Origin of the sequence: Enterococcus sp. DIV1444a, from assembly GCF_051712125.1 — a bacterium.
GTDB lineage: Bacteria > Bacillota > Bacilli > Lactobacillales > Enterococcaceae > Enterococcus > Enterococcus faecalis.
Genome location: NZ_JBIOOG010000001.1, coordinates 382,844 through 440,514, shown reverse-complemented (window position 1 = coordinate 440,514; position 57,671 = coordinate 382,844). Strand labels below are relative to the sequence as shown.

Annotated in this window: 60 protein-coding genes, 1 tRNA gene and 1 other annotated feature (2 of these 62 running past the window's edge); of the genes, 16 read left to right on the top strand and 45 right to left on the bottom strand. The window is 37.7% G+C overall.

Going from position 1 to position 57,671, the window contains the following annotated elements; genetic code table 11:
- The 3 genes from IGI87_RS02375 to IGI87_RS02365 form a co-directional block, all read right to left on the bottom strand.
- A protein-coding gene (locus tag IGI87_RS02375; RefSeq protein ID WP_438736154.1) for a C-GCAxxG-C-C family protein crosses the window boundary here: on the bottom strand, window positions 1–217 show its 5' portion. 254 nt of this gene lie to the left of the window's left edge; only the first 217 of its 471 coding nucleotides appear in the window; its start codon is at window positions 215–217; its stop codon lies beyond the left edge, outside the window.
- 52 nt (window positions 218–269) lie between these two features.
- Window positions 270–998: a YebC/PmpR family DNA-binding transcriptional regulator gene (locus IGI87_RS02370; RefSeq protein WP_438736153.1), complete on the bottom strand. Its 729-nt coding sequence runs from the start codon at window positions 996–998 to the stop codon at window positions 270–272.
- Between the two features lie 130 nt (window positions 999–1,128).
- Window positions 1,129–1,638, bottom strand: a complete 510-nt coding sequence (locus IGI87_RS02365; RefSeq protein WP_113794865.1) for a VanZ family protein — start codon at window positions 1,636–1,638, stop codon at window positions 1,129–1,131.
- A 127-nt stretch (window positions 1,639–1,765) separates the two neighbouring features.
- On the opposite strand from IGI87_RS02365, the gene IGI87_RS02360 reads away from it, so the two are divergent.
- A complete protein-coding gene (locus IGI87_RS02360; protein WP_438736152.1) occupies window positions 1,766–3,592 on the top strand; it encodes a M3 family oligoendopeptidase in 1,827 nt (608 codons plus the stop codon).
- 24 nt (window positions 3,593–3,616) lie between these two features.
- On the opposite strand, the gene IGI87_RS02355 is transcribed toward IGI87_RS02360, so the two are convergent.
- From IGI87_RS02355 to IGI87_RS02320, 8 genes are all read right to left on the bottom strand, one after another.
- Window positions 3,617–4,957: an MATE family efflux transporter gene (locus IGI87_RS02355; RefSeq protein ID WP_438736151.1), complete on the bottom strand. Its 1,341-nt coding sequence runs from the start codon at window positions 4,955–4,957 to the stop codon at window positions 3,617–3,619.
- 174 nt (window positions 4,958–5,131) lie between these two features.
- Complete coding sequence (locus IGI87_RS02350; protein WP_438736150.1) at window positions 5,132–5,782, bottom strand: uracil-DNA glycosylase; 651 nt, start codon at window positions 5,780–5,782, stop codon at window positions 5,132–5,134.
- 87 nt (window positions 5,783–5,869) lie between these two features.
- The gene (locus IGI87_RS02345; RefSeq protein WP_113794862.1) at window positions 5,870–7,270 is read right to left on the bottom strand and encodes an aminopeptidase P family protein; all 1,401 of its coding nucleotides are present in this window, start codon (window positions 7,268–7,270) and stop codon (window positions 5,870–5,872) included.
- Between the two features lie 12 nt (window positions 7,271–7,282).
- Window positions 7,283–8,044, bottom strand: a complete 762-nt coding sequence (locus IGI87_RS02340) for a DeoR/GlpR family DNA-binding transcription regulator (protein WP_104855241.1) — start codon at window positions 8,042–8,044, stop codon at window positions 7,283–7,285.
- 123 nt (window positions 8,045–8,167) lie between these two features.
- Window positions 8,168–9,013 (bottom strand): VOC family protein, encoded by an 846-nt coding sequence (locus tag IGI87_RS02335; protein WP_104855242.1) that lies wholly within the window; start codon window positions 9,011–9,013, stop codon window positions 8,168–8,170.
- Window positions 9,014–9,055: 42 nt separating this feature from the next.
- On the bottom strand, window positions 9,056–9,652 hold the full coding sequence (locus IGI87_RS02330; protein WP_104855243.1) for a nitroreductase family protein: 597 nt from the start codon (window positions 9,650–9,652) through the stop codon (window positions 9,056–9,058).
- Window positions 9,653–9,822: 170 nt separating this feature from the next.
- A complete protein-coding gene (locus IGI87_RS02325) occupies window positions 9,823–10,758 on the bottom strand; it encodes a LacI family DNA-binding transcriptional regulator (protein ID WP_104855244.1) in 936 nt (311 codons plus the stop codon).
- 4 nt (window positions 10,759–10,762) lie between these two features.
- Window positions 10,763–11,047: a hypothetical protein gene (locus IGI87_RS02320; protein WP_162782611.1), complete on the bottom strand. Its 285-nt coding sequence runs from the start codon at window positions 11,045–11,047 to the stop codon at window positions 10,763–10,765.
- Window positions 11,048–11,161: 114 nt separating this feature from the next.
- On the opposite strand from IGI87_RS02320, the gene IGI87_RS02315 reads away from it, so the two are divergent.
- A complete protein-coding gene (locus tag IGI87_RS02315; protein ID WP_164982909.1) occupies window positions 11,162–11,497 on the top strand; it encodes a hypothetical protein in 336 nt (111 codons plus the stop codon).
- Window positions 11,498–11,679: 182 nt separating this feature from the next.
- Window positions 11,680–12,534, top strand: coding sequence for a M48 family metallopeptidase (locus tag IGI87_RS02310; RefSeq protein WP_104855247.1), 855 nt, complete (start codon window positions 11,680–11,682; stop codon window positions 12,532–12,534).
- Window positions 12,535–12,603: 69 nt separating this feature from the next.
- On the opposite strand, the gene IGI87_RS02305 is transcribed toward IGI87_RS02310, so the two are convergent.
- The gene (locus tag IGI87_RS02305; protein WP_104855064.1) at window positions 12,604–13,617 is read right to left on the bottom strand and encodes a lipoate--protein ligase; all 1,014 of its coding nucleotides are present in this window, start codon (window positions 13,615–13,617) and stop codon (window positions 12,604–12,606) included.
- 187 nt (window positions 13,618–13,804) lie between these two features.
- Entirely contained in the window at window positions 13,805–14,422 is a 618-nt protein-coding gene (locus IGI87_RS02300; protein ID WP_104855065.1) for a nitroreductase family protein, read from the bottom strand.
- Between the two features lie 111 nt (window positions 14,423–14,533).
- Here IGI87_RS02300 and IGI87_RS02295 point away from each other — a divergent pair, with 111 nt between their 5' ends.
- Window positions 14,534–14,881, top strand: a complete 348-nt coding sequence (locus IGI87_RS02295; RefSeq protein WP_002355464.1) for a winged helix-turn-helix transcriptional regulator — start codon at window positions 14,534–14,536, stop codon at window positions 14,879–14,881.
- Window positions 14,882–14,894: 13 nt separating this feature from the next.
- Here IGI87_RS02295 and IGI87_RS02290 read toward each other — a convergent pair whose 3' ends face one another.
- Complete coding sequence (locus IGI87_RS02290; protein ID WP_368552770.1) at window positions 14,895–15,854, bottom strand: NAD-dependent epimerase/dehydratase family protein; 960 nt, start codon at window positions 15,852–15,854, stop codon at window positions 14,895–14,897.
- A gap of 22 nt (window positions 15,855–15,876) precedes the next feature.
- A complete protein-coding gene (locus IGI87_RS02285) occupies window positions 15,877–16,845 on the bottom strand; it encodes a TDT family transporter (protein WP_438736149.1) in 969 nt (322 codons plus the stop codon).
- A gap of 141 nt (window positions 16,846–16,986) precedes the next feature.
- On the opposite strand from IGI87_RS02285, the gene IGI87_RS02280 reads away from it, so the two are divergent.
- Complete coding sequence (locus IGI87_RS02280; protein ID WP_002355461.1) at window positions 16,987–17,814, top strand: LysR family transcriptional regulator; 828 nt, start codon at window positions 16,987–16,989, stop codon at window positions 17,812–17,814.
- Between the two features lie 47 nt (window positions 17,815–17,861).
- Here the strand turns inward: IGI87_RS02280 and IGI87_RS02275 are convergent, their stop codons facing one another.
- Window positions 17,862–18,272 carry a DUF4809 family protein gene (locus tag IGI87_RS02275; protein WP_438736148.1) on the bottom strand — a complete coding sequence of 137 codons (411 nt, stop codon included), beginning with the start codon at window positions 18,270–18,272 and terminating at the stop codon, window positions 17,862–17,864.
- Between the two features lie 15 nt (window positions 18,273–18,287).
- Entirely contained in the window at window positions 18,288–18,650 is a 363-nt protein-coding gene (locus IGI87_RS02270; protein ID WP_002364850.1) for a DUF4809 family protein, read from the bottom strand.
- Window positions 18,651–18,817: 167 nt separating this feature from the next.
- Here IGI87_RS02270 and IGI87_RS02265 point away from each other — a divergent pair, with 167 nt between their 5' ends.
- From IGI87_RS02265 to IGI87_RS02255, 3 genes are all read left to right on the top strand, one after another.
- Entirely contained in the window at window positions 18,818–19,771 is a 954-nt protein-coding gene (locus tag IGI87_RS02265) for an L-lactate dehydrogenase (protein WP_002358635.1), read from the top strand.
- A gap of 132 nt (window positions 19,772–19,903) precedes the next feature.
- A complete protein-coding gene (locus IGI87_RS02260; protein ID WP_010710809.1) occupies window positions 19,904–20,410 on the top strand; it encodes a phosphatidylglycerophosphatase A family protein in 507 nt (168 codons plus the stop codon).
- Window positions 20,411–20,549: 139 nt separating this feature from the next.
- Window positions 20,550–20,999 carry a YehR family lipoprotein gene (locus tag IGI87_RS02255; RefSeq protein WP_104855069.1) on the top strand — a complete coding sequence of 150 codons (450 nt, stop codon included), beginning with the start codon at window positions 20,550–20,552 and terminating at the stop codon, window positions 20,997–20,999.
- Between the two features lie 51 nt (window positions 21,000–21,050).
- Here the strand turns inward: IGI87_RS02255 and IGI87_RS02250 are convergent, their stop codons facing one another.
- The 12 genes from IGI87_RS02250 to IGI87_RS02195 all read right to left on the bottom strand — a co-directional run bounded on the left by IGI87_RS02250 (window position 21,051) and on the right by IGI87_RS02195 (window position 35,779).
- Complete coding sequence (locus tag IGI87_RS02250; protein WP_438736147.1) at window positions 21,051–21,968, bottom strand: hypothetical protein; 918 nt, start codon at window positions 21,966–21,968, stop codon at window positions 21,051–21,053.
- A gap of 361 nt (window positions 21,969–22,329) precedes the next feature.
- Complete coding sequence (nhaC, locus tag IGI87_RS02245; RefSeq protein WP_438736146.1) at window positions 22,330–23,736, bottom strand: Na+/H+ antiporter NhaC; 1,407 nt, start codon at window positions 23,734–23,736, stop codon at window positions 22,330–22,332.
- A 124-nt stretch (window positions 23,737–23,860) separates the two neighbouring features.
- Window positions 23,861–25,279: a tyrosine-tyramine antiporter gene (gene tyrP / locus IGI87_RS02240; RefSeq protein ID WP_104855072.1), complete on the bottom strand. Its 1,419-nt coding sequence runs from the start codon at window positions 25,277–25,279 to the stop codon at window positions 23,861–23,863.
- A gap of 202 nt (window positions 25,280–25,481) precedes the next feature.
- On the bottom strand, window positions 25,482–27,344 hold the full coding sequence (gene tdc, locus IGI87_RS02235; protein WP_002355450.1) for a tyrosine decarboxylase: 1,863 nt from the start codon (window positions 27,342–27,344) through the stop codon (window positions 25,482–25,484).
- 298 nt (window positions 27,345–27,642) lie between these two features.
- Window positions 27,643–28,899: a tyrosine--tRNA ligase gene (gene tyrS / locus IGI87_RS02230; RefSeq protein WP_104855073.1), complete on the bottom strand. Its 1,257-nt coding sequence runs from the start codon at window positions 28,897–28,899 to the stop codon at window positions 27,643–27,645.
- Window positions 28,900–29,090: 191 nt separating this feature from the next.
- Window positions 29,091–29,300: a binding site (T-box leader), on the bottom strand.
- Between the two features lie 290 nt (window positions 29,301–29,590).
- Window positions 29,591–31,036: a cardiolipin synthase gene (gene cls, locus IGI87_RS02225; protein ID WP_104855074.1), complete on the bottom strand. Its 1,446-nt coding sequence runs from the start codon at window positions 31,034–31,036 to the stop codon at window positions 29,591–29,593.
- Between the two features lie 165 nt (window positions 31,037–31,201).
- Window positions 31,202–31,684 (bottom strand): VOC family protein, encoded by a 483-nt coding sequence (locus IGI87_RS02220; RefSeq protein ID WP_438736145.1) that lies wholly within the window; start codon window positions 31,682–31,684, stop codon window positions 31,202–31,204.
- Window positions 31,685–31,706: 22 nt separating this feature from the next.
- Entirely contained in the window at window positions 31,707–32,582 is an 876-nt protein-coding gene (locus IGI87_RS02215) for an aldo/keto reductase (protein ID WP_280211457.1), read from the bottom strand.
- 277 nt (window positions 32,583–32,859) lie between these two features.
- A tRNA-Lys gene (locus IGI87_RS02210) sits at window positions 32,860–32,933 on the bottom strand.
- 81 nt (window positions 32,934–33,014) lie between these two features.
- A complete protein-coding gene (locus tag IGI87_RS02205; protein WP_104854706.1) occupies window positions 33,015–33,152 on the bottom strand; it encodes a FeoB-associated Cys-rich membrane protein in 138 nt (45 codons plus the stop codon).
- Between the two features lie 6 nt (window positions 33,153–33,158).
- Window positions 33,159–35,309 carry a ferrous iron transport protein B gene (gene feoB / locus IGI87_RS02200; protein ID WP_104854705.1) on the bottom strand — a complete coding sequence of 717 codons (2,151 nt, stop codon included), beginning with the start codon at window positions 35,307–35,309 and terminating at the stop codon, window positions 33,159–33,161.
- Complete coding sequence (locus tag IGI87_RS02195; RefSeq protein WP_104854704.1) at window positions 35,306–35,779, bottom strand: ferrous iron transport protein A; 474 nt, start codon at window positions 35,777–35,779, stop codon at window positions 35,306–35,308. Before IGI87_RS02195 ends, feoB begins: the two co-directional genes overlap by 4 nt.
- Before the next feature lie 513 nt (window positions 35,780–36,292).
- Between IGI87_RS02195 and IGI87_RS02190 the strand changes: the two genes are divergently transcribed.
- From IGI87_RS02190 to nrdF, 4 genes are all read left to right on the top strand, one after another.
- On the top strand, window positions 36,293–36,517 hold the full coding sequence (locus IGI87_RS02190) for a redoxin NrdH (protein WP_104854703.1): 225 nt from the start codon (window positions 36,293–36,295) through the stop codon (window positions 36,515–36,517).
- 1 nt (window position 36,518) lies between these two features.
- On the top strand, window positions 36,519–36,896 hold the full coding sequence (gene nrdI, locus IGI87_RS02185) for a class Ib ribonucleoside-diphosphate reductase assembly flavoprotein NrdI (RefSeq protein ID WP_438736143.1): 378 nt from the start codon (window positions 36,519–36,521) through the stop codon (window positions 36,894–36,896).
- A complete protein-coding gene (gene nrdE, locus IGI87_RS02180) occupies window positions 36,877–39,036 on the top strand; it encodes a class 1b ribonucleoside-diphosphate reductase subunit alpha (RefSeq protein ID WP_002355358.1) in 2,160 nt (719 codons plus the stop codon). The genes nrdI and nrdE overlap by 20 nt, the downstream gene beginning before the upstream one ends.
- A 200-nt stretch (window positions 39,037–39,236) precedes the next feature.
- Window positions 39,237–40,202: a class 1b ribonucleoside-diphosphate reductase subunit beta gene (gene nrdF / locus IGI87_RS02175; protein WP_002355357.1), complete on the top strand. Its 966-nt coding sequence runs from the start codon at window positions 39,237–39,239 to the stop codon at window positions 40,200–40,202.
- Between the two features lie 252 nt (window positions 40,203–40,454).
- Here nrdF and IGI87_RS02170 read toward each other — a convergent pair whose 3' ends face one another.
- The 6 genes from IGI87_RS02170 to IGI87_RS02145 all read right to left on the bottom strand — a co-directional run bounded on the left by IGI87_RS02170 (window position 40,455) and on the right by IGI87_RS02145 (window position 45,615).
- On the bottom strand, window positions 40,455–40,811 hold the full coding sequence (locus IGI87_RS02170) for a cation:proton antiporter (protein WP_113794848.1): 357 nt from the start codon (window positions 40,809–40,811) through the stop codon (window positions 40,455–40,457).
- Window positions 40,812–40,891: 80 nt separating this feature from the next.
- Entirely contained in the window at window positions 40,892–41,593 is a 702-nt protein-coding gene (locus IGI87_RS02165; protein WP_438736142.1) for an MgtC/SapB family protein, read from the bottom strand.
- 95 nt (window positions 41,594–41,688) lie between these two features.
- Window positions 41,689–42,390, bottom strand: a complete 702-nt coding sequence (gene nagB / locus IGI87_RS02160) for a glucosamine-6-phosphate deaminase (RefSeq protein WP_284959192.1) — start codon at window positions 42,388–42,390, stop codon at window positions 41,689–41,691.
- A 130-nt stretch (window positions 42,391–42,520) separates the two neighbouring features.
- Window positions 42,521–43,729 carry an LCP family glycopolymer transferase gene (locus IGI87_RS02155; protein ID WP_438736140.1) on the bottom strand — a complete coding sequence of 403 codons (1,209 nt, stop codon included), beginning with the start codon at window positions 43,727–43,729 and terminating at the stop codon, window positions 42,521–42,523.
- 149 nt (window positions 43,730–43,878) lie between these two features.
- The gene (gene dapF, locus IGI87_RS02150) at window positions 43,879–44,859 is read right to left on the bottom strand and encodes a diaminopimelate epimerase (RefSeq protein WP_438736139.1); all 981 of its coding nucleotides are present in this window, start codon (window positions 44,857–44,859) and stop codon (window positions 43,879–43,881) included.
- A 147-nt stretch (window positions 44,860–45,006) separates the two neighbouring features.
- Window positions 45,007–45,615 (bottom strand): superoxide dismutase, encoded by a 609-nt coding sequence (locus IGI87_RS02145; protein WP_438736137.1) that lies wholly within the window; start codon window positions 45,613–45,615, stop codon window positions 45,007–45,009.
- Between the two features lie 193 nt (window positions 45,616–45,808).
- Here IGI87_RS02145 and IGI87_RS02140 point away from each other — a divergent pair, with 193 nt between their 5' ends.
- A complete protein-coding gene (locus IGI87_RS02140) occupies window positions 45,809–46,618 on the top strand; it encodes a DUF1189 domain-containing protein (RefSeq protein ID WP_104853872.1) in 810 nt (269 codons plus the stop codon).
- A 426-nt stretch (window positions 46,619–47,044) separates the two neighbouring features.
- Here IGI87_RS02140 and IGI87_RS02135 read toward each other — a convergent pair whose 3' ends face one another.
- From IGI87_RS02135 to IGI87_RS02105, 7 genes are read right to left on the bottom strand one after another with little or no spacing between them, the layout of a single operon-like run.
- On the bottom strand, window positions 47,045–47,464 hold the full coding sequence (locus IGI87_RS02135) for a PTS sugar transporter subunit IIA (protein WP_438736136.1): 420 nt from the start codon (window positions 47,462–47,464) through the stop codon (window positions 47,045–47,047).
- 9 nt (window positions 47,465–47,473) lie between these two features.
- Window positions 47,474–48,463 carry a serine hydrolase domain-containing protein gene (locus IGI87_RS02130; protein WP_438736135.1) on the bottom strand — a complete coding sequence of 330 codons (990 nt, stop codon included), beginning with the start codon at window positions 48,461–48,463 and terminating at the stop codon, window positions 47,474–47,476.
- Between the two features lie 12 nt (window positions 48,464–48,475).
- Complete coding sequence (gene murQ / locus IGI87_RS02125) at window positions 48,476–49,366, bottom strand: N-acetylmuramic acid 6-phosphate etherase (protein ID WP_164982910.1); 891 nt, start codon at window positions 49,364–49,366, stop codon at window positions 48,476–48,478.
- Window positions 49,367–49,380: 14 nt separating this feature from the next.
- Window positions 49,381–50,232 carry a MurR/RpiR family transcriptional regulator gene (locus tag IGI87_RS02120; protein WP_438736134.1) on the bottom strand — a complete coding sequence of 284 codons (852 nt, stop codon included), beginning with the start codon at window positions 50,230–50,232 and terminating at the stop codon, window positions 49,381–49,383.
- 16 nt (window positions 50,233–50,248) lie between these two features.
- Window positions 50,249–50,725, bottom strand: coding sequence for a PTS system mannose/fructose/N-acetylgalactosamine-transporter subunit IIB (locus IGI87_RS02115; protein ID WP_002355337.1), 477 nt, complete (start codon window positions 50,723–50,725; stop codon window positions 50,249–50,251).
- A 30-nt stretch (window positions 50,726–50,755) separates the two neighbouring features.
- On the bottom strand, window positions 50,756–51,574 hold the full coding sequence (locus IGI87_RS02110; RefSeq protein ID WP_033592898.1) for a PTS system mannose/fructose/sorbose family transporter subunit IID: 819 nt from the start codon (window positions 51,572–51,574) through the stop codon (window positions 50,756–50,758).
- Entirely contained in the window at window positions 51,567–52,370 is an 804-nt protein-coding gene (locus tag IGI87_RS02105) for a PTS mannose/fructose/sorbose/N-acetylgalactosamine transporter subunit IIC (protein WP_002358431.1), read from the bottom strand. The genes IGI87_RS02110 and IGI87_RS02105 overlap by 8 nt, the downstream gene beginning before the upstream one ends.
- A 189-nt stretch (window positions 52,371–52,559) precedes the next feature.
- Between IGI87_RS02105 and IGI87_RS02100 the strand changes: the two genes are divergently transcribed.
- Window positions 52,560–53,309 carry a sulfite exporter TauE/SafE family protein gene (locus IGI87_RS02100; RefSeq protein ID WP_258078302.1) on the top strand — a complete coding sequence of 250 codons (750 nt, stop codon included), beginning with the start codon at window positions 52,560–52,562 and terminating at the stop codon, window positions 53,307–53,309.
- 48 nt (window positions 53,310–53,357) lie between these two features.
- On the opposite strand, the gene IGI87_RS02095 is transcribed toward IGI87_RS02100, so the two are convergent.
- Complete coding sequence (locus IGI87_RS02095; protein ID WP_002355332.1) at window positions 53,358–53,759, bottom strand: organic hydroperoxide resistance protein; 402 nt, start codon at window positions 53,757–53,759, stop codon at window positions 53,358–53,360.
- Window positions 53,760–53,979: 220 nt separating this feature from the next.
- Here IGI87_RS02095 and IGI87_RS02090 point away from each other — a divergent pair, with 220 nt between their 5' ends.
- Together IGI87_RS02090 and IGI87_RS02085 are read left to right on the top strand one after the other, a co-directional pair.
- Window positions 53,980–55,506, top strand: a complete 1,527-nt coding sequence (locus IGI87_RS02090) for an AMP-binding protein (RefSeq protein ID WP_438736132.1) — start codon at window positions 53,980–53,982, stop codon at window positions 55,504–55,506.
- Window positions 55,507–55,757: 251 nt separating this feature from the next.
- A complete protein-coding gene (locus IGI87_RS02085; RefSeq protein ID WP_438736131.1) occupies window positions 55,758–56,456 on the top strand; it encodes a glucosamine-6-phosphate deaminase in 699 nt (232 codons plus the stop codon).
- A 56-nt stretch (window positions 56,457–56,512) separates the two neighbouring features.
- Here the strand turns inward: IGI87_RS02085 and menC are convergent, their stop codons facing one another.
- Together menC and menH are read right to left on the bottom strand one after the other, a co-directional pair.
- Window positions 56,513–57,616, bottom strand: coding sequence for an o-succinylbenzoate synthase (menC, locus tag IGI87_RS02080; protein WP_438736129.1), 1,104 nt, complete (start codon window positions 57,614–57,616; stop codon window positions 56,513–56,515).
- Window positions 57,617–57,671, bottom strand: partial view of a 2-succinyl-6-hydroxy-2,4-cyclohexadiene-1-carboxylate synthase gene (gene menH / locus IGI87_RS02075; RefSeq protein ID WP_162782608.1) — the 3' end only. Its footprint extends 770 nt past the window's final position; only the last 55 of its 825 coding nucleotides appear in the window; its start codon lies off the right edge, out of view; the stop codon is at window positions 57,617–57,619.

The window sequence follows — 57,671 nt, the reverse complement described above, 5'->3', positions numbered from 1 at the left end:
CGCCTGAAAGAGCACCGCAAATACACTTCGCACCTCCAACACCTACAGGAAACCCAGAAGCCATGGCCACAGCTTCAATGGGAATCTCCGCATCGAAGTGTTGCCGAATGGTCGCCACAATCGCTTCCGAGCAATAAAAATCACCGTTACGATAATAGGCTTCCGCTTCTTCCCTGATTGCTTGTAAACAAATTCTCTTTTTCAAAATGCCCTCCATTCTGTATCCGCTTTCAATTTATGAATAAAAGGACGCCAAGCATCCCTTTATTTTATCGATTTTCTGCAGAGGTAAATACTTCTGACACATCATCATCGTCTTCTAACTTGTCAACCAAGCGCTCTAATTGCGCTTTTTGTTCATCGTTCAAGGTTAGTAAGGTTTGCGGAACCATTGTTAGTTCAGCTTGTGCTAATGAATAACCTGCTTGTTCTAAAGCATCGCGAACCGCTGTAAAATCTTCTGGTGCTGTGTAAATTTCAAATACTTCTGGTGATGTTTCTAAATCCTCGCCGCCTGCTTCCAAAACGACTTCTAGCATGTCGTCTTCCTCAATTGCATGATCTTCTCGCTTTATGACAATATAGCCTTTACGATCAAACATATAATTCACCGAACCCGTTTCACCTAAAGAGCCACCATTACGAGTAAACGCGACGCGAACATTGGTGGCCGTTCGATTGCGGTTATCTGTTAGCGCATGAACTAAAACTGCCACGCCACCTGGCCCGTACCCTTCATAAGTTACCTCGTCATAATGTTCTCCTTCACCAGCACTACTAGCTTTTTTTATGGCGCGCGAAATATTATCATTGGGCATGTTGGCTGACTTAGCTTTATCGACCGCTAAACGTAAAGCAGGATTCATTGCGGGGTCAGGGCCACCTGCTTTTGCCGCCATATAGATTTCCCTTGAAACTTTTTGGAAAATTTTCCCACGTTTGGCATCTTGCGCATTTTTACGCCCTTGAATGTTGCTCCATTTACTGTGTCCTGACATCCTTGATTCCTCCTGACTTTTCGTTACTATTCTCCTTTATTCTACTCTTCTTTTCAGTTAGGAACAAGCGCTACCAAAAAAAGACCCTCGCTTATCCACCTTTCTGACGAATAAACGAAGCTCTTCTAAATTAGCGTTTTCTTTTTTTATTTTTCTTCAAACCATGAACCACCAAACAAATAACGATGGCTGTCAAAGCACCCATGGCATCCAACATAACATCTTGAAAAAGAGGGGTCCTTCCACCTGTGATCATTTGATGAAATTCATCTAAACCTGCATAGCCAGTAGCAGCTAGCCAGGAAACAACAGCTGTTAAAAACAGGCCTTTGATTCTTGGCACTAATCCAATAAACCAACTACCACCTAATAGAAAATACGTACCAAAATGGGCTCCCTTACGAATAAAAAATTCAATAAATTTACTATAACCACTAGCTTGAATGCTCACTTCACTGCCAGCATATTGAAAAGAAATATTTTTTAATTGTTCTTCAAAAGGATGACTGCTCAGAAGTTTATCTAAAAGACCAACTTGTGACTGCTGTTCATACGTCTGTGATGAACTGAAAAATAAAATGGCCATAATAACAAACGCAATGACTAAATATAAATTACTATCTTTCAAATAATTTTTCATATAATCCTCTTTTCTTGGTTTCAAGTTGCCCCGTGCCTGCCACGGAAAATTCTTTTTTATTATAGTCGGTTTCGAGGGAAAAAGAAACAACTTCTCTTAGGTCTTATGATATACTGAAAAGAAAAAAATGAAAGAAGGATTGGATATGACCTATTCTATTACCTGGGATTTAGACAGTATTTTCCCCAATGGGAGCGAGTCCAAAGAACTTAGCCAACGAATGACTCAATTAACCGAACAGACAAAAGAGTACCATCAATTAATCACAGAATGGACACCAGAAAGTGATCAAGGCAAAGAACAATTTGCTGAAATTTTAACGTTACAAGGGAAAATCTCAAGTGGCTTTTCACAATGTAATAGCTTTTTAACTGCTTTAATTTCTGCCAATACTAATGATACCAAGGCCAAAATTTTATCAGGCGATTTATACAATCTATTGCCAGCAATTCAATTAGCTGAAACCGTTTTTACTAAAAAAATCACCGAGATTTCAGCAGAACATTGGCAAGTCCTGTTAGCCGAAGAACCGTTCAAAACAATGGCTTTTCGCTTAAATGAATTACGTCGTGATGGAAAAAAACTGCTTTCTGAACAAGAAGAAAATATCATCAATACGCTTTCTCTAGATGGTTTAAATGCTTGGAGTACACATTACGATACGATTGTTGCTTCCATCGTGATTCCTTTTGAAGAAAAAGATGGCTCTGTGACGGAACTATCTGCAGGCCAAGCCTTTAACCGCATGATGGGAGATCCTGACAAAGAGGTTCGTCAACGTTTGTTTACAGCTTGGGAGAAAGCTTGGAGTGGCAAAGCTTCAATTTTGGCAGACACCCTAAATCACCTAGATGGGTTCCGTTTATCTGATTACAAATTGCATGGCACTACAGATTATTTAGAAAATCCCTTAAACTATAATCGAATGAGTCAAGAGACATTGACGGTTATGTGGGAAACCATTCAAAAAAATAAACAACCATTCGTCGACTTTTTAACACGCAAAGCGCAATTATTCGGCAAAGAAAAAATGGACTGGCAAGACCAAGATGCGCCAATTATTTTAGGTGATTTAGAAGAAAAAACGTATTCCTTTGATCAAGCCGCTGCCTTTATTTTAGAAAATTTCCGTAAATTCAGTCCGAAAATGGCTGATTTTGCCCAAATGGCTTTTGAAAAAAGTTGGATTGAAGCTGAAGATCGTCCAGGCAAACGTCCTGGGGGTTATTGTACAGAATTACCTGAAACACAAGAGTCGCGGATTTTCATGACCTTTGGCAATTCAATCAACGAAGTAGCTACTTTAGCCCATGAATTAGGTCATGCTTTCCATAGTAGCGTGATGTGGGATTTACCTTCATTGAATCGAGAGTATGCCATGAACGTAGCAGAAACAGCTAGTACCTTTGCAGAATTGATTGTTGCTGACGCCACCTTAAAAGAGGCCAAATCAGATGTTGAAAAGATTAACCTTTTAGACACAAAAATGCAAAATGCCATTGCCATGTTTATGAACATTCATGCGCGTTTTATCTTTGAAAATAATTTTTATCAAGCGCGCCAAAAAGGTTTAGTAGCGGAAGAAGATATTACTGAATTAATGTTAGCGGCGCAAAAAGAAAGCTACAAAGATAGTCTTGGCAGTTATCATCCTCATTTCTGGGCGAGCAAATTGCACTTCTTTATTGATGATGTGCCTTTCTATAATTTCCCATATACTTTTGGCTATCTATTCAGCATGGGTATCTATGCGTATGCCAATCAACAAGGCAGCTCTTTTGAAGACCAATACATTGCGTTATTAAGAGACACTGCTTCGATGACAAGCGAAGAATTAGCGAAAAAACATTTAAATGTTGACTTAACGAAACCTGATTTCTGGCAAGCCGGCATTGATCAAGTCCTAAAAGATGTGGAACAATTCATGACTTTAACTGAAAACTATGTAAACTAAGCAAAAGAGAAGCAGTAACCAACATCAGGTTACTGCTTCTCTTTTTTTCAAATAGTTTCGATACGCAAGGTAGCCCACAAGCATTAGTCCAAACGTAACAAATTCAACTACTGGCATGGCTAACCAAACACCGGTTAATCCTAGTAATTTCACCAAAATAAATAAAACTGGCACAATTAAAAAGAACCCACGCAAAGAGGAAATCATTAGCGCCATTTTCGGTTTACGAACTGCCGAAAAGTAATAAATCCCCATAAAATTCAATCCTGTAAACAAGAAGGAAATCGCATATAAGCGGATGGCTGTCCTAGCAATTTGCGCCAACTGGTCGTTCCCTTCGCTATTAAAGACCTCAATAATTTGTCCCGTAAACACTTGACTGATTAAAAAGAACAGGAAGCCGGCGACCAAGTACGTAATAAAGCTAAGTTTAACAAATTTACGCAACACCTTTGTTTCCCCTAAACCATAATATCGGCTGAGTAATGGTTGCGCCCCTTGCCCAATCCCTGTAAAAATGGCAATCACAATAATATTGAGGTTGGCAACAATCGCATAAGCTGAAATCGCCACATGACCGACTAAGTTCAGCAAAACAATATTAAATAAAAACATGACAAAGGCCGAAGAAAATTCATTTAAAAAGGAGGAAAAACCAATCGACATAATTTCTCGAACATCCTGAAATTTCACTTTAAACTTTTCAAAACGTAAAACTCGTTGTGGCGACCACTTATGAAACGTAATCAGGATTAAGCTTGTTAAAGGTGACATCACCGTTGCAATGGCCGCACCTGCCATGCCCCACCCAAATTGATAAATAAAGACATAATCCAAAATAATATTGACAATTCCCCCACTGACAAAAGCAATCGTTGCCAAACGAGGATTATGGTCATTTCTTAAAAAAGTAATCAGGCAATTGTTTAAAATAAATAATAATGAACAGCTAAGGTAAATCATATAATATTCCTTTGCCAAACCAAACAAGACCCCGGTCCCCTGAAGTCCCCGAATAATTTGATCGGAAAAAATCAAGCTCGCTAAAGTAAAGAGACTCCCTATAACGAAAACTAACCCAATCGTTAAACTGAAATACTGATTGGCTTTTTTGATTTCTTTTTGCGCAACCGTTGTCGAAAACAACGTAGCGCCGCCAACGCCAAACATCCAACCTAATCCATTAATGATATTAACGAGCGGTAATACAATGTTAAGCCCCGCCAACGCCTCGGTGCCAATCCCATTTGCAATGAAAAATGTGTCCGCCAAAATAAAAATTGATTGCGCCGCCATACTTAAAATTCCTAACAGAACATTTTTATAAAACAACGCAGTAAAATGGTTTTGCTGTGTTTGCTCCATACCCAAATCTCCTTCTAACAAAAAAAGGACTCATTCTTTTTGCTTCAAGGCTTACGCAAAAATCAGAATCCTTCAATTATTCAACCCAGCGATTAAATAATCTGTCTATTTATTGATACTTCTAGGGTAGCATTCTCTCTTCGAAAAAACAACCATCCTTCTATTTTTCTCATTTTAAACTTTCTTAAGCAGTTGTAGTTGTTTTTGAACCACTTGCCAATCTTCTTTCACGACTTCTTTTAAACGATAATTATAAAAGACAGCCGCTGGATGGAAGAGTGGAATGATTTGATAGGTTTTCTGCGTCCAACAATAGTTTTGTGATTGCTCATCAAATGTTTGAATGGGCGACTGAATGACCGTTCCGTGCACTGCAGTGATTGTTAGCTTTGGTCCTAAAAGTCGTTGCAACCCAATATTTCCCAGTGTCAAAATTAGTTCAGGTTGGCAAACAGCGATTTCCCAATCAAGCAAAGGCGCAAAAATTTTGATTTCTTCTTTGGTTGGCGTTCGATTAGGAAATTTGGTTACTCTTTCTCCTGTTTTTGCAATCTGCTTCGTTTTTACAGAAAAAGGCCGACTCCTAACCGCACTGGTGATATACACCATTTCACGACTTAAGCCAACTTGCTGTAATTGTTCCATCAACAATCGACCTGAACGACCAATAAATGGCACATTTTCTTTAATTTCTTCTTTTCCAGGGGCTTCCCCAATCAACATTACTTTTGGCTGTTGCGGACCTTGCCCTTCCACAAAACCTTCTAATGGTAAGTCTTTCGCTTTAGCTAAAACTGCTTTTTTCAGCTTTTCAGGATAATGCATTTGCCATCACGCCTCTCTTCTGGTGTTCTTCCTTCTCTATATTGATTATAAATAAGGCCCAAAAGAAACTCAAAAAAAGGGACCTACTCATTTAAGAGCTGGTTTTTCTACACACAAAGCTTTGTCTTTAGCTAGATAAAAAGGCCGTAAGTAACCAACTAAATTAGACATTGGTAAAACCTCCGTTGGTAAGTCAATCTTTAATGTCTCCTTTAAATAGGCTTTGCGTGTCACAATCCGTTGCCACATGTCTGGATAATTTTGCTGAATCTCTTTTTGCAGTGTTTTATCAGCCAAAGCCACACATTCTTCAGCACTCACCCCTGTATAACCAGGTACAGAAGGAATAATATCCACTTGAAAGAGCATGCCACTTTCCAAACGAATGGCTGAATCTGGATAAATAGGCGACGACATCCATTCATCATCCGAAACTAAATGGCCAGGATTCAAATGCCAGTGATAGATTTCTTTTGGTAACTGTTCTTCAATCGCTTGATACATTTCTCGTCCTAACAGTCCGATCCGAATGGTTTCAAGCCAATGAACGACAGCTTGAAAATAGGGTTTTGCTACACGATCTAAATAATCACGTTGCGCTTCTGGCAATTGCTGCTCATTTTCAATAACAAAACCTGTTCGGCTAGACAAGCCGCCTTTGTAGCCTGTAGTTAATGACAAGGCATCGCCTAACTGAATTTCTTTGGCAGTCGGATACATGTTTGCATATTCAAAACGTTGTCCGGTTGCCGCAATGGTTACTACCGTCGGCGTTTGACCTTCATCATTTAACAAAGCCCCAAGGTCCGTTTCACGCTGTCCTACTTCAATTGCATTTAAGGCCTTTAACATACCGCGAGAAGCCAAATTCGCCCCATATTCATAGTGCGCCAATTCGTTGGCATTATTTGTTGTGCGGGCCCCCTTTGCTCCAATCAATAAGTGAGTCCCATTTAGTAAACGAGCTTCTTGCGGCAGCGCTTTTTTCAGTGCTTCGACAATAAAATATGGTACATCAAACATCGTAGCAGGTTCTTGCTGTTGTGTTGTAAACATTTTCCAACCAACAATACCTATTTTTTGAGCTGTTTCATCGAGAAGCGTTTCAAAAATCTGAGACAACTTTTGTTCTCCAGCCATTGGTTGATTAGGTAGCGAAAAAGCTGGATAATGAATTAAATCGGCTGAGATGCGCGCATGTTGGCACAGTTTTAAATTTTCATTGCCTAAAATAAGTGTCGCCGCACCATCCTTATTTAACACAAGGAGTCCTTCTTCAAACCTCGGAATGAAGCCAGTTAAGTATTCAAAATTACTGCCATGCTCTTTGTCTGCATAGAAAACTAATTGATCGAATTTTTCTGTTTCCATTCGTTGTAATACTTTCTGTTTGCGCGCCATCATCGTTTCAGTCGTCAAATATGTTGGAAAAACATTCTCAAAAACAGTAGGTTCAGCAACATGTGTATAATTAATTTTTCGCTTCATTATTATCCTCCATTATTCATCTGCGACAATCAACGTTACGCCTGCTTGCGCTAACTGCTCACAGAATTTTTCATCAGGTCGTGTATCTGTCACTAAACAATCAATTTCTGTTAATTCGCAAATTTTAAATAACCCCGTTTTGTTCAATTTCGTTTGGTCCGCTAAGGCAATGACTTGTTTGCCTTGTTGAATCATTCGCCGTTTGACTTGACCTTCTTCTTCTGTGTGAATAAATAATCCTTGTTCAGATAACGCAAACACACCTAATAATGTATAGTCGGGGGCAAATTCTCCAACCTTGGCGACTGTTTCTGCTCCAAATAAAAAAAGTTGTTGTTTATGCAGTTGCCCAGGTAATACTGTAATTTTTGTCTGATCCATTTGCGCTAGAAGTAGCGCATGGCTGAGAGAGTTCGTTATCGCGTGAATCGGACTATTTTCCATCGCTCGAATAGCCGCTTCCACTGTGGTTGATGAATCAAAAAAAATGGACGCTTGTTTGGGAATGGTTGCCCAAACTTTTTGGGCAATGGCTTGTTTTTTCTCTGGATGCTTCATTATTCGTTGAGCATAATCATAAATAGTTGCTTCAGACTGAACTGAGATAGCGCCACCATGCGTTCTTTTTAAGTGTCCTTCCTTTTCTAAACGAATTAAATCTCGCCGAATAGTATCTTTTGAAACGGAGACTTGCTCCGCTAACGCTTCCATGGAAATACTTTTTTGTTCTTTCACTATTTTTTGAATCTTAGCCAAACGCTCTTCAATCAACATGATTCCTCACCTCTTCTAAGTAAAGATAGCACCTTTTGCATTATTTTGCAAACAAATGCAAAATAATGCAAAAAAAAAAACTAACCCTTCATTTAATAACGAAGGGCTAGTTTGAGAGTGGTTTTAATAGGTAAATTGAATAATCATGCCGTTAGGATCTGCTAACGCAAGTAAATGATCTTTGGCAATAAAATGTAACTTTGCTTCTTCCGCATTGGCTTGGACGATCTCTAAATCGGCCGCAGTTGGTAAACGGAAGGTATAATTTTCTAAGCCAAATTGATTTTCTTGAATCGTTGGCAACTGATTGCCGCTCCATGTATTTGTTCCAATATGATGATGGTACTGACCTGCTGCAAAAAATTTCGCTTGTTGACCAAAGTTAGACTTTAAGCCAAACCCTAAATTTTTATAAAACGCTTCAGTGGTATCTAAATCGGCCACTTTCAAATGAATATGACCAATTTTAGAACCTTCGGGAATTCCTAGCCAGTGACTGTCAGCTTCTGCAGCTAAACCATCACCGTCTAATTCTTCTGTCACACCGATAATTTCACCATTTGGGCGAATATCCCAGACTTCTTCTGGTTTATCCCAATAAATTTCGATGCCATTATTTTCTGGATCACTTAAGTAAAGGGCTTCACTATAACCATGATCTGCTGCGCCGATTTGCACATTTTCTTGCAAAAGCCACAACAACATATTGCCTAAATCTTTCCGTGTTGGTAGAAGGAAAGCAACATGGTACAAGCCAGTAGTTCCCTGATTTTCTTCCCCAGCTGTTAGTTCTTTTAAGACAAGAATTGCATCATTGGTGCCTTGTGGCGCTAGCCAGGCACGTCCCTCTCCTTGTTTTAAAAGTCTTAAGCCAATTGTTTTCGTATAAAAGTTTACCATTTTATCCAAATCAGCCACTTTCAAAGTGACTTGTTGAATCCCAATATTACTTGGTAATGCTTGAATCATTTGCTTTCACTCCTTTCCTCTTCGTTTTGCTAAAGCAATGATTTAGTTAAATTCTTTGAAACGAGTACTATCTTCCATGTATTCTTTTTCGCCAGCTGGCGCTTCAATGGAACCAATAACCATTTGTGCACGTAAATTCCAGTTTGCAGGAATTGACCATTCTGCAGCAACCGCTTCGTCAATGACTGGGTTGTAGTGTTGTAGGTTTGCGCCGATATTTTCTTGCGCTAAGGCAGTCCAAACGTTCGCTTGTGTTAAACCAGTTGCTTGTTCAGACCAAACAGGGAAGTTATCCGCATATAATGGGAAGCTATCTTGTAAGTTTTTCACGATATCTGTATCTTCAAAGAATAAAATTGTGCCCGCACCAGCTGCAAAGCCTTGTAACTTAGCTTGTGTGTTTGGAAAAGCTTCTGCTGGAGTCAATGGTTTTAAGGCATCTTCAGTTATTGACCATAATTTTTTGTGGGCATCGCCGAATAAGAACACAACGCGTTGTGTTTGAGAGTTAAAAGCTGTTGGACTTTCTCTAACAACTTCTTTTACTAAAGCCGTTACTTCTTCTTTTGAAATTGGTAAATTTTCTCCTAAAGCATAGATCGAACGACGGTTTTTCATCATTTCAGTAAATTTTGACATAATATGTTCATCCTTTCGAATTTCCTCAGTAAATTCATTTAATTTTGTTTACATGCTTACTATACTACCTTACTAAAAGTAAGTAAAGGTTTTTGCCTTACTTTTTGTAAGTTTTTTTGTTTTTTAGCGAAAAACCTTATTCTACCAAAGAAAAAACAACCAGAATTTTTCTAAGAAAAAGAAAAATTTGGTTGTCGATTAATAAATGTAGAAGTCAATTGGACCGTTTTCGGCCGTTTTTCTTGAAATAAGTGTGTGGCTTTTCCTCCTAATTCCATTAATGGATGACAGATTGTTGAAAAATTTAAAATTTCACTTAATAAGGTTTGTTCCTGTCCCACTAAAAAGAGTGGTCTTTCAATAACGGCTTGAATCCCTGCGGCAATTTCATCACCGTTGGTCACAACCGCTTGGAGCGTTGGATCTTGCGCACATTGACGTCCTACTTCACACCCATCTTCATACGTTAAACAGCCCTTAAATAACCGATTTTCGGGAATCTCTCCATAAATTTCCTGATATGCGTCAACTAAATAACGTGCGCTTGTACTTTTTTCTGGGACACGGTTAATCGTAATTGCCACTTCATTGCATCCTTGTTGTTTCAATGCTTGAAAAACCCGACGATAAACCGTTAAACGATCGATATAGATACTAGCATAACTAGGGTCTTCTATTTTTTCACAAAAAACAACTTGCTCTTTATACGGAGCAAACACACTTAAAGGATTTGCCTTTGATAAAACAATCATGCCATCAAACGCACCCGTGGCCATTTTTTCCAAGTAACTTTTTTCAACTTCTTTATCATAATCCGTTGGTAATAAACTAACCATCATCCCTTGCTGAAACGCTTGGTGGATAATCCCACTTAAAATAGCATCAAAATAAGGTTGATTCGTATAAGGAACCATGACACCTAATGTGTTACTTTTCCCAAAGCTGAGATTTCTCGCTAATATATTGGGCTTATAGCCCAACTCATCAATAATTGCTTGGATTTTCAGTCGTTTTTCCTCAGAAACATATGGGTGATGATTAATCACGCGCGAAACAGTCGTAACTGAAGATCCTGAAAGCCGAGCAATTTCTCGAATTGTTGTCATAATTTCACCTCGTTGCTTTACAAAATTGAGTTAAATAAGGCACAATTCCTGTCCCGTAATCGACAAAACGATAAAAGGTCTCCTGCCAAGCAAAAGAAATTTCCTGAATATCCTCCTGCTGTGTCAAGTGCCACTCCGTTATCTGATGGTACGGAATTTCTTGATGCCAAATCTTGTAGTATTTTTTGGGACTATTTAACTGAAGACTTTTGGCTGTCGTAGTCACCGAGACAAAATAGTAATCCATACCAAGTCTATCACTTATCTCCACTATAACATTCATTTTCATGCCCTCCAATATTTTGATACACCTAGCTTAACTTATGAAACGCGTACCAGAGCAAGAAGAAAAATAAAAAAAGTGAGACCATGTTATACTAAATGTATCATATAAATGCAAAGGATGAGTGTAATGGAAACTGTTACAGTAGCAACAAAAAGCGACTTACTAACGAATTTGAACAACCAAACGGATGAAATCATTATCTCGGGGGCACTTGCACATGAAATTTACCACTTAAAAAAACAACAATTAACCGAAACGGAAGAAATGGGCTTTTTAGTGGGCAGCCAAGGTGCGGGCTCATTTTTAACGTATTTAATCGAGAAGTTATCCTATATAAATTCAGAGCTATCGCCAGAAGAACAAAAAATTGAACATGCGATTTTGCGTTTGTATGTCATAAAAAAATTAACTCCAGAAACTACTTTATTACGTCTAAAACAGTTAAATTATTAAAATTTTATTTAATCAAGATAGACCAATTCCCCGCGTACAACGAGTCCCTTTCATTAATCACTTGATATAATTACCTTTATCCAAGCTCCCAGCATTGTCATTACCGATTAACCAATGGTATATTGGAAACAACAGATAAGTCATTTTATTTGAAAAAGTGTTTGAGAAATGTTTGGGGAGGAATGTTTATGTGTCAACCGCAGGAAAAAAAGAAAGAGATTTCTGTTGCCAAGTTACGTTATCGCTTTGAATTACCAATGATAATTATTGGTTTCGTTTTATTGTTTTTAGCATTGGGGGTAGTTGCTTTGTTGATATTGAGTGATTTGCCGATTCCTGACTGGTTATTAATTGTCTTAATTGCACCCATTGCGCCAGTCATTGCTTTTTTTACCATTCGTTATATGTACATGGATACTGCTTCTAACGGAGTGGAAATTACAGCAAATCAGTTACCAGAAATTTATTCCTTGTATATTGATTTAGCAAAAGAAATGGGCTTTGGCACTAAAAAATTAAGGCTGCCACGTCTCTATTTAATCAACGGGAATGGTGTCTTAAACGCTTTTGCGGCAAAATGCTCTTTACACAGACGCTATGTTGTCATTCACAGTGATTTGTTGGATATCGCGTACAATACAGGCGATTTTTCGCTGATTCGCTTTATTTTGGCACACGAGCTAGGACACCATAAATGTGGGCACACTAATTTATGGCGGCTAATGTTATCCATTATTTTGAAACCAGTTGCGTTAGATAAAAGTTTTACAAGAACGCAAGAATATACTGCTGATCGCGCAGGTTTATATTACGCCGAAGAAGGTGCTTTAAGTATGATTTATTTATTTTCAGGAAAATATATGGGCAGTCGTGTGGATTTAGAAGAATACTTTCATAGTGTTGATTTACATGATGATACCATCTGGCTTAAATTGAGTAACTTCTTATCTGATCATCCTGTTGGCTTCCGTCGAATGCAAACATTGAAAAAAGCCAAAGATACTGGCAATTGGGACGTTCATGGGAAATTTTTCTAGCAAGAGCAACCATCATTAAATAAACGTTCTGGGACAAAAAATTTTTTGACTTTTGTCCCAGAACGTTTATTAATCCACCAATAAATGAACAAATTCTTCTTTGGTGATATTTACAAAGTAGTCTTCAAAATTGAACGCTGCTAATGCTTGCCAAATTGATGAATACCGATAGTCCACCCCTAATAAAGCTGCAACGATTTCCGCCGTTTCTTTTTTGGCAAAGTAATCACCATAAATCGTTAGCTCAATTATTTTACCTTTTTCAACAGTCAAACGTGCATCCACGATGCCGCCTTTAAACTTTTCTTCTTTTTTGATCGTAAATTTAGGCGCTTCACCAAAAATCCAAGCTTCATTGCCATACACTTCAGCAACCAATTTCCTAATTTCCTGTTGATCTGCTTTGGTTAGGACATATTCTTTCTCCGCAATTTCAGTTAGAGATTCGACATCAAAGAGCTCCATCAGTAAACGATTGCGAAATTCCTCAATGGTTAATTGTTGATATTTTTCGTCTAAGTACGGCCGTAAATTGGTTACGCGTCCCCGAACAGATTTTGTCCCTTTTGATTCAATTTTTTTCTTAGAAACAGTTAAAACACGTTGAACTTCTGCCAAATCAACATCATACATCAAGGTACCATGAGTATACATCTTCCCCTTTTTTGTATACATGGCATTGCCAGAAAATTTTTTCCCATCAATTAATAAATCATTGCGACCGCTAATCTCGGCCCCCGTTGCGCCCATTTTATGTAATGCTTCAATAATTGGTTTCGTGAACGCTTTAAAATCCCCAAAAGCTTGATGTCCTTCCTGAACAACAAAACTAAAGCTGACATTCCCGAGATCATCATAAACAGCACCACCGCCCGATAAACGGCGAGTAATCACGATTCCCTTCTCTCTAGCATAAGCTAAGTCAATTTCTTCATAAGCATTTTGATTTCGGCCTAAAATAACACAGGGTTCCTGAATATAGAACAACACTAAGGGCTCTTCAAAAGAGAGAGTGTTTAATAGATAATCTTCCGTTGCTAAATTTTCACGAATATCTCGTGACTGCATTATGACATAACGCATAAAGTCGCCCCACTTCTTTTTCTTCTAGTGTATCACTTTCTTTCAAAATTGGTTCACTAAACGTCTTCTCTGGCCATTCTCAAAAGCGGATGATCAAAAAAAAAACGAACGTGGGACAACAATCACTTTGGATGTTTGTTCCACGCTCAAAATCTAATAAACAGCAATTACAGAACTGTTTAGCTTTTTAGTCTAACCAAGTTACTACTTCTGAAACATCTCGTCGGACTGTTTCAAAGCCGGGTGTTTGAGCTTTGCCAATCGGAATGATCAGTCCGTTCACTAAATGATCCTCAATATTAAATAACTTGCGAACTGCTTCTGTTTCAAACCCAGACATCGCCACAGTATCATAGCCTCGATCTTTTGCAGAAAGCATCAGCTGCATCGCAACTAAGCCTTGGTCTAACATTAGCCACTCTCTTTTTTGTTCTTCGCTAACATCATAGTACCAAGAAACATTTTCATTAATTCCATGACGAATTTCTTCTGTCATGGTGCCTTGTGCCACAGCTTTAGCACTGATTTCATCTGCATTTGCCACTGTATAAGCAGTCAAATCGCCTAATAAAATAATCACCGCCGCTGCCCCTTTAACTGCTGGTTGTTGCATTGAAACTTCGTAAAGCGCCTCTTTTTGTTCTTTTTCTGTGACAATTAAAAAACGCCATGAATTTAAATTAGTACTATTTGGCGCTAGCATCGCTTCCTCAATCATAGCCATTAATTCCTCTTTAGGAATCTCAACATCTGGCATAAAATCCCGAACTGAACGACGGTTGCGAACAACATCTTGATACATCATATTTTTTCTTCCTTTCTCTTGCCTTACTTGACATAGTTATTATTACTCACTATCATGGAGAAAAAAAGTACGCACTTTTTATTCACCTAGGAAGAAAAAAGTAACCATTACGTGTCACAAGGAGAAACTATGACCACTGATAAACAAACCAGTATCAACTTAGCCCTTTCTACCATTAACGGCAAATGGAAATTATCCTTAATGGATGAATTATTTCAAGGAACCAAGCGCAACGGCGAATTGATGCGTGCGCTCGACGGAATCACTCAGCGCGTCCTGACAGATCGCTTGAGAGAAATGGAAAAAGATGGCCTAGTCCATCGAGAATCCTTTAACGAACTGCCACCGCGTGTGGAATATACGCTCACTCCGGAAGGATATGCTCTTTACGATGCCCTCTCTTCGCTGTGCCATTGGGGCGAAACATTTGCACAAAAAAAGGCGAGACTTAACAAATAAGTCTCGTCTTTTTTTATCTATTTTGGGTATTATGGGTAAACTTAAAATATTTTTGAAGTCCTTCTCGAATTGAATAAACGGGCGAAAAACCTAAGCCTTTCAAAGCAGAACTATCTGAAAGAGAATATTTTATATCGCCATCTCGTTCCTTTTGATAAGAAACTGGCAAAGAAAGTCCCACTAATTGGTTCATTTCTTCAATTAATTGATTAAGGGAAATGGCAACTTCGGTACCCACATTATAAACATGTCCCAACGCTTCATTTTTGGTTGCTACTAAATCTAATGCAGTTAGGACATCATCAATGTAGATAAAGTCACGTGTTTGCTGACCATCTCCAAATATTTGAAATTGGCTCGCTTGCCCTTGCTCTAACTGGATATAACGATCCATCAAAATGGACAGGACGCCAGAATAGGGTGAAGAAGGATTTTGATTGGGACCATAGACGTTAAAGAAGCGAACTGCGCTCGTGGGTACCCCATGTAAATGGTATTCATTGAGAACATAACGTTCAGCAGCAAACTTATCAATAGCATAGGGACTCAAAGGGCAAATCACCGAAGTTTCTCTTTTAGGCAACGTTGGCTCTGCACCGTAAACGGCTGCTGACGAAGCAAAAACAAAACGTTTGAGCTTTTTTTGATATTTTTTTATTGATTCCAGTATTTTCAATACACTTAAAAAATTGACCTCGTGGGTCTCTAGAGGCTGTGCCACAGAACTTGCCACGCTTGCCACGGCCGCAAGATGAAAGATATACTCAAACGAATGCTTTGAAAGTACTTCGTCCAATAATTGCTGATCCGTCACACTTCCTTTAATAAAAACCAACTGCTCAGTTTGTTGCAAATTTGACACTTGCCCCATGGACAAATCATCAATCACAAAAACTTGATACTGTTGACTATAAAAATTAGCCAAATTAGAACCAATAAAGCCAGCTCCTCCAGTAATTAATAGTTTCTTCACCTCTTTGCTTCCTCTCTTTTTTTTAATTTAATTCCACTTTTTTCGTGTTATTTTCTCTTTGGAATAAAAAAATGCAATATCGAATGAACACATAACTTACAATAGCCACAGCTAATAAGAGTTCAAAAGTAGACAAAATATTTAACAAACTCGTTAGACCTACCTTTTCTGCAAATAAAGGTTTAACTTTGACTAATGCTGTCGCAGAAATCACTAATGGGAATGTAAAGGCAGCATAACTTGGATAAAATGTCACTTGCATAATTTTATATAGATTCACTACTACAATCCCATAAATACATTGAGATAAAATTAGCAAGAAAACAACTAATGGCATATACAAATGACCACCCATTGAAATATAGCCAGCTAAACATAACGAACCTGGCGCTGTCATAATCGTCAATAAAGGAATGGTCGATTCAGGCATTTCTTTCGACTTCGTAATTCTCTTGATTAAAATTGGTAACAAGAGTAAATAAAAGAACAACGCTACCCAAAAAACAATTTTTCCCAACTCATTGATAAACAATTGAGAAGTATTAGGAATAACGCCAATGCCGACAAACGTAATAAACCAGCTTGGATAAATATGTTCCAGTTCGATTTTTGTTGGAAAAATATGCACCGCTACAAAATAAATCATTAAAATAAAATGTAAAATCACTGCGCCAATCCACAACACGTTAATCCAAGCAGCATTGGTAAATATCCGATCTAAGAAAACACAGATAACCATTAAAGCCATTGTAAATGTTGGTGATACCGAAGCAATAATTGGATCATCTAAAGTGCTTAATGCATGTTTCATTGTAAAAATAATTTTTAAAATAACTAAAATTATTAAGAGACTGCCAAGTACACAATAAATGGTCCCAATTGTTGCATATCCCAAGGAATAAAGTAAATTCCCCAAAGAAACCATCCCTAAAATTAGTCCGCAAATGGGAATCGGGACTTTCCGCAAGAATTTTTTCGAACTTTCTACCATTATGTAGTCACACTCCGTCTTTGTTTATTATTATTGATATTAATCAAAAGTATGTTATTATACTAAATGAAATATTTATATTTGTAAAATAAATATTTGCAATAATAACTATTAAGATAGTAAATAGAAAGAGGCGATTTTATGTTCGAATGGATCAAAACATTTATTGCTGTGTATGAAACCAAAAATTTTAGTGCGGCGGCCAAACAATTGTATATTTCTCAGCCAACTGTTTCTTTACAAATCAAGAAATTAGAGCAACACTTTTCGATCAAGCTGTTCTATCGTAATGGAAAACAATCGGTTATTCCTACCAAAGAAGCTGATTTTTTATATCCAAAAATGCTTTCGATTATTGAAAGCTTAACCACTTCTTTTGCGCAAGCTGCGGAAAAAGAGAATTTTAAAGAAGACTGCATTATAGCCTCTTCAAATACAGTCGCTATTTATTTATTGCCAGATATTATGGAGAGTTTAGTTACCGCTTTTCCGCTCATCAACTTCTCGATTCAACTGATGAATTCAAACGAAGTCGTGGATATGGTTCAAAATAATCATGCCCACATTGGACTAATTGAAAAACCCATTGAAACCAAAAATTTACACAAAGAAATTGTTTATGAAGACCAACTAGTTCTAGCAGGAGATGCCGCTTCAAAATTTTGGCTCTTAAGAGAAAAGAACTCTGGCCTACGTTTTTTCAATGAGCTTTATCTCAACGAACATAGCATCAACTTACCAATTATCGAATTAAACAACAACGAAGTCCTACTACAATTGCTAAAAAATAACATTGGGCAATCAATTGTTTCTCGATTATCTATTTCCGATGAAATCCCTTGGCAACCAATTGATCAGTCCTTTGCTTCTCGAAAAATTTTCATTGTCCAGACCGATCACCATGCCAATACTTCCTTCTCTGAAGTTTATAACCGAATCGTTGAAAAAATTCGTGAACGACAAGCCTAAAAAACAGGAGAACGACTTAGCTTTCGCTAAATCGTTCTCCTGTTTTTTTATTTATCAGTTTCCTCTACCAATTCAAATTCAAAAGGTTCTAACTCAAATAGTTGGTGTAAAATTTGCTGGATTTCTTGGAACACTTGTTGTGGCTCTTTACAAAAAAGAGTGCTTTGAATGGTCTGTTTTTTTGATTGAAAAAGAATTCTCGTTTCCTCTTCCTTAAAGACAACTTGATGATTTTCCCTTTCAAACACCGTATATTCTTCGAACATTTCCATAACTAATTTTTGACGAAACCCTTCTTTGAGTGCTAATAAAGTTACTAAATCTGCAACGGTTAGTGTTTCTAACGCAATTGTTTCATCTTCTACATGAACAAGATAATTCGTACACTTCACATTCGGACAGGCATTGCAGCCGCCATTAATCAAGTCTGAGGTAGTTGTTATTTTCACCTGTTTCATCTTAATCCTTCTTTCCTACTTTTCGAGAAAAACACAAGGGGTCTCCTCAAAAATATTCAATAAAATATGATTGACTTCTTGAAAGACTTCTTCGTGATTTCGGCATTGTTTTTCCATTACTAAACGCAGATCATTCACAACAAAAGTCAACGTCGTCGCTTGTTGGGAAACATGTATACAACGGTTGCCTTTAACAAAACATTCTGTTTGTTCTTCAATGAATGGTTCTTTTTGATAGCCATATGCTAAAGCGATACATTCCAGAATTTCGTAGATTTCTATTTTTGGAAGTTCATAGCTACAGCTACCGATAACTAGTTGAAAACGGTTCGGCTGTTTTTCATTATTGCTTGCATAATACACTGTTGTCGTTGTCATTTTGCCTCCTTATCTCCTCTATTTTCCTACTCTTATCATAACAAAAAAAGCACGCTTCCCTTATTTAAATTGTTAATAAAGACTATTACAGATTGGTATAACCACACTCGGAAAGTTCGTGATATAATTCACTAAGAAAGAAATATTACAGAAAGAAGAGATGAACGATGAAAGTATTTAACAAAAAAGTCGCAATTATTGGTACTGGTTTTGTTGGCACAAGTATTGCCTATTCCATGATCAACCAAGGGATTGCGAATGAATTAATCTTAGTCGATATTGACAAAGCCAAATCTGAAGGCGAAGCAATTGACTTATTAGATGGTGTGTCTTGGGGTCAAGAAAATGTAAACGTCTGGGCTGGCGACTATCAAGACTGCCAAGATGCCGATATCGTCGTGATTACAGCTGGCGCTAATCAAAAACCTGGGCAAAGTCGTCTAGATTTGGTTTCAATCAATGCAGAAATTATGAAAACAATTGTTAACAATATCATGAAATCTGGTTTTGATGGAATTTTAGTGATTGCCTCAAATCCTGTTGATGTGCTGACTTATGTGGCTTGGCAAGCTTCTGGTTTACCTGTTTCAAGAGTAATTGGAACTGGTACAACCTTGGACACAACCCGTTTCCGCAAAGAACTGTCTCAACGTTTAGCGATTGATCCACGCAATGTTCACGGCTATATTATTGGCGAACACGGGGATTCTGAAGTGGCTGTCTGGTCTCATACCATGATTGGGACAAAACCTATTTTAGAAATTGTGGATACGACAGAGCGTTTAACTAGTGACGATTTACCAATTATTTCTGATAAAGTGAAAAATACAGCTTATGAAATTATCGATCGCAAACAAGCGACCTATTACGGGATTGGTATGAGTACTGCACGCATTGTTAAAGCCATTTTAAATAATGAACAAGCGATTTTACCTGTCTCAGCTTACTTAGACGGGCAATATGGGCAACAAGATGTATTTACAGGGATTCCTGCAGTCGTTGGCAATCAAGGCGTGACTGACATTATTGAATTGAATCTGAATGCCGCTGAAAAAGAACTCTTCCAAAAATCAGTGACACAATTAAAACAAGTGATGGCGTCGTTACAACCGAACGCTTAGTAATTTTTTAACTAAAAATAACACTTCAACTAAATTATTCTCTACCAAAATAGATTCTAATTCCCCTTTATCGTTCTTTTTGGTACCATAAAAGAAGAACTTCAACTAAAGCAGAAATTAGGAGGACAAAAAATGGTAATCCAAGGAGATACGTTAGAAAATAGCGCACGTCGTTTATTGCAAGAACGTGGCGTAACAATGAATGATTTAGCTGAACTTGTGTTATTTTTACAAAAAGATTATATTGATAATTTAACATTAGATACTTGTTTAGAAAGTATTGATGCCGTGTTAACAAAGCGTGAAGTACACAACGCGATTATTACGGGCGTCCAACTGGATATTCTGGCGGAAGAAAACAAGCTACTCTCACCGTTACAAGAAATTTTAACGGAAGATGAAGGGCTTTATGGCATTGATGAAATTATGGCGCTCTCCATTGTAAATGTTTATGGATCTATCGGTTTTACGAACTATGGGTATATCGACAAGGTAAAACCAGGCATTTTAAAAGAGTTAAATGCGCATGATGGCGAACATGTCCACACATTCTTGGATGATATCGTGGGCGCAATTGCGGCTGCGGCTGCCAGTCGGTTGGCTCACTCACAACCAGATTTAAGTGATATTACTAAATAAAAAACTTGCCTCTTCATTTTTATGAGAAGAGGCAAGTTTTTTTATTTGCTGGACTTCTCACAAGCTTTCTACTTAACAGTAATTATTTGCCGTGTTATGTTACAGTCAAGAATAAACAGCTAAAGGAGGTTATCTAGAAATGAAAAAGTTTTTACGCGTATTTTTAATTTTTATTGGGGTATTCTTTCTTGCAAGTTGCGGTTCAAAAATAGAGACAAAAACCTTTGTAGGTTCGCCACAAGATGGGATTGATTCCACCTTAACCTATACGTACCAAGGAGATAAAGTCTTAACGCAAACGGCTAAAAACATTGTTTCTTATGACAAATTGGGGATTACAAAAGAAGAGGCAAAAACAGCCTTGGAACCCGTTTCTAAACAATATGAGGACATCAAAGGGCTTAATTACAAACTGACTTATGAAGACAAACAAGCCATCGAAAAATTGACGATTAATTATGAAAAACTTGATTATGATAAAGCCAAAAAAGTGGAGGGTATCCAGATTGATGGAGACTCTTCTAAGGGAATTAGCATGAAGAAAAGCCAAGAATTGGTGGAGTCACAAGGTTATACAGAACAAAAATAATAAAAGAAGGTGTGGAACAATGAACATTGTCCCACACCTTCTTTTTATTAATTACATCGATGTTGCCATCTTCACTGCTTGAATTGGGTCAAAATGATGGACAGAGTAAACTACTGTACCGGCTTGCCAAACTACTGAGTTTCGATTATAGTCAGTGGTTCCTGCCACGTTCAGTGTGATTTGACCAACGGTATTCGGTGCTGGTAATGTTTCTTGTTCCAAAATGTTGACAACATTTTTCGCTAAATCATCCGGCGATTCACCATTGATATTTGAGGCCCGTACGACTAAACTCCAATTGCCTTCTTGCCAAGATAAATAACTAGAACCTGCCGCCCCTTGTTTATACCCAGTGATATTGTAACCTAAATCTACTGGTTGACCGCCATTGTCAACGATTTGGTTCACTGCATTTTTGGCTTCGGCATCAGAGCCATATGTTTTTTTCTCAAAAGAACTAATTGGCGTTAACTGATTGACACGTGCATCATTCACTGGAATCGCTTCTTTTTCTGCATAATATAAAACACGGAAATTATTTTGATCCGCTTGTGAAGTTGTCGCTGCAGTTAAAAAGTTATTCGTTTGACTCGTTAATATTGCCTGCGGTAAGCCTTGACCAGGAAACATGTTTGCTAGCTGGTTAAGCACTTGGTTGGCTTGGTCATCTGGATTCGCATTTTTCGCTGGTGATTGTTTTTCTGCTGAGCCATTATTTGCCGCTTCCTTCGTAGAAGAAGCTGTTGCTTTTGAATCAGCTGTCGTTGTTCCTGACGGTTTCACATCACTAGATTTTGTTGCTGCTTTGCTACTCGATTCTTTTGTAGCAGAGGCTTTCGTACTCTCGACTGTGGTACTTTCCACAGCACTGGAACGACTATTCTTATTTTCTGTACTTTTTCCGCCGCCACATGCTGCTAAAGCAAGGGTTAAAAGAAAAGCACTAGAAATAAGCCCTATCTTTTTCATAAGAATTCCTCCTTGTTTTCCCTACCCTTATTGTACCTTAATCATGTGTATCCGTCACTTGTTTGTGTTTCGTTCCAGTTGGTTTAAATAACAGAAAGTGGACGGTAGGATTCGAACCTACACCTCAACATTGAGCAAGAATAAACTACTGTTAGTCTCTATGAGTTTAACACCACGTTCATCCACCTATTTGATTGATCCTTTGTATCATAACTCAGAATAATTAAATTGCCTTTAAGGAGCTTCAAAGATTATATGAAGAATTGTAAAAATTCTGTGACGAAAAAACGATTGAACCAATCAGTAGATGCACTGAGGTTCAATCGTAACCAATTCTAATTGTTTAATTGTCTGAAAAAACTCACAATTCAGCGTTAGTCCCTGGCGCTTTTATGTTTTCCCTTTGTTGTTTTTTTAAGAATATCCCCAAAATGACGGTGATAATAGGGCAAAGCAATGGGAAAAAGGCATACGGTAAGTATTCTAGTGCACCAACTTTTAACGTTCCCATAATGAAGGTACCACTAACTCCCCAAGGAATTAACGAGTTGACTGCCGCCCCAGCATCTGCCAAAGTACGAGTTAAATATTTTTTATCAATACCTAAACGAGTAAATGAGGATTTAAATGTTTCCCCTGGTAAAATAATTGACAAATATTGTTCGCCAACTAGTAAGTTAATTCCCACAGAACTTAAGGCAGTTAAAGCGATTAATTTGGCTGGATTATTCACATAGCCTTTAATTTTATCAATTAAAGTCGCCACGATGTTAAACTTAATCAACAAGCCGCCTAAACCTAATGCCAAAATAATCAACGCAGCAGAACCTAACATGCTTTCAATCCCACCACGAGATAAAAGTGTATCAATACTTTGGTCCCCTGTATCTGCCACATAACCACTCATTAAGATGGTAGAAACTTTCGCTAAACTTAGGTGATGATCATTTATAAAAGCTAAGATGACCGCCACTGTAGAGCCGACTAATAACGTTGGAATAGCCGGTACCTTTTTCCAGGCGAATAAGAATAAAACCACTACTGGCAACAATGTAATCGGTGAAATCCAGAATCCTTGATGTAACGTTTGGACCATTGCGTCAACCGATTGTAAATCCGCCGAACCAGATTGATGCCCCAAGAAGATATAGCCGACAATCGAAATAATAAACGCCGGAATAACAGTGTACATCATGTTTAGTATATGTTCAAAAAGGTTCACGCCACCAATTCCAGCAGCTAAGTTTGTTGTATCAGATAACGGCGAAATGTTGTTCCCTAAAAAGGCACCTGAAACAACTGCGCCGGCTGTCATCGCATTGTCGAATCCAAGAATATGTCCAATACCTAGAAAGGCAATCCCCATAGTTGAAACAGTCGTAAAAGAACTCCCTACCGTCACACCAACTAGTGCACAGACCACAAAAACGGTTGGTAAGAAGAACTTCACTGAGATAATTTTAAAACCATAGACCATAATTGTTGGAATCGTCCCAGACAAGATCCAAGTAGCAACTAAGACACCTATCAGCAAGAAAATAATAATCGGAATGATCCCTGGTTTGATCCCTTCCACAATGCCTTCGTGGATCTCATCCCAAGAAAATCCTTTCCATTTGCCATAAAGCAACAACAACATGAATACAAAAAGAATCGGTATGTGAGGGGTTAATTTTTGACCAATAATTAAGTACCCGAGAATCGCTAACAAGGCAATCAAAATGCCTAAACTTTCAGCGAACGAAACAGTGGGTTTCGTTGATTTCATATGAAAACCTCCTTTTATGGAAAGCGAAAACTGAAGCAATAATCGAACTTGCTTCAGTTTCCAAACGACAATTTACTATAGTCATCAGGTGAAGAGGCACTCAGCAAAATAATTGCTAGCCTTTTTATTCACCTAAATCTTCTTTTACTTCCGTTGCCCAACTTGCTTTTTTAAAGCGATTAATGATTAACGGAATCACAAACATAACAATAGTGATTAATGCAACTAAGACTGCATCAGTCACGGTTGTTGTACCTAATGTGGCAAAAATAACAATGATAACACTAAAAATTAACATTGCTGCCACTAAATAAGCTAAGCCATTACCTTTTTTACCAATTCGGTAAGGACGTAGTGTATCTGGTTGAGATTTACGTAATTTAATTAGGGAAATCGCAATCAATACATACACAATACTATAAATAATTGTTGTGGCATTTGTTAAAGTTAAGAATACAGCGTTGACATCATCCATTACGCCATAAAGTAAAGCGAATAATGAGATAACCACAGATTGTGTGATAACAACGTTACGAGAAACGCCATATTTATTTTCACGATGGAAGCCAAATTTTGGTGGTAATAAGCCATCACGAGCAACTTGAATAATTGTTTTTGATGGTCCAGTAACCCAAGCAGATAATTGTAATAACACGCCTAAGAAGACCATGAAACTAAAGATATTACCAATAATTGTTGGTAAGCCTAAAACGTCACAATAAAGCAAAATTGGTTGTGTAATGTTAGACAATTCCATTTTGCCATTCGGAACAATATTAGCGACAAACATTGCATTAATAACGTTTAATAATACTAAACCAATTAATGAAATGAAAACGCCTTTTGTATAATTTTTTGTTGCATCTTTCAAACGAGGAATATAAACAGAGGACATTTCAATCCCAACAAAGATAAACGCAATCCCTGCTAGATATTTAAATGTGTCCATGTTTTCTAAGTTTGGTAAAACTTTTGACCAAGAGAAGGCACCTAAATAGCCGCCGGGTGTTAAGCCTACTTTAATCATTGAAAGAAGACCTAAAACAAACATAACTAATACTGGGATGTAAACACCTAGCCAAACACCAATATTTCCGCCAACTTTCGCCATATCAAATTTCAAGTTCAAGATTGTAATAATCCAGTAAATCACTAAGATACAACCTAATACGAACCAATGATTTTCACCTAAGTGAACATTACCAAATGTATTACCTAGCAAAGGGCCTAATGTAGAAGCAACCATTACCATTCCTGGGAACATTTGCACCCATAGTAACCAAGCGACAACAAAACCCCATTTGCTACCTAAGGCAGTTTTAACCCAAAGTTGAGGGCCACCTTCTTGAGGAAGCATCGTAGATAATTCACCAGATATCAATGCGATTGGACCAGCAAAGAATAAGACCGCGAAAATTGTGTAAGAAATTAATGTCCAACCAACAGCAGCAAGTGTTGGGATACTACGTACAGTTGCACACAATGCCATTGTTAAACCGATAAAAGTACCTAATTCAATTTTTTTAACTTGTTGTTTATCCAATTTTGTACACTCCTTATAAGATTTTGGATAAGGAGCATGAATGACTGTTATACGCTGAGTAAAACAGTCATTCGACTGCCTCTTACCCAGACAAAGAATTGGTTAAGAGGTTAGCCGTCTGGTTGATTTATTCAATAGATAAATCAACCAGACGAACGTTCCCACATTCGGTTACCATTTCTTTTTTCCGTTTAAGATTCAATTATTTTACGTCGTAAATTTGTTCTAATTTTTCTTGTAAAGCAGCTTGAATCTTAGGAGCGTAAACATCAAATTCTTCTTTATCGTTCATGTATGGAGTCATTACAGCAGCACGTAACACAGTTACTTTACCTGCACGGTTCCATTCTTCGTCACTAAATCCTAAGCTGTTTACAAATTTTAATGGACTGTTGCCATAATCTGGAATAGCAAAGTCAGTATGTGAAGTAATGAATTCGTTGTTGTAAATATTTCCTTTAACGTAAGATGCATAGTCATATACATCATGGTTTAATTTGTTCATTGCTACTAAATCATCGTTGCCTTTTTCTTTAAACACATAGTCAACCATGTTGAAGTCTGGGTGAGTTAATGTGTGGACTTCGATTTCTTTGTCGCCAACTTTGAATGTTAAATCATTCAAGAAGTTATAGAAATGATGTGATCCTTCAATTGAAGCACCAATTAATTTACCATAACCTGCCACGTTTAAAGGTAAAACGTGATGTGCAGCCCATACAGAAGCAGCAGTTGCACCAGCTTTTGAACCTTCAAGGATATAAGCACCTAGTAACGCAGGAATATCGGCACCTTTTTCAAATACGTAAGTTGCGAAGTAAGAAATAACGTCGCGCATACGGATATCTTGGATAACGATACCACCAGCTGAATAAGGGATATACCCCATTTTATGAGGGTCAATTGTAACTGATTCTGCTAATTCGATTGCTTTATATGCATCATACACTTCTCTTGAAATGTGTTCTTTTTTCTCTTTGAAGACACCGTATTCTTCGTGAACATCTTGTAAATCTTCGTAAGGGATGAAGTTGTTGTCTTCGTCTAAGAAGATGGCACGTCCATAACCACCATAAGCAGCATCAACGTGTACATAATAGTAAATACCGTCTTTCATTAATTCATCGCGTAAAGCAATAATTTTATCGATTGAGTCAACGGCACCTTCTTCAGTAGAACCAACTACACCGACAACACCTAGCACTGGAATTTGTTCTTCTGCTAAACCACGAACGATTTTTTCTAATTCATTGATATCCATACGGTAGTTATGGTCAACTGGTACTGGGATAACTTGATCTAAACCGATACCGATAATATCAGCAGCTTTTAACCAAGAATAGTGTTTAGTTTGTGGGACTAACCATTTACCGATTGCTTGTAAATGTTTACCTGAACGAGCTGAATGAGCTTTGATTTCATCAATTTCATCTTCAGCTGATTCTAATAAGTCCATAATTTCTTTTGTTGGCATGTTCAATAGTTCCCAATCTGATTTGCCAGCAACTAATTCTGGTTTTACTTCTTTCATAGCAAATGGTAATGATTTAATGTTACGGGCATACCATAAGCCTTCTAAGTTAGCTAAAGAACCATCAGCAACGATGTGTCCCCAACCATTTTTGTAGCTCATTAAGTGAGCAAATTCATGTCCTACTTCTTCTTCCATTTGAGAAGTTGCTGGAGAAGATTCATAGGCAACGTTGTTCCCGTTCCATAGCATTGCAAAGTTGTAAGCTAATAGAGAAGGCATTAATGTTTCTGAGTTCATATGTCCCCAATATCTACCTGCTGTATGCCATGGAACTGAATGTGTACGCATGCGAGAAGAGATTTCATTCAATACATCTTTCATATGGTTGACAGTTTTTTCGTAGCTTTCAGATGTGCGTTCTTGAGAAGAGATAACTGGCATGTCTTGTGGCATGTAGTTTTGACGCCATCCTAAATGTTCATCTACTAAGTCGATCAACAAGTCTTTATATAATTGTCCGTTTTCGGCTTTGTCCCCAATGAATAGTGCATTAAGGTTCATTTCGCCTTTTGCTAATTTTTCGTTTTTCATACGAAAATTCCTCCTTACAAATTTTAATGAATTAGATTTTGCATTCACAACTTACACCCAAACGGCTAAAGTGTAAAGAAGAAAAATAACAATAGTTATCATAGCTCTTTAATTTTATAATTTTTTCACAAGGTGTCTTGTCAGAACCATTATAAAAAAAAATAAGAGTGGGATTGTGTGTACAATCCCACTCTTATTAGGTGTATTAACGGTTTCACCACTACCTGTAAGGAGAAATAGAATTTTAACTTTGATCAAATAATCACACGTCTTCTCTTCGTGAAATTATTATCAATTTCTAATCCATTACTTTTGCTAAAAAGTAATTTTTCTTCCCTTTCCGTACAACAACGAATTTTCCATCGAAATGTTGTGTTGGATCGACTGCAAAATCTAAATCGGTAACTCGGTCACCGTTAATACTTATAGCTCCTCCGCTCACGTCTTCGCGAGCTTGACGTTTTGATGGTTCGATTTCTGTGTCAACTAACCAATCTACGATGTTTTTAGCATCTTTGGTAATTTCAACAGTTGGCACATGTTCTAACCCTTGCTCGATTTCCTCAATCGTTAAGTCTTTAATGTTGCCTGAGAAAAGAGCTTCTGAAATTTTTTGCGCTTCTTCTAGTGCTGCATCATCGTGAACAAATCGTGTCACTTCTTCAGCTAAGCGTCTTTGTGCTTCACGTTTACCTGGTTCTTTTTCAACTTTTTCAGCTAACGCATCGATTTCTTCTTTATCTAAGAAAGTAAAGAATTTCAAGTATTTGATGACATCACGATCATCTTGGTTTAACCAGAATTGGTAGAATTCAAATGGTGAGGTTTTCTTAGGATCTAACCAGATGGCACCACCCGCTGTTTTCCCAAATTTTGTGCCATCTGCTTTTAACATTAAGGGAATGGTTAACCCAAATACTTTGGCTTCTGGTCCTTCTTTTTTACGAATCAAATCTAATCCTGCAGTGATATTGCCCCATTGATCAGCGCCACCAATTTGCAATTGAATATTATGTTTTTTATGCAATGTGTAAAAGTCAATTGATTGAAGAATTTGGTATGTGAATTCTGTAAAGGAAATGCCACTTTCTAAACGACTAGCGACAATGTCTTTTGCCAACATCGTGTTGACATTAAAGTTTTTCCCGTAATCTCTTAAAAAATCTAATAAAGATAGTTCTGATAACCAATCGTAGTTGTTCACCATTGTGACATCAGCATCTTTACCAAATAATTTTTTCATTTGGTTTGAGAGACTGTCCACATTATGTTGCACAGCTTCCATCGTTTGTAAGACACGTTCGGTTGTTCGTCCACTTGGATCACCGATTGTTCCAGTTCCGCCACCAATTAAAATGTATGGGTGATGACCTGCTAATTGGAATCGTTTCATCATCATAAAAGGAATTAAATGTCCAATATGCATGCTATCTCCAGTTGGATCGACACCGCAATATAGCGCAATGCTCGTATTTTCTGTAAGTTCTCTTAGTCCTTCTTCGTTTGTTTGTTGATTGATTGCATCACGCCATGCTAGCTCGTCAATGATATTCATGTTATCACCCTCCATATTTATAATTATCTCTTTATAGGAAATCGTTTATTTAATTAAACAAAACGATTAACACACTTGTTTTTACACGATATTCCGTGTTTATTTCTATGTATACACGGGTTCACGAAATTTTCTTTGGTCTGCCACGTATTCAAAAAAGAATACAAAAAATCCCTAAGTCGTCGAAACGACTTAGGGACGAATTTCTCGTGGTACCACCCAAATTTATACATAGTTTATTTAAAATACTATATACCTCTTAACAAATAACGCTGTTACCCGTGCCCTGTAGGCAGAAGCTCAAGAATGTAATTCGATAAATAACGTGTACTAGTTTCCAGCGCCACTAGCTTTCTGTAACAGTGGTTATTTCTCTACTGCTTTTCTGTCATTGCTTTGTATTTAACTTGTACATGTAGCATATTCCTTTTCGTTTTTTTTGTCAACACTCTTTGCTTAATTTTTTTTACTTTTACAAAAGATGTCCTTTTTTCGCAAAAATAAAATAACAATATTTAAACAAAATAAATTGTTTTAACAGCAACGAAAGATAAAAAAATAACAAAAAAACTTAAAGAATATTTTTAAAAATTTTTTTGACTTTTTTTGTGATTTTCTATACTTTTATAAAATTCCCGAAGAAAAATGACGAACTTCTGATCAGAAGTTCGTCATTTTGTGAAAAACAGTTTTAAAGAATTGGTGAAAATAATCGTGAAATTTGTTGTTTAAAAATCAACCATTTTGACATGTCGCGAACAACTTCTGGAGTCATTGTTGTACATTTTTTTCGATCTTCTAAGAAAATTGCTTCTAATTGATCAATGATTTTTTTATCATATAACACAGCATTTGCTTCAAAGTTTAATTTGTAACTTCGGATATCTTGATTAGCTGAACCAACTGTGCAGACTTCATCATCCATAATCATTGTTTTCGCATGTAAGAAACCACCGTTATAAATTAAAATTTCAATATTTTCTTTCATTAACAAGCGGCCGTAATACTGTGTTGCTCGATAAATAAACGGATGGTCGGGCTTATCTGGAATCATAATTTTAACATCTACTCCTGAAGCCGCAGCAACCTTTAACGCAGCCAAGACACTATCATCAGGAACTAAATACGGCGTTTGAATCCAGACTCTTTTTTTGGCAGAAGTAATCAATTTAATAAAGGCCAATTTAATTTGTTCACGGTCACTGTTAGGTCCACTTGCAATCATCTGAATTGATGTATTTGCCTCTGGCACCAACGCTTCAAGTTTAAAGAAATAATCCAATTGATACGCCACACGATTTTTCTCAGGGGAAGAGACGTTCCAATCCATTAAAAAACGCATTTGCAGTAATGAGGCTGCTGGCCCTTGAATCCGTAAATGCGTATCCCGCCAATAGCCAAACTTTTTAGTCGTTCCGGCATATTGATCGGCAACATTAAAACCACCAATGTAGCCTACTTTTCCGTCAATAACGACAATTTTCCGGTGATCATGATAATTCAAACGAAACTTCAAGAGTGCTTTTTGAGAAGTAATAAACGTTTGGACAAAACCGCCGTTTTTTTTCAATTCATTCAAATGATGAACCTTGGTGCCCTTTGAGCCAAAGGCATCGTAAAGCAACCGCACTTCAACCCCTTCAGCCGCCTTTTCTTCTAATAAGTTCAAAATTTTGGTGCCGATATGATCCGTTACAAAGGCATAATATTCAATATGAATGGAATGCTGAGCTTTTTTTATGTCCGCCATCAACGCATTGAATTTTTCCATACCATCCGTAAAAATCTCAACGTCATTTTTCTTAGTCAGAGGCATCCTATTTAACGAGGAGAAAAAGTCTGTAAACTGCTGTTGCTCCTCCGTCGGCATCTTTTGACTATAAAGTTCAAAACTTTCTTCTTGGAAATTCTGAAAATTCTCTAATTCCCGTAAATCACTTTGTTGCAAATAAAATTTCTTTTTGTCGGTCAAGCCTCGACCAAAGAATAAATATAAGAAAAAACCAAAAACGGGTAGAGCAATCAGTACGAGTAACCATGCCCAAATTGCTGCTACATCTCGAGGTTTTAACAAGATGGTAATTCCCGCAATAATTGCATTAATAAAATAAATAACTGTTAAGACACTAAGAATCAATTGTCTTCCTCCTTTATTTGTTACGTTTTAGTATACCATCAATTAAGGATTTGGAATATCTTTTCTTTGGCTGCTTCTGTCTAAAAAATAAAAAGAACCCCTCATTCTAGTTACTGGTACTAGAATGAGGGGTTCTTTTTGATGTTTGTTTGAAAGTCTTTTAACTTAATTTCGGGTAAATGGACCTTTAGGAGCAATCAATTCTAAATTTGTACCATCTGGATCGGTAAAGTAAGCGACACTTGTACCAAAACCGCTCTTCAAGCCATCTTCTTCTTGGAATGTAATCGGCTCTCCAGCAGGTTCTACGCCAATCGCTCTTAAACGGGCAACCGCTACATCAATATCTTCCACTTCGAAACACAGATGCATTGCACTAATTTGTTCATTGGAATAAGAGGCTTTTTCTGATTTAGGTGTAACATATTCTAATAAATCAATATTGATATTTTCTAGATGTACATTGGCATACTTGATTAATGTATCATCTAACCCTTGTGTTTGGGCCATCCGTTTTCCACCAATTTCATCACGATTTGCAATTTTGGTTCCTGTTAATGCTTCATAAAATTTCACTGATTCATCCAAATTACTGACTGTAATCCCCACGTGGTTGACTACTGAAAAACCTTTAACTGCTTCACTCATTGTCTCTTCTCCTAGTTAATTTTTAGAAATCAAACGTGTCAGGATCTGGTCCCACACGTAACGATTCATTCAATTGGTTAATTTGTGCCATTTCCTCTGCACTTAGTTCAAAATCAAAGACCGCTGCATTGCTAATCATCCGTTCTTTGTGGACAGATTTCACAGCTAATAAGATATCTTGTTGAATATCCCAACGTAAAATTACTTGCGCTGCTGATTTATTATGATTCTCGGCAATCGCTAAAATTGTTTCATTTGATAATAATTGACCTTGCATCAATGGTGACCAAGCTTGGACTTTAATAGCATGTTTTTCACAGAAATCACGCACTTCTTTTTGGTCTAATTTTGGATGTAGTTCCACTTGGTTAATTACTGGAACAACTTTTGCATAGGAAAGTAAATCTTCTAAATGATGGACTTGGAAGTTGCTGACACCAATCGCTTTCACTTTTCCTTCGGCGTACAAAGTTTCTAAAGCTTGCCATGATTCTTTGTAAGAATTATTTCCTGGCCAATGAATTAAATACAAATCTAAATAATCTAAACCTAAACGTTCCAAACTATCATTGAAAGCTTGAATTGTTTCATCATAGGAAATATGCGCGTTCCAAACTTTCGAGGTAACAAATAAGTCCTCACGGTTCAAACCAGTTGCCGCTAAGCCTGCTTTAATTCCCGCTCCTGTACCGGATTCATTGCCATAGATTTGCGCTGTATCGATTAAACGATAACCATTGATAATCCCTTCTTCGACTACTTTTGCTGTCTCTTCATCTGGTATTTGGAATACCCCAAGGCCCATTCCTGGAATTTTAGTGCCGTTGTTTAATATTACTGTATCTGCTAGTGATGTAATCATTTGATTCGCTCCTTTAACGTTTTCTGATATCATCATATACCGTGCCGTATATGATGTATAGTACGTACTTTTTCGTTTCATAGGAACCAAAAAGTGCGCTTTTTGTTAAATTCGCTTTTTTAGCCTGAAAATTTTTTAACTTTTTTATATAACGTGCTTTTTCTTTCTTTTAAGCAAATCATTCTTTAAACGATTTAATGAGTATATCTCTCCCGACACTCAACATTTTAGATAAAAAAAGAGAACGCGTACTCCGTCTTCGAAACGTCCTAAGACGCCGACAGAATACCGTTCTCGTGGGTTTGGCACCCAATGGGGGCATAGGGATTCGAACCCTAGACCCTCTGATTAAGAGTCAGATGCTCTAACCAACTGAGCTATGCCCCCGTTGTATAAAATGGCTTTTCAGCTACCTCAATATTGTAGCACTCCGCTATTATTTATACAAGAGGGAATTTTTTTAACCTGTTATTCTTGTGAAGCTTGTTCTTTTTTTACAGGACAGGCTGTTTGACAATCTTCACAGCTTGCTCCTTTTTTAATTCGTCGATAGGTGATGATTCCTGCTGTTCCAAAAATTAAAATGGATAAAATAATTGTTGCCATTCGTTCTTACCCTCTTTCTAAAGAAGTGATTGCTTGGACGCTTTCTCTGCCTGGCTTTGGCTTTCTTATAAGGAAATAAAATCCAACTAAAACAACGCCCATCGCTAAAAAAGTCCCAATAGTTAGTGTGCCTTTTTCGACTAATACATGGCCCAATTGATAGATCACAAAACTAACCATATAAGCCAAACCACATTGATAACCAATGGCTCCTAATGTCCATTTAAGGTCTCCCATTTCACGGCGAATTGCGCCAATTGCAGCAAAACACGGTGCACATAATAAGTTAAAAGTTAAGAACGAATAGGCTGCGACTGGTGTAAAGGTGTGTTGCAATGCGCCCCAGACTTCTACCCCGTTTTCAGAAACATCTTTCACATTGCCAAATAAAATACCCAAGGTGCCAATAATATTTTCTTTTGCTATCAATCCTGTAATTGTGGCAACTGCTCCTTGCCAATTGCCCCAGCCTAATGGGATAAATAGCACCGCCAACCCTTTACCTAGAAATGCTAGAATACTTTGACTTTCTGGAACAGGTTGAAACGTCACAGAATAATGGGACATGAACCAAATGAGAATACTGGAAACAAAAATAATCGTTCCTGCTTTTTTTACAAATGAGCGACATCGTTCATAAGCATGTCGAACCACACTTCTAAACTGTGGCAAATGATAGGCGGGAAGTTCCATAATAAACGGCGCCGGATCTCCCGAAAAATACTTGGTCTTTTTTAAAGCAATCCCTGACAACACAATGGAAGCAACCCCTAAAAAATAAGCAGAAGGCGAGACCCAACTTTGGTTAGGAAAAAATGCGCCTGCAATCAGAGCGATAATTGGCAGCTTTGCCGAACAAGGCATAAAAGTCGTGACCATAATAGTCATTCGCCGATCGCGTTCGTTTTCAATCGTTCGACTAGCCATCACGCCTGGGACCCCACAACCTGTCGCAATTAACATTGGAATAAACGACTTACCAGATAGGCCGAATTTCCGAAACAAACGATCCATGACAAAGGCAATCCGTGCCATATAGCCACAATCTTCTAAAAAACCTAAACATAAAAACAGGACGGCCAGTTGTGGTAAAAAGCCTAACACAGCCCCAACACCTGCAATGATCCCATCTAAAATTAAACTTTGCATCCATGGCGCTACTTGCCATTGCGCCAACCAACTTCCCACAAATTGAGGAACCCATTCTCCAAAAAAGACATCGTTTAACCAGTCTGTCCCCATTGTACCAACCGTTTGAATAGACAAGTAATAGACCAACCACATCACAAACGCAAAGATTGGCAACGCCAACCACCGATTGGTTACCACTCTGTCAATCTTATCACTGTGAGTAAATGTCATTTCTGTTTTTTTCGTCGCACACAAAGCAATTAATCGAGCAATAAAGGCATAGCGTTCATTAATGATAATCGCTTCACTTTCATCTTGAAAGATTTTTTCAGTAATTCGAATGACTTCTTCAATTTCTTTTTCTTGAAAAGAACTCAATAATAATTGCTCTTTAGTTCGAACATCTCGTTCAAAAAGTTTTAAACTATACCAACGCTGTTGCGTTTCAGGAACAGTATTCCCTAAAATATCAATAATTTCAGCAAGGGCTGCTTCTAAACGATTATCATAAGAAGGATAAATAACCTCTGTCTCTATGGCATTGGCTCGCTGCTTACTTTGTTTTAAGGCATGATCCAACCCACGATTCTTCAAAGCACTAATCTCAACGACAGGCACGCCTAAGCCATAACTTAACTTTTCACTATTTAATGTTTGGCCATTTTTTTCCAGTAAATCCATCATGTTTAACGCACAAACAACCGGTAACCCTGTTTCAATTAATTGTGTTGTTAAATAAAGATTCCGTTCCAAATTGGTCACATCGAGAATATTCAAAATCACTGAAGGTTCGTCCTCCAAAAGGTAATCTCGTGCCACAATTTCTTCAGGCGTATAAGGAGAAAGAGAATAAATCCCTGGCAAATCTTGAATAATGAGTGTCTTATCTTTCTTTGCCACTCCCTCTTTGCGTTCCACAGTTACACCTGGCCAATTTCCAACATATTGGTTGGCTCCCGTTAACATATTGAATGTTGTTGTTTTACCGCTATTAGGGTTGCCGGCTAGTGCAATTTGCTGAGTCATTCGCTTTCCTCCTTCTCAACCAAGATCAGCTCCGCTTCACTTTTTCGTAACGTTAGTTCGTAGCCACGTACATTGATTTCAATTGGATCAGCTAAAGGAGCCACTTTGCGAATAAAAATTACTGTTCCTTTTGTTAAGCCCATGTCCATCAACCGCCGTTTCACTGCTCCTTGTCCGTGGATACCTACTATCGTAGCGCGTTCTCCAACTTTCAAGGTATCCAAGGAGACCCAAACTTTCTCATTCGCCGAGCGCTCCTCCACATGAATCGCTTGTAAAATCGTATCTGTTAGCGCAATCCGACTATTATGTAATAAAACAATACCATTTTGATTCTGATAATTGACAAGGACAACCGCTTGGCCTGCTACGACACCTAAATTGTTTAGATGTTTCTTTGTCTGAGCATCTGCTTGGACGGTTTCGACTGTATAGACTTTCCCAACTTCTGCCTGCGCTAACGTAATCATTTACTTCCCTCCATGTGAAAAAGTTTCAAACGAAAATGAGAATCGTTCTCAATTAAAAGAATACGCTTGCTTAAGCGGAAAGTCAATGAATTTCTGAATCTATCTCCTGCTTTCTTCTATTTTCCTTCTATATAGAGACACTTTTTTCAGGTTACGTTTTCTAAAAAAAGTCAGCTCTTGTTTTTTTATGTTAATAGCTACTATAAATTCCCGTTCATTCAATAACAAATCTGCTTATTTTTTCTTCTTGTGCCTAAATCAAAAGTCAACACAAGATTTAGTATTTTTTCACTAAATGTTCTCTTTCAAAATTTTAATTTTTTTGTTTGTCAAACACTGACCAATGTGTTTTTTCTCCCAAAAACGAGGATTCACGTGTTTTCATTTTTCTTTCAAAAACACAAAAACTAGTATTATGAGAAAAACGCACCACAATATATAGTGTTAAAGTGTTGACTTTTTTCTACATAGATTTATACTAGTTTATGTAGAAAAAAAGAGGAGGAACTTTCAATGAACGTAAAAATCTTTTCAAAAAATAACTGTATCCAATGTAAAATGGCGAAACGTTTCCTAAGTGAAAATAACATCGCTTTTGAAGAAATCAATATCGACGCACAACCAGAAGCTATCGACTGGTTAAAAGAACAAGGATTCCAAAGCGTACCGGTCATCACATCTGAAGCAACAACCGTTGTTGGCTTCCGTCCAGACCAATTAAAACAATTGGCTAGCTAAGATGAAACTTGTTTATTTTTCAGTAACCGGTCAAACGAGGCGCTTTATTAAAAAATTGGATTTGTCTGCTTATGAACTCGAGCCAGCGAATCCTTTTTTTGAAATAAATGAGCCTTTTATTCTTGTCATTCCTACCTATGATGCAGAAATTACAGAGGTGGTGAATGACTTTCTTGATTATAAAAGTAACCAAGAACTGTTAGTTGGTGTAGCTGGTGGGGGCAACCGTAATTTTGCTGAATTATTTGTCTATACCGCCAAAGATATTGCCCGCGATTACCACGTTCCGCTTCTATACTCCTTTGAGTTTAGCGGAACGGACGAAGACGTGGAGACCTTTAAGAAAGTAGTGGAAGAAATTGAGTCTAAAAGAAATTAAAGATGTCAGCTATTTCAAACTGAATAACGAGATTAACCGTCCTGTTGATGGTCAAATCCCTTTAAATAAAGATAAAGAAGCACTCGCAGCCTTCTTTAAAGAAAATGTAGAACCGAATACACGTAAATTCAGCTCTGCTGAGGAAAAAATCAACTTTTTAATGAAAGAAGATTTTATTGAAACTGAATTCATCGAAAAATATTCAATGGACTTTATTGAAAAATTATATGCTTTCTTAGATGAACAACATTTCCAATTCAAGTCTTTTATGGCGGCTTATAAATTCTATTCTCAATATGCTTTAAAGAACAATGCCGGAACAGAGTATTTAGAAACATATGAAGATCGGGTTGCCTTTAATGCCTTGTATTTTGCGGATGGCGATGAAGAATTGGCTTTAACATTGGCGGATGAAATGATCCATCAACGGTATCAACCAGCCACACCTTCTTTCTTAAACGCTGGGCGTAAACGTCGAGGTGAATTGGTTTCTTGTTTCTTAGTTCAAGTAACAGATGATATGAACAGCATTGGTCGTTCAATTAATTCTGCACTACAATTATCACGAATCGGCGGTGGCGTAGGAATTACCCTTTCAAACTTACGTGAAGCAGGTGCACCAATTAAAGGTTATGATGGCGCAGCAAGTGGTGTTGTCCCTGTTATGAAATTATTTGAAGATAGCTTTAGCTATTCTAACCAATTAGGTCAACGTCAAGGTGCTGGTGTTGTTTATCTAAACGTCTTCCATCCAGATATTGAAATGTTCTTATCTGCTAAAAAAGAAAACGCTGATGAAAAAATCCGTGTAAAAACGTTGTCTCTTGGTGTTATTGTTCCAGATAAATTTTACGAATTAACGCGTAACAACGAAGATATGTATTTATTTAGTCCTTATAGTGTGGAACGTGAATATGGTGTGCCTTATTCCTATGTAGATATTACCAAAGAATATGATAACCTAGTGGCCAATCCAAACATACGTAAACGTAAAATTAAAGCCCGTGACTTAGAAAATGAAATTTCTAAATTACAACAAGAATCTGGCTATCCTTATATCATTAATATCGATACAGCCAATAAAAATAACCCGATTGATGGCAAGATTATCATGAGTAACTTATGTTCTGAAATTCTTCAAGTTCAAACGCCTTCTGTTATTAATGGGAAACAAGAATATGAAGTTTTAGGAACAGATATTAGTTGTAACTTAGGTTCAACTAACATTGTTAATTTAATGGAAAGTCCTGACTTTGGAAAATCTGTCCGCGCTATGACGCGTGCGTTAACTTTTGTAACAGATGCTTCTGAAATTGATGTCGTGCCAACTATCCAAAATGGAAATCGTTTAAGCCATACAATCGGACTAGGCGCAATGGGCTTACACACCTTCTTCGCTAAAAATCATATGGAATACGGCTCTGAAGAATCATTAGACTTTACAGACATTTATTTCATGTTATTAAATTACTGGACTTTAATGGAAAGTAACCAAATTGCGAAAGAACGTAACCAAGTCTTCCATAATTTTGAAAAATCAGATTATGCTTCTGGTGCTTACTTCGATAAATATATTGAAGGCAACTTTACACCAAAATTTGATAAAGTGAAAGAAATCTTCAAAGACATTCAGATTCCAACGGCTGAAGATTGGGCTGCGTTACGCGATGCTGTGAAAAAAGATGGTCTTTATCATCAAAATCGTTTAGCCGTAGCGCCAAATGGTTCAATTTCATATATTAATGATACTAGTGCCAGCATTCATCCAATTACTCGCATGATTGAAGAACGTCAAGAGAAGAAAATTGGTAAGATTTACTATCCAGCGCCTTATTTAGCTAATGATACAATCCCTTACTATACTTCTGCTTACGACATGGATATGCGCAAAGTGATTGATGTCTACGCAACAGCGCAACAACACGTTGATCAAGGAATGAGTTTAACCTTGTTTATGCGTTCAGAAATCCCTGAAGGCTTGTATGAATGGAAAGAAACACCGAAACAAACAACCCGTGACTTGAACATTTTACGTCATTATGCGTTCAACAAAGGGATTAAATCAATTTACTATATTCGTACATTTACAGATGATGCTGAAGAAATTGGCAGCAATCAATGTGAGTCTTGCGTGATTTAATGAAAAGCACTTAAATAAGGCGTTCTGCTTGAGCGTCTTATTTTTTAGGAATGTTCTCTTTTTAAACAGGACATTTTCAGATATACTGGACAAAGAAGAACGGCTGCACGCTCCTATTTGGACTCTGTAGAACGTTTTAAGCGAAGAAACGAGACAACTAGTCAAACAGACTGCTGTCCCAGCATACAGGAGGAATAACCATGGCAACGTATTATGAAGCAATTAACTGGAACGCCATTGAAGACGTCATTGATAAATCCACTTGGGAAAAATTAACCGAACAATTTTGGTTAGATACACGGATTCCGTTATCCAATGACTTAGATGATTGGCGGACTCTTTCCGATTTAGAAAAAACTACTGTCGGCTACGTTTTCGGCGGTTTAACTTTATTAGATACTGTTCAATCAGAAAGCGGCATGGATCAACTGAGAAATGATGTGCGGACGCCCCATGAAGAAGCCGTCTTAAATAACATCCAATTCATGGAATCTGTCCATGCTAAAAGTTATTCTTCTATCTTCAGTACATTAAATACAAAAAAAGAGATTGATGATATTTTTGAGTGGACAAATACCAACAAACATCTGCAATATAAAGCAGAACGGATTAACGAAATTTATAAAAACGGTACTCCGTTAGAAAAAAAAATTGCTAGTGTATTTTTAGAAACGTTTTTATTCTATTCTGGGTTTTACACTCCCCTTTACTATTTAGGAAACAATAAACTAGCGAACGTCGCTGAAATTATTAAATTGATTATCCGTGATGAATCAGTGCACGGCACGTATATTGGCTATAAATTCCAATTAGGATTTAATGAATTACCAGAAGATGAGCAAGATAAACTAAAAGATTGGATGTATAATTTACTTTACGAATTGTACGAAAATGAAGAACGTTATACAGAAGAATTATATGATGACTTAGGTTGGACCGAAGAAGTAAAAACCTTTTTACGTTACAACGCCAACAAAGCTTTAATGAACTTAGGTATGGATCCCTTGTTTGCAGATACAGCCAATGATGTGAATCCGATTGTAATGAATGGTATTTCGACAGGAACTAGCAACCATGACTTCTTCTCTCAAGTAGGAAATGGCTATTTACTAGGAACAGTTGAAGCCATGAAAGATGATGACTATCTTTACGGTTTAGATAAATAGTAAAAAGCTAGAAACGATTAACGTTTCTAGCTTTTTATTTTACCAACTTCCAGAGGCACCGCCACCGCCGAATGAGCCGCCACCGAACCAAGAACTAATCCAACCAAACATACTTTTCACCTCCCTAAGTAAAAGATATATATAAATTAGAGTATTAAACAATTTTATTATGTACCCTACTCTAACTTATAAGTAATTTCTTTTCTCATTGCCCCTGATAAACAGGATAACAATTAACTTTTGCAAAACGGATTACTTTTTTCTCTTAAAAGCAACCTGGATAATTTTGGAGAAAATAAAGCTAAAAATTATGATGCAGGCTAAAATAACAAAAGAACCGATAGTATTTTCCAAAACATTCTTAAATATAGGGATTTTTATTAACCCTAGATATCCAATAAGAGATAAAATAATGCCCACCAAATAAAATTGGAGTATTTCTCGGCTAGATTTTTCTTCTCCTTTTTCAAATCTGGTAGAAGCAAAATCTCCCACTTGAAATGGAAGGGGCGAACCATTTTGCGAAGGATCTACTTTTGTATTCATTTTATCAAAAGAAGAATTAGAGATATTCATTTTCTCATTCGCTTTTTCTTGATTATTTTTCATCCTACATCCCTCTCTATTTTCATTATCCCTATAAAAACAAACAGCTAAAAGCATCCATTTTATGAGATATTTTTTAATTATTACACATTAATCAATCGTAATTTTGTTACATTATTTGAAACAGATAGATCTTCGATAACATCGGCATACGTTAGGCCTTTAGGTAAATCAATAGTATAGATATTCGTATAGATTTTTGTATCATCTACCCAAGAAACATTGAAATTCACATCATAAATTTCAATATGTTTTTCTTCAAAATATTGATTAATAAATTCTTTAGTTTCTTGTTTATGTTGATAGCGAATTTCTAATTTTTTGATTGTTGGTACGTGAATAATTCGTTTGACAATGGTTAAGGCAAATAATACACCGATAAAACTTGTTAAGGCAATCGTATAGTAGCCCATGCCCACCGCAATCCCTAAACCAGCCACGGTCCATAGTGAAGCCGCTGTCGTCAATCCTGTGACACTTTGTTTCGTTACAATGATAGTTCCAGCACCTAAAAAGCCGATGCCACTTACAACTTGCGCAATCAATCTTGCTTGATCTGAACGAATGACCCCAGTCAAAGCCGGATTAGCTAACGCATCTTTCAATGCACTGATTGCAATTTGCGACTGAATTAACGCAATAATAGCCGCGCCCATACAAACTAAAATGTGAGTGCGCATTCCTGCTGGGCGATTCTTATATTGTCTTTCAAAACCAATTGCGCCACCCATCACCATCGCTAGGACTAACCGTAAAATAATTTCTGGAATTGTTAGCTGTAACATCCTTTTCACCTCTTCTTCTATTACTTCCAGTATAACAAAAAAAGAACTTGAAACATAAAGATTTCCTTATGTTTCAAGTTCTTTTTAATCAACGATTATAATTTACTTGCAGCTACATCATCAATGATTACAACAACATCTTGATGGTTTTGTAATGCGCTTGCTGGCATATCTGTTGTTACTGGTCCGTCAATCATGCCTTTAATGGCCTCTGCTTTTGCTTCGCCATAAGCCATTAAAATCATTTTTTTGCCTTTCATGATTGAACCAATTCCCATAGAAACAGCGCGCGTTGGGACATCTTCTACTTTGTCAAAATAACGTTTGTTTGCGTTGATTGTTGATTCAGTCAACTCAACGACATGTGTTAAGCTATCTAGAGGTGTACCTGGTTCGTTGAAGCCGATGTGTCCATTTTGACCAATACCTAAGATTTGGATATCTACTGGATGTGCATCGATAATTTTTTCATACTCTGCGGAAGCAGCATCTAAATCTTCTGCTTTACCATTTGGTACAAATGTTTCTTTAAATGGTTTTTTGTCAAATAAGTGTTTGTTCATGAAATAACGGTAACTTTGCTCATCTTCGCCACCTAAACCAACATATTCATCTAAGTTTACAGAAGTCATTTCTGTAAAGTCGACATCACTTGCTGTCATTTCTTTATATAATGTTTCTGGTGTACTACCTGTTGCTAAGCCTAAAACTTTCGCACCATTGTTCATACCTTCTTTAATTAATTCAAACGCTTTTTTGCCGCCTTCTTCTGCATTTGCTACACGGATAATTTGCATTTTGACTCGCTCCTTACGGTTTATTTTGGTATAGTCCAATTATAACACCTTCTGAAAAAAATTTCTAGAATAAAAGAAAAAAACTTCTATTTCCCATCAGAAATAGAAGTTTTCGAGCTTGTTTAACAGTTTAATATTGTGGTGCGTTGGGATCCACATACGTATTTGGATCAGCATAAGCGTTTGGATCTGTGTACGCATTTGGGTCAACGTACGTATTCGGATCGTAGGCTCCTTCTGCTGCTTGTTGCGTATTGCCGTTGTATTCTGTTTGTCCGGCTGTGGTGTCCGCTGTGCTACTCGAACTAGTAGAACTATTGGCACTTGAATCACCAGATTCACCAATCAGTGTAGTATCTGTAACAGCATAGCTAAACTGATTATAAAAGGCTAAATCTTTTTCACGTTCAGAAGCATGTTCTTTTAAACCAAGTTGTTTTCTAAGTGTTGTTTGTGTTTTGTATAAACTATTTGGATCTAGGACTTGATAATAAATATCATCAATGGTTGCACTATATCCTTGTAATTGTTCAGAATCAATTTTTTTAAAGGCAGATAAATATTTTGATTGGATGTCCATCATGTCATCCCAAGTTAAGTCTGTTTTTACATTGGCTTCAACAGCATCAAGAATTTTTCGATATTTTGAAACACCATCTAAACTCATGACTTTGCGCACAATTTTCTCAACAACTTCTCGTTGGCGGCGTTGACGACCCACATCTCCTTCAGGATCTTCGTGACGCATCCGCGCATAAGCCAAACCTGTCGTGCCATCTAACTTGATTTTACCTGCTGGAACAGTAATACCGTCCAACGTAAATTCACCAATCGTATTATCTACTTCAATACCGCCTACCGCATCAATCAGGTCTTTTAACCCTTTCATATTGATGGATACATAGTGATGGATGGGAATATCCAGTAATTCTTGGACTGTATTAATCGCCATTTCGGCGCCACCAAATGCATAGGCATGGTTCAATTTGTCTTGTGTGTCATTTCCAACAATATCTGTTAGAATATCTCTATCCAAACTGATCATTGTGGACTTGTTTTCTTTCGGGTTGATGGTTACAACCATTGTAGTATCTGAACGACCTTGTTCTGTTCGGCCTAAATCACCTGTGTCAATCCCCATTAAAAGAACAGAGAATGGTTCTTGTGCATCAATATTGGCCGTGGCTCCTTTATTGGACTTACGGTTAACTGATTGATAGATCCCATTGATTGTTGAATTGGCATCTGAATACATCTTAATCCCGTAAGCACATACCCCAGCTACTACCACTAGCAAGACGCTCAAGAAGCCCAGTACTACTTTTTTCCATAGTTTCATAAGACACTTCCTCGTTTATCTAAGAATAATTCTTAATTCATGCCCTTTATTTTCTCATAGTTTGCTTATTCAAGCAATATTTTTTATTTTTTGGAACAAGAACTTAACACAATTGTAAAATAAAAGAGCGCTTTATCAAGGAACAATTGTTATTTTTGAGAAAGTGTTTGCAGAAATTCTTGATAATGTTTCTGTTCATTCGTTTCAGTGATAGTTATTTTCTCAAATGCACCATGTAGTAAATCAGTCAATGATCCTTCAATCAAATGCGTAATCGTGGCATTCCCAATTAATTCCATCCAATAACTGCCATCTGACGTTTCGTGGACGACTGTTTTCACCATACCTCCAGCATTTTTGACGGTTATTTCTTCATAAAAAACACCATCTTTCAATAACGTATAAAGTAAACTACTTGCGCACATAGCTGTCCCACAAGCACTTGTAAAACCTACACCACGTTCATACGTTCGAACAAATAGTTGATTTTTGCCAAGAATTTCAACAAAACTCACATTTATCCCTTCTGGAAAATATGGATTTTCATTATTTACATAGGTAGCGATTCGTTCAAATTCTGGACCATTTAAGGTTTCGTGATCCACAAATGCTACAAGGTGCGGATTAGGCACTGCTACCGCTGTAAAGCGAATGGTGTTAGATAAGGCTGGTACGATTTCATCAATTAATGTTTGGACCCCTAAATGCATTGGGATAGTAACTGCTTCAAAACTTACTGGCGAAATTTCCACTTGGTAAGTCGCTACTTCTTCAGCTAAATTGGGGGCTTGACGTACTTTCAAATCTGCAAACATTGTTTCAACTGTAAATGATTTTTCTTGGTTTTTTTCAGCTAAATAACGGGCAACCGTACGCAAGCCGTTCCCGCACATGCTTGCTTCACTACCATCGCTGTTAATCACTCGCATTCTAGCATTGGACGTGCCGTGAGTCCCTTCTCCTACCAAAAGTAACCCATCTGCTCCCGCCAATAATCCTGTTTCCCGCGAACATAACTGGATGCGCAATTGCTCAATTTCCTCAGCGGTTAAAGAACGCTCAAACTGTGTTTCATCCAATAAAAAGAAATCATTTTCTGACCCGTGTACTTTTTGCATCATAACATTCATTTTTTTAGCTCCTTCTTTATGTATCCGTTATCTTTCCCTACTTACTTTAGTATGCCATAAACGAACAACTATTTCGACCCTGGATTTGTAAAAGGAAAGAGTCAAATGACAGCCGTCATTTGACTCTTTCCTTCACAATTGGCAAACTTATTTTGCTGTAGCAAAAAGTTCGTTTACTTTATCCCAGTTAACAACGTTCCAGAATGCTTCAATGTAATCTGGACGAACGTTTTTATATTTTAAGTAATACGCATGTTCCCAAACGTCAAGACCTAAAACAGGTGTTTGACCATCCATTAATGGTGAATCTTGGTTTGGTGTTGAAGTGATTTCTAATTTACCGTTATTCATAACTAACCAAGCCCAACCTGAACCAAAGCGGCCAGTTGCAGCTGTTTTGAAAGCAGCTTTCATTTCATCAAAGCTACCAAATGTTTCATCGATTGCTTCTTTAATAGCGCCAGTTGGTTGTCCACCAGCATTTGGTGCCATAATTTCCCAGAAGAATGTATGGTTTGCGTGACCGCCACCATTGTTACGAACGGCTGTACGGATATCTTCAGGAATAGCATTCATATCTGAAATTAAGTCTTCTACAGATTTTTCGCCTAATTCTGGATGTTTTTCAATCGCTGCGTTTAAGTTAGTCACATAAGTGTTGTGGTGTTTATCATGGTGTAAGTGCATTGTTTCCACGTCAATGTAAGGTTCTAATGCATCATAAGCATATGGTAATTCTGGTAATGTGTAAGTCATTTTTTAAATCCCCCTATTTTTTAGTATGTAACATACGTCTTTCATACAACTATTATGATAACAGAGTGAACCGCTTTCTACAAAATAGTTTGCTTGCCAAAAGAAAAGTTTTACAAAAGAGGGAGATTACCTTGTGTTTCCCTCATAAATTCGCTAGAATGACCTGTAGAAGAATGATGTGAGGAGTAAATAAATGAATACATTGCAATTATTTAAGCAGGCCTTTTTTTCAGTTTCAGAATTACGACATGCGAAAAAAATGGCGTTTTGGAAAGTAATTCTCTATGCTGTTTTTTTAAGTGCTATTTTAGCACTACCCATTACCAAACAAGTTTTTTCTGTACTACACGAGGTACAACAAGATGGCCAAAAAATTGCAGAAAAGTTGCCTGACTTTTCTATTGAAAATGGCACATTGCAAACAAAGGCTAAAGAATCTGGCTTTATTTATCAAACCGACTCGATTATTTTTACGTTTGATCCAGATGGAAAGCGTACAGCCGCTGATGTCCAAAAAGATTTAATTGGTAATGCGTTTGGTTTGGCTTTTTTACAAGATGAATTTGTGGTCGCCTTACCAAATTCAGGAGCAACAGAATCAATTCTAGGCACCGACCAATTTATCTTCCCCTACAGTAAAGGAACCTTAGATGGCGTTAACGCTCAGAGTATTAAGACCGCGCTAAGTGAAGCAGCGATCCCCTGGTGGACAAAACTCATTGTCTTTTTAGTGGCTATCTACCCTGTTCTAATCGGTTTAGTTTTAGACTTACTGATTGCCGCTATCGGTGCATCTCTCTATTCAAAATTACGTTTTTATTCTTTACGTTTGATTGATTGTTTAAAAATTATTACGTATTGTGCTACCGTGCCAGTTATCTTAAGTGCTATTTTAAACTTCGTAAATCCGATGTTTAACGATGGTATCCTAGTTATTTTACTGAGCCTATTCTTTTTCTTTGTTACAACCAAAAACGAACCACGGAATATCCCTGGTTCTTAAAAAGAGGTCGGGAAAGAAGTGTTTAACTCCGAGAACTCTCAAGGACAAAACTGCGACGAGTCCTTGACGAGAAAGCAATAAGAAGGAATTTCCGAAAATTGTTCTATAATTTTTGGAGACCAAGTAGGTATTGTTCATCATCGAATCACTACATTCTTCGTGATTCTCAACAATTTCGGCTTATTTCCGAAGGACCTTCACCAAGTAGGTACGATGATTTCATCTGTTCATGCTTCACAGTGAAACATCGCAACTCTTAGAGCTGTAGCTCTTTTGAAGGCTGGACTGTGACGAGACGCAAGTCGAGAAAACACCTTAGAAGTTGTTGAGATCGAAGCAACGCGTAGTGTTGCTTCTGTTCCCGCCGTTTATCAGTTTTTGAGCGTGGAGCAAAAATCCAAAGTGATTTTTGTCCCACGCTCTTTTCTATTCTTCAAATTCTTCTTCATCTGTTAATTCAGGTAAATCAATCGTGGTCACCGCAGATTGACCTATTTGCGTTAAATATGCAGCTAATTCATCCACATTTTCTAAAGGTGACACAGCGGCTTCAATCGCCATTGCTAAGTTAAGTCCGGCGACTACTCGCAATTGCGGATAAGTGCCCATAGCCACCATAGCTACATTACAAGGTGTTCCTCCTTTTAAATCAGCTAAGACAAGCGTCGGGACATCGCCAGCTTCTTTTAAGATTGCTGCCAGCTTTGCTTGCGTGCCGCTCAAGCCATCTTCTGCAGTCATCGACACAATCGCTGCGTCTGCTAATTCCCCGACAATCATTTGAGTAGAAGCCAAGGTTTCTTCTGCCATCCGTCCATGGCTCATTAAAATTAATTTTGGTTTCATTATATCCTCCTAAAAATACTGCTGATAAATTTTTGTTCGCGCTTTCAGAAAACCACGTTCTTCACGAGTGGGATGAATCCGATTCGTTAACAGAATCAAGGCTTCATTGGTCTCTTTTTTCATACCAATCGCCGTTCCAGTAAAGCCAGTATGATACAAATAGTCTGCTCCCGCTTGCGTCTTTTTCACTTCCCAACCAAATGTACGCCCACCTTGATTTATAGACCAGAGATCCTCAAACATTTTTTCAGAAAATAATGGTTTGCCAGACGGGTAGCGATTGTTCATAAAACACTGAACAAAAGTGAGTAAATCTGGTAAAGTTACAAATAAACCTGCACTGCCGATTGGCGCTTTCAGTTGATAGGCTTTCGAATCGTGGACCACCCCCTGAATAACGCCGCGTTGTTTTGTAATCTCTGTGGGCACTGCCTCGGTAAAATCTCTGACCGTAAAACTTGTATGCTGTAGGTTCATTGGTTGAAATACGTATGTTTGAAAGCTCTCTTCTAATGAGCAGCGGTCCAATACTTGAATAATTTCTCCCAATAAGTAATACCCTAAATCAGAATAAGTGGTTTTCCCTCGTTCAGATAACGAATGCGTCAAAATGATTTCTTGCAAGCTATTTTTTGTGACATTTTTCTTATCAGCAACATCAGCTGGCAACCCGCTCTGATGCAATAGCAGCTCCCCAATCGAACAAGATAGCCCTTGATAAGCAGGTAGGACTTCCCCTACAGTGGTTGAAAAAGCAAGCTGATTTGTATCGATTAATTGTAACATTCGATTTGTTGTCCCAATAACTTTCGTTAAGGACGCTAAATCATACAGGCTAGCTGATGAAACCTTTTGTCTTACAAATGGACCAGTATTACCTAAAAAGCCTGTATACTGTTCTGATAAGCCATCTTCTGTGATTATCCCCCAAGCGACACCCGGAACGACTTGCTGACTAATCAGCCTCTGAATTGTTTCTTGAATTGCAATTTGATTCATTCTTCACCACTTCTATGCTAAAACTTCTGAAATCCGTCCGTCATGTTCTGCTAATAGTTCTTTGGCTTTTTGGAAATCAACGTGGGCTTTCGCCATTACAATGGCGGGTGCCACTTCTAATTGCGCTGCCTCTAAGTATTCTTTGGCTCGTGCTTCATCGATTTCTGCTGCTTCTTTAATGATATTCGTGGCACGTTGAATTAATTTTTCGTTCGTTGGTTGTACGTTGACCATCAAATTTTGATAGATATTCCCTACTTTAACCATGATCCCTGTTGAAAACATATTTAACACCATTTTCTGTGCTGAACCCGCTTTCATTCTAGTTGACCCTGTAATGACTTCCGGTCCTACAATTGGCGCAATCCCAATTTCCGCCAATTGATTCATCGGACTTTCATTATTACAGGTCACGGAGATGGTTAGAGCGCCCACTTTTTTTCCGTATTCAATTGCGGAAACGGCATATGGTGTCCGGCCGCTAGCAGCAATTGCGATTACGACATCTCGGGCTGTCAATTGATGTTGCGTTAAATCTTCGATGGCTAATTCTTTCGAGTCCTCAGCGCCTTCAATTGCTTGATACATTGCTTTTTCACCACCAGCTAAAATACCAAATGCGCGTTCTGGCGAAACACTATATGTGGGCGTTAATTCAATCGCATCCAAAGCACCTAAACGCCCAGATGTTCCTGCACCACAGTAGATTAAACGGCCCCCTTTTTTAAATCGTTCTGCCGCTGCATCAATTGCTGCAGCAATCTGCGGAAGCACCTTTTCAATTGCTTGTGCTACCTTTTGGTCTTCTTGATTTATTAAAGTCACCATCTCTAATGTTGACACTTGGTCAATCTTTTTAGTCGCTTCATTTCTGGCTTCTGTCGTTAATCCTTCTAAGTTCATTTGCTTGCACACCCCTACTTCTCTTTTAGACGGCTGACAAGTTGACTCGTTTCAATCATATTACGTTCAATTTCTGTGTCTAAATCATCTTGAATTGAACCTAAATACAGAACATCGCCAATTGCCATTGACGAAGCAATCGATGAAATAGCCCCCACTCGAATGAGGTGCTCATTATTGGGGACTAAAAGAACTTCATCGCTCAATGATCGCACGTTTTCTCCATCGTTACTGGTAATAAAAATAACCGTTGCGCCTCTATTTTTGGCAATTTCACAGGCGATTAAGGCTTCTTTTGTCAAACCACTATAGGAGACCGTGATCAAAATGTCTTGTGCCGTTGCATAATTTAAAAACTCCAACATCATGTGACTATCATAATTAAAAATTGCTTGGCGACCAGCGCGGTTAAACTTGTGGTAAAGATTGTATGTCGTCAAAGAAGAGGCCCCAATTCCAACCAGATGAATTTTTTCCGCTTCTTTAACATGCGCGATTGCTCGTTCCAAGGCTTGTTTATCCACTGTATAAAATAAATCTTCAATCGTAGCATTTAATAAAGATTCTACTTTCATACAAATAGTATCCACCGAATCATCCGCCGCTACAATTGGATCAATATCTTTTTTACCGTTACTGGCAGCTTGTACCGCTGCAATGGATAGTTTTAACTCTTCCCAGCTGTCAAACCCTAATTGTTTAGAAAAACGGGTAACTGATGCTGGAGAAGTTTCGCTATTGCTAGCAATTTCGTTTGCTGTTAATGAGAGAAGACGGGTCGGATCCTTCAGTATATAGTCTGCGATTCTCTTATTTACTTTGGAAAAGTCCTTATATTTTTGTCTGATTGAACGGATTGGCTCCATCTTCTCATCTCCATTTCTATTTTATGAAAGTTAAAATTGCTTCGTTTGGTTCAGAAGGGATCATCTGCGCGGTAATAGTCACCCCATTATCTGTTAAACGACGAACGGTTTGAATATCTTCATCGGTTAATGCAACAGATTTTTTAATTGCTCGACTGCCTTCTTTTTGAGAAATATTGCCGACATTGAAGCTCTGTAACGGAACACCGCCATCAATTAAAGCCGCCATGTCTGCAATGTCTTTCGTAATTAAAAAGACTTTTTCTTCATCATAATTGCCTGCTAAAATTTTTTCAATCGCTTTACGTTTTGATAAAATGGATAATTTGACTCCTGCAGGCTTGGCCATTTTTAAGGCACCAATTTGTAATTGATCTTTGACAGCGGCATCATTTACTACCATGATTCTTTGTGCTCCAACCGTATTCGTCCAAACGGTTGCAACTTGTCCGTGAATTAAACGCTCATCTACTCTTGCATGTACAATTGTCATAATAAATCTCTCCTATTATATACTATTTTTTTAAAATAAACCGCCAACCCAAGCCAACATTGGTTGTAAATTGCCTAAAACCATGCCAATTAAAATTAAAACAAAGATTAGCCGGGTTGAATTCATTTTCTTTTTCCCTAGTAACCAATAGGATAAAAGAACAATCCCTAAAGGAATTAATGCGGGTAAAATTTTATCCAACATTTCTTGGACAGATAACGTTACGTCTCCCATTTTATAAGTTAAATCTAATTTGTAAGTAATTACCGAAGGAATCAAACCGCCAACCACCGTTAACCCTAAAATAGCTGCACCTTGCGTAAACAATTTCATTTTATCCGCAAATTCTGTCGCAATTTTTTTCCCTTGATGATAACCAATCCAAGTAAATTTATAACGAACCCATAAGACCACTGCCCCAGCAATTAACGGAATCAGTAACCCAACAATCTGGCCCCCCTGCGCCATGTAAGCTGCAATCGAAAAAACAATCGCACGATAAATCGCGATAAAAATGGTATCACCAACACCAGCAAACGGTCCCATTAGACCTGTTTTCAAGCCAGTAATGGCCGTTTCATCTTCAATACCGACTTCTTCTTCCAAAGCCATATCAGCCCCGACAATTAAGTGCGACATAGCTGGCGTTGTATTCATAAAGCCAAGATGTGTCTTCAAGGCTTTCTTCATAGCTACTGGATCTTCACTGTATAGTCGCTTTAATGCAGGCATCATCACCCAAGCATAACCAAGTCCTTGCATTTTTTCATAGTTCCAGCCCCACTGATAGCCAAAAAGATTACGGACGTAAACTTTATTAATATCCTTTTTTGTTAATTTGTTAGTCATCAATCTCAACCTCCTCATCATCTTCATAAATAACCGTGCCACTTGTTGTAGCTGCGCCGCCTTTGTTATGATTCATCACATAAATCGCTGCTAAAGCCAAGCCAACCAGTGCGACACCTAAAACTGAGAAGAATTGGGCCCCATAAGCAAGTAACACGAACCCAATAATAAAATAAGGCCAGTATGTTTTAATTGGTAAGTAACGCATTAAAATAGCAATCCCCATCGCTGGTAAAATAGCTCCTGCTGCTTTTAACCCATTCATCACCCAAATAGGAATCCAATTGTTGATAGCGTTTACAACTTGTTCGCCAAAAGCTAGGCCAATAAAAACTGGAATGACACGAGAAATCGTCCAAGGAAAAATTCCTAAAACATTGCAGCGCTCGACTCCTTTATAATTTCCTTCTTCCGCATAGCGATCTGCTTTGTGTTGGAAAAACGTATTAGCCATTCTGCCTAAAATATCTAGTTGTGTTAATAATAACCCAATCGGAACTGCAACTCCGATACCATACTCTGCCCCTTTCCCTGAAATGATTGCGTAAGCCGTTCCCATAATGGCCCCCGAAAGAAAGTCTGGGACTGTTGCTCCTCCATAAGTCGCTACACCTAATGTCATTAATTGAAGCGTTGCCCCAATCATCAAACCTGTTTGAACGTCCCCTAAAACTAAGCCAGTAAACGTTGCAGCAAACAATGGTGTATATGGACCAATCTGAATAGAAATTTGGTCAAGTACGCCAACAACTGTGTAAAGACATAAAATCAAAATAATACCAATCGATACTGTCATGCTTTCTCATCCTCCTTGAATGCGTTTTCTTTTTGTATTTGTAGAATACCATTAAAGAAATACTATTTCAAGTTCTTTTTAAAAATATTTTTAAATGAAATTTAATTTCTTTAGTAATTTTTGTGCTATACTAAAAGAAAACGGTTTAGGAGTGATTATGTGCGGGTTTTACTGATTTATTTCATCACTATTTTTCTATCCAATACAGTTGGGGCGCTTTCTGGGATGGGTGGAGGCGTCATTATTAAGCCTGTTTTGGATTTTCTTGGTTTCCATTCGTTAAACAGTATTGCGTTCTATTCAAGTGTCGCTGTTTTTGTCATGTCCATTTCTTCGACTTATAAACAGTATCAAAATGGTATCCAAATTGAATGGAAAAAAGCCGCGAGTATTTCGTTTGGTTCCTTAGTCGGCGGCATGTTAGGTGATTTACTTCTTAATCAGGCGATTGCGCTAGCGCCAAATGAAGAAAAAGTACAACTGCTCCAATATATCATTATGTTACTGACCTTGGTTTTGGTTCTTCTCTACAATCAATTTTCCAACTGGCACTTACACCTCAACGGATTGAGCATTTTTCTGATTGTCGGATTAGGCTTAGGGATTCTATCCACCTTTTTAGGCATCGGTGGTGGTCCCATTAATGTAGCTTGCCTTATTCTCTTTTTTGGAATGGATATCAAATCAGCAACCGTCTATTCCATCATTACTATTTTTTTCTCCCAACTCGCCAAACTCGGCAATATCGGCTTGACCACGGGATTTGCAATTTTTGATTTAACAATGCTTTGGGCCATTATTCCTGCCGCTTTACTCGGTGGTTATGTCGGCGGTCTTTTCAGTAAAAAATTATCCCAACAACGGGTTGCCCAGATTTATAGTTTAGTTGTTTTTTTAGTTATTTTGTTAAATATGTATAATTTGTGGACTGTTATCTAAAAAAAGAAGCGCTTTGTCTATACGACATAGCGCTTCTTTTTTTTTTAGTTAAATCACTGTTAATTTAACGTCTATATTATTTCTTGTTGCTTTAGAATATGGGCAAATTTCGTGGGCTTTTTTAACAAGTTCTTCTGCTTTGGCTTGATCTACGCCATCAATATGAACTTCTAATTCAGCACCAACGCTAAACCCATCTTCTCCTTGGAATAAGGAAACACGTGCGGTTACTGTACTTTTACCTTCGACTTTTTCTTGATCCATCACTAACTCTAATGCACCGTTAAAGCAAGCACTGTAAGCTGCTGCGAATAATTGTTCTGGATTTGTTGTATTTTCTTTCTTGACACCTGGCGAAGCAACCGCATAAGAAAATGATTTATCCGGTGAGTGAACTTCTCCTGCACGTCCACCCGTATTAATGATAGTTGTTTCATAGATTTTTTTCATGTAAATTCCTCTCCTTTGTAAAGTTTTACACTTCTGAGAACTTTTTACTTACATAATTATTGTAGGAAACTTTGCCAGATACAGCAAACGTTGTGCTTGTGAATAATAAAAAATAACATTTAACGTTGTATTTTTGACATAGAAAAAGAACCCATTCTATGATAGGATAAAGTGAACTTGTACATTTGTACACAAACTATTTTACAAAGGAGACTTTCCCTTGACACACTTACTTGATTATCAACCACTAAACCTATACACAAACTATCAAGAAGCCGCAGAAAAAACACCAACTGTTCCAATTATTTTTGATGAATCTTTGCCTGCTTTTCCTGCACTTGGCTTAGAAACAACTTATGGTGAAAGCCATCAAGAAATTTTGAAACGGGCATATCAATTAGCCGCTTTAGGTGTAAAAAAAGGCGACAAAATTATTATTTATAAAAGTCCTAAATTCGACACGTATTTATTAGCTGTTGCAGCCTCATATCTAGCAGCCGTTCCTGTAATGGTTTCATACCATTTACCTTTTGAAACAATTGAAGTATTCGTGGATCGTTTAGAAGATCCTTTTATTTTATTTGATGATGTGACTGCTGAAAAAGTTCAAGCTGTTCGTAATAGCTCTGCCAATAAAAAACTTTCGGTTGCTTCTCTTTTAAAAGCTGATGCCACAGAAGTTCCTCAAGACGAACTAACTAAAGACGAAATTGCCTATATGACCCACACCTCTGGAACAACGGGTATTCCTAAACTTATCTGTCACTCCAATCACTCAATGGGTTGGCGTACAAAATGGCAAAAAACCATTTTTACAAAAATTGCTGAAAAGAAATTAGTTGGCTTTCATATTTCACCAGTCCATTCTCGTTTTAACATTGGCGTGTCTTCTTTAATGGCCATGGGCTTCCCTATGATGCCTTTAGCAAATGCTTCGAGCGAAAAAGTCGCTGAAATGTTCAGCACCTATCAACCAATCGCTGTAGAAACACACCCCAATAACTTCGTTCAATGGGTTCGTTTGGCCAAAGAAAAACCTGAAGCTTTCGCTAGTGTCCATTATTATCATTCTACTTTTGATGCAATTAACAACGCTACAATGGTGGCTTTCTTAAAAGCATCTGCTGCCAATGAACCAATTTTCCTACAAGTTTATGGGCAAAGTGAATGCGGGCCAATGATCTTACGGGCACATACTTTAGAATCTCTAAAAGATTCAGATGCTCGTGACATGGGCGTTGGTTTAGAGGATTTAACACAAGCTCGAATTACCGATGAAAAAGGACAAGTTTTACCTGCGATGACGGACGGTCATATCCAATTTTTATCAAAAGGACGGGCCTTAACGTATTATAAAGAAGACGCCCGCTTTGCAGAAAATGTCTACGGCGAATGGTGGGACAGCGGCGATTACGGAATGTTAGATGAACGCGGTCACTTATTTTTGAAAGATCGCCAAGTAGATTTAATTGAAAACATCGACAGTAATTTAGCTATTGAAGATCATTTATTGGATGCATTGGATTTCTTAGAAGAAGTGATTATTGTCCGTGGCAAAGAAAATGAACCTCAGCCAATTTTAGCGGTTGTCCCTGGGGAAGAAATGGATTGGGATGCTTGGTGGACACAAGTAGCCGATTTACCACATTTAAATGAACCTATCATTATGGATTTTGATGAAATCCCTCACACCGCTACTATGAAAGTGCAACGTTTACAACTAGAAAAATGGTTAAAAGAACAATAAAATAAGATTCTTTGTCAAATAGTGTTGGTAAAAAGAACTTTTAGACCAGCGTTTGAGAAAGTGGAACAGAAAGCTAAAAGTTAACTCGTTGTAGTTTATCTTAAGTTTTAAAAAAAAGGGCAGCCGTCGGTTTTGACGGCTGCCCCTCTTTCTTTTGCCTGCCGTTAATTAAATCCTTTTTGTGAAAAACTTGACATGGGATGGTTCCCACAAATTATACTTAGCTTATTCAAAGAATGGAGTGAGCAAGTATGAAAATATTAATTAAACAAGATTTCGAAACGATGAGCGAATGGGCAAAAATGATACTTCTAAGCACGATGAGCCAAGACAAACGAGTGAATTTATCAATTACCGCTGGCAAAACGCCAGCACTTGTTTACCAAAAATTAGCCTCGATTGTGAAAAATTCACCTGATTTTGATAATGTTCATTATTATAACTTTGATGAAATCCCAGTTCCTCATCAAAAGGAAGGCATTACTCTGACAGATTTGCGGACGCTGTATTTGACACCTGCGGAAATATCCGAGCAAAACATCCATCCATTAACTGTTGAAAACTTTCGACAACAAGAACAACGGATTGCTGACGCAGGCGGCTTAGATTTGATGTTAATTGGCTTAGGAGCAGATGGTCATTTTTGTGGAAACATGCCCACTACCACTCATTTTAAAAACGAAACCTATCAAGTGACCGTCACTGGTTCAGAGCCGTGGTTTGTTCCTGAAATGATGCAGCCAGGCATGTCCTTTGTTACGATGGGTCCAGCCAGCATCATGAAAGTTAAGCATCTTGTCCTAATTGTAAATGGGGCACAAAAAGCTCAGATGGTCAAACAAGTACTCCAAGGACCTGTCACAGAAACGTATCCTGCCTCTATTCTTCAACTCCATCCAAATTTAACGGTTCTCTTGGATGAAGCCGCAGCAAGTCAATTAGAAAAATAAAAAATTGCGCCTAGATTATGCTTCTCTGCATAGTCATAGGCGCAATTTTGTTATCATTACATGATTTTTTGATACTGACTGTATTTTAGCAAATTCGTCTGGGAAAGTGTCACACCAATACCAAGTCCCTGAGGCACAGTCATTGTCCCTTGGTCTAAAACAAAAGGTTCAGTGATGATATCTTCATAAAAATAGCGTTCCGTGGCTGAAATATCACCTGGAAAGGAAAAGGTAGGCTGTGACGCAAATTGCAAATTCAATGCGCGTCCAACACCAGACTCAAACATGCCACCTAACCAAACCAATAAATCATTTTCTTGGCAAAATGTGGCAATCTTCAACGCCTCGTGAATCCCACCTACACGAGGAATCTTCAAATTGATACTACGGCAACTTCCCAATGCTAACGCCACTTGGCAGTCTTTGAGACTACGAATATTTTCATCCAAACAAATTCTTGTTTTCAGTTCTCTTTGTAATTGTGCGTGATCTAAAAAATCATCTGCAGCAAAAGGCTGTTCAATCATCGCTAATTGATAGTGATCTAAACGTTGCAATTGAGACAAATCAGCCAATGTATACGCTGAATTGGCATCGACCATTAAAGGCAAGTTAGGAAAATGCTGACGAATCAAAGCAACGGGTTCCACATCATAACCGGGACGAATTTTCAGCTTCACTCGTTGATACCCTTTTTCTACAGCTAACTGAACTTGTTTAAGTAATTGAGGTAAGTCTTCTTGAATCCCTAAACTAATCCCTACAGGAATTTTCCTCCGCGTTGGTCCAAAAAATTCAGTTAAACTCTTCTGTTGCCGTTTGGCATATAAATCCCAGATGGCAGTTTCTAACGCAGCTTTTCCCATCCAATGCCCTTTAACTTCTTCAAAAATTGTTGAAACCTCTTGCGGCTGTTCAAGCGCTTCTGTTAAAAGTAACGGAATTAAATGCTGTTGGATGATGAAGCGTTCGGTTACCAACGTTTCTTGCACATAATCAGGTTGCTCAAAAGCCACTAATTCGCCAAATCCTTGATTTCCTTGCTCATCCGTTATTACAAATAGATCAAACGCTTTTTCTTCCAAGCGACCATAGCTCGTGACAAACGGCGTTTTTAAAGGTAAACGAACTTGATAGGTTTCAATTGATTGAATGTTCATTCAGATGGCTCCTTTCAATAACACTGTCACCTTTTCATAGAAAATCGTTGGTTGT

What these genes read in the sequence shown, in the direction of transcription:
- IGI87_RS02370 (WP_438736153.1), bottom strand. Translation starts at nt 998, where the DNA reads ATGTCAGGACACAGTAAATGGAGCAACATTCAAGGGCGTAAAAATGCG.
- IGI87_RS02365 (WP_113794865.1), bottom strand. Translation starts at nt 1,638, where the DNA reads ATGAAAAATTATTTGAAAGATAGTAATTTATATTTAGTCATTGCGTTT.
- IGI87_RS02360 (WP_438736152.1), top strand. Translation starts at nt 1,766, where the DNA reads ATGAAAGAAGGATTGGATATGACCTATTCTATTACCTGGGATTTAGAC.
- IGI87_RS02355 (WP_438736151.1), bottom strand. Translation starts at nt 4,957, where the DNA reads ATGGAGCAAACACAGCAAAACCATTTTACTGCGTTGTTTTATAAAAAT.
- IGI87_RS02350 (WP_438736150.1), bottom strand. Translation starts at nt 5,782, where the DNA reads ATGCATTATCCTGAAAAGCTGAAAAAAGCAGTTTTAGCTAAAGCGAAA.
- IGI87_RS02345 (WP_113794862.1), bottom strand. Translation starts at nt 7,270, where the DNA reads ATGAAGCGAAAAATTAATTATACACATGTTGCTGAACCTACTGTTTTT.
- IGI87_RS02340 (WP_104855241.1), bottom strand. Translation starts at nt 8,044, where the DNA reads ATGTTGATTGAAGAGCGTTTGGCTAAGATTCAAAAAATAGTGAAAGAA.
- IGI87_RS02335 (WP_104855242.1), bottom strand. Translation starts at nt 9,013, where the DNA reads ATGATTCAAGCATTACCAAGTAATATTGGGATTCAACAAGTCACTTTG.
- IGI87_RS02330 (WP_104855243.1), bottom strand. Translation starts at nt 9,652, where the DNA reads ATGTCAAAATTTACTGAAATGATGAAAAACCGTCGTTCGATCTATGCT.
- IGI87_RS02325 (WP_104855244.1), bottom strand. Translation starts at nt 10,758, where the DNA reads ATGACAACAATTCGAGAAATTGCTCGGCTTTCAGGATCTTCAGTTACG.
- IGI87_RS02320 (WP_162782611.1), bottom strand. Translation starts at nt 11,047, where the DNA reads ATGAAAATGAATGTTATAGTGGAGATAAGTGATAGACTTGGTATGGAT.
- IGI87_RS02315 (WP_164982909.1), top strand. Translation starts at nt 11,162, where the DNA reads ATGAGTGTAATGGAAACTGTTACAGTAGCAACAAAAAGCGACTTACTA.
- IGI87_RS02310 (WP_104855247.1), top strand. Translation starts at nt 11,680, where the DNA reads ATGTTTATGTGTCAACCGCAGGAAAAAAAGAAAGAGATTTCTGTTGCC.
- IGI87_RS02305 (WP_104855064.1), bottom strand. Translation starts at nt 13,617, where the DNA reads ATGCGTTATGTCATAATGCAGTCACGAGATATTCGTGAAAATTTAGCA.
- IGI87_RS02300 (WP_104855065.1), bottom strand. Translation starts at nt 14,422, where the DNA reads ATGATGTATCAAGATGTTGTTCGCAACCGTCGTTCAGTTCGGGATTTT.
- IGI87_RS02285 (WP_438736149.1), bottom strand. Translation starts at nt 16,845, where the DNA reads ATGGTAGAAAGTTCGAAAAAATTCTTGCGGAAAGTCCCGATTCCCATT.
- IGI87_RS02280 (WP_002355461.1), top strand. Translation starts at nt 16,987, where the DNA reads ATGTTCGAATGGATCAAAACATTTATTGCTGTGTATGAAACCAAAAAT.
- IGI87_RS02275 (WP_438736148.1), bottom strand. Translation starts at nt 18,272, where the DNA reads ATGAAACAGGTGAAAATAACAACTACCTCAGACTTGATTAATGGCGGC.
- IGI87_RS02270 (WP_002364850.1), bottom strand. Translation starts at nt 18,650, where the DNA reads ATGACAACGACAACAGTGTATTATGCAAGCAATAATGAAAAACAGCCG.
- IGI87_RS02265 (WP_002358635.1), top strand. Translation starts at nt 18,818, where the DNA reads ATGAAAGTATTTAACAAAAAAGTCGCAATTATTGGTACTGGTTTTGTT.
- IGI87_RS02260 (WP_010710809.1), top strand. Translation starts at nt 19,904, where the DNA reads ATGGTAATCCAAGGAGATACGTTAGAAAATAGCGCACGTCGTTTATTG.
- IGI87_RS02255 (WP_104855069.1), top strand. Translation starts at nt 20,550, where the DNA reads ATGAAAAAGTTTTTACGCGTATTTTTAATTTTTATTGGGGTATTCTTT.
- IGI87_RS02250 (WP_438736147.1), bottom strand. Translation starts at nt 21,968, where the DNA reads ATGAAAAAGATAGGGCTTATTTCTAGTGCTTTTCTTTTAACCCTTGCT.
- nhaC (WP_438736146.1), bottom strand. Translation starts at nt 23,736, where the DNA reads ATGAAATCAACGAAACCCACTGTTTCGTTCGCTGAAAGTTTAGGCATT.
- tdc (WP_002355450.1), bottom strand. Translation starts at nt 27,344, where the DNA reads ATGAAAAACGAAAAATTAGCAAAAGGCGAAATGAACCTTAATGCACTA.
- tyrS (WP_104855073.1), bottom strand. Translation starts at nt 28,899, where the DNA reads ATGAATATCATTGACGAGCTAGCATGGCGTGATGCAATCAATCAACAA.
- IGI87_RS02220 (WP_438736145.1), bottom strand. Translation starts at nt 31,684, where the DNA reads ATGAGTGAAGCAGTTAAAGGTTTTTCAGTAGTCAACCACGTGGGGATT.
- IGI87_RS02215 (WP_280211457.1), bottom strand. Translation starts at nt 32,582, where the DNA reads ATGATGATATCAGAAAACGTTAAAGGAGCGAATCAAATGATTACATCA.
- IGI87_RS02205 (WP_104854706.1), bottom strand. Translation starts at nt 33,152, where the DNA reads ATGGCAACAATTATTTTATCCATTTTAATTTTTGGAACAGCAGGAATC.
- feoB (WP_104854705.1), bottom strand. Translation starts at nt 35,309, where the DNA reads ATGACTCAGCAAATTGCACTAGCCGGCAACCCTAATAGCGGTAAAACA.
- IGI87_RS02195 (WP_104854704.1), bottom strand. Translation starts at nt 35,779, where the DNA reads ATGATTACGTTAGCGCAGGCAGAAGTTGGGAAAGTCTATACAGTCGAA.
- IGI87_RS02190 (WP_104854703.1), top strand. Translation starts at nt 36,293, where the DNA reads ATGAACGTAAAAATCTTTTCAAAAAATAACTGTATCCAATGTAAAATG.
- nrdI (WP_438736143.1), top strand. Translation starts at nt 36,519, where the DNA reads ATGAAACTTGTTTATTTTTCAGTAACCGGTCAAACGAGGCGCTTTATT.
- nrdF (WP_002355357.1), top strand. Translation starts at nt 39,237, where the DNA reads ATGGCAACGTATTATGAAGCAATTAACTGGAACGCCATTGAAGACGTC.
- IGI87_RS02170 (WP_113794848.1), bottom strand. Translation starts at nt 40,811, where the DNA reads ATGAAAAATAATCAAGAAAAAGCGAATGAGAAAATGAATATCTCTAAT.
- IGI87_RS02165 (WP_438736142.1), bottom strand. Translation starts at nt 41,593, where the DNA reads ATGTTACAGCTAACAATTCCAGAAATTATTTTACGGTTAGTCCTAGCG.
- nagB (WP_284959192.1), bottom strand. Translation starts at nt 42,390, where the DNA reads ATGCAAATTATCCGTGTAGCAAATGCAGAAGAAGGCGGCAAAAAAGCG.
- IGI87_RS02155 (WP_438736140.1), bottom strand. Translation starts at nt 43,729, where the DNA reads ATGAAACTATGGAAAAAAGTAGTACTGGGCTTCTTGAGCGTCTTGCTA.
- dapF (WP_438736139.1), bottom strand. Translation starts at nt 44,859, where the DNA reads ATGAATGTTATGATGCAAAAAGTACACGGGTCAGAAAATGATTTCTTT.
- IGI87_RS02145 (WP_438736137.1), bottom strand. Translation starts at nt 45,615, where the DNA reads ATGACTTACACATTACCAGAATTACCATATGCTTATGATGCATTAGAA.
- IGI87_RS02140 (WP_104853872.1), top strand. Translation starts at nt 45,809, where the DNA reads ATGAATACATTGCAATTATTTAAGCAGGCCTTTTTTTCAGTTTCAGAA.
- IGI87_RS02135 (WP_438736136.1), bottom strand. Translation starts at nt 47,464, where the DNA reads ATGAAACCAAAATTAATTTTAATGAGCCATGGACGGATGGCAGAAGAA.
- IGI87_RS02130 (WP_438736135.1), bottom strand. Translation starts at nt 48,463, where the DNA reads ATGAATCAAATTGCAATTCAAGAAACAATTCAGAGGCTGATTAGTCAG.
- murQ (WP_164982910.1), bottom strand. Translation starts at nt 49,366, where the DNA reads ATGAACTTAGAAGGATTAACGACAGAAGCCAGAAATGAAGCGACTAAA.
- IGI87_RS02120 (WP_438736134.1), bottom strand. Translation starts at nt 50,232, where the DNA reads ATGGAGCCAATCCGTTCAATCAGACAAAAATATAAGGACTTTTCCAAA.
- IGI87_RS02115 (WP_002355337.1), bottom strand. Translation starts at nt 50,725, where the DNA reads ATGACAATTGTACATGCAAGAGTAGATGAGCGTTTAATTCACGGACAA.
- IGI87_RS02110 (WP_033592898.1), bottom strand. Translation starts at nt 51,574, where the DNA reads ATGACTAACAAATTAACAAAAAAGGATATTAATAAAGTTTACGTCCGT.
- IGI87_RS02105 (WP_002358431.1), bottom strand. Translation starts at nt 52,370, where the DNA reads ATGACAGTATCGATTGGTATTATTTTGATTTTATGTCTTTACACAGTT.
- IGI87_RS02095 (WP_002355332.1), bottom strand. Translation starts at nt 53,759, where the DNA reads ATGAAAAAAATCTATGAAACAACTATCATTAATACGGGTGGACGTGCA.
- IGI87_RS02085 (WP_438736131.1), top strand. Translation starts at nt 55,758, where the DNA reads ATGAAAATATTAATTAAACAAGATTTCGAAACGATGAGCGAATGGGCA.
- menC (WP_438736129.1), bottom strand. Translation starts at nt 57,616, where the DNA reads ATGAACATTCAATCAATTGAAACCTATCAAGTTCGTTTACCTTTAAAA.